This is a genomic window from Aureimonas sp. AU22 (assembly GCF_001463745.1).
In the GTDB taxonomy this organism is placed as follows: domain Bacteria; phylum Pseudomonadota; class Alphaproteobacteria; order Rhizobiales; family Rhizobiaceae; genus Aureimonas.
In genome coordinates this window covers 111,921-169,591 of the sequence record NZ_BBWJ01000004.1, presented here as the reverse complement: position 1 = coordinate 169,591, position 57,671 = coordinate 111,921, and the positions used below count along the sequence as shown (strand labels likewise).

Sequence of the window (57,671 nt, the reverse complement as noted above, 5' to 3'; positions counted from 1 at the left end):
TCTCTTCCCGAACATGACGATCGCCGACAACATCTTCATCGGCCGCGAGAAGACGCGTTTGGGGATCGACATCGACGGCGGCGCGCAGAACGAGATGGCGCGCGCGCTCCTCGCCCGCCTCGAACACTCCAATCCGCCGGATATGCCGGTCGGCGACCTGCGCATCGGCGAGCAGCAGATCGTCGAGATCGCCAAGGCGATCAGCCAGGACGCGCGCATCCTGATCCTCGACGAGCCCACCTCGGCTCTCTCGGCGACCGAAGTCGAGATCCTGTTCGGCGTGATCCGCGAGCTGAAGGCCCAAGGGGTCGCCATCGTCTACATCTCCCACCGGCTCGAGGAGCTGGTGCGCATCGGCGACTACATCACGGTCCTGCGCGACGGGCGCATTACCGGCGCGCAGCCGATGACCGACGTGGACGTACCCTGGATCGTCCGGGCGATGATCGGCTCCTCGTCGAAGGACTTCGCCAAGACGGTCCAGCACGACTACGGGCCGGAGATCCTGCGCGTCGACGACATGACGCTGCCGAGAAAGGGCGGCGGCTTCGCGGTCGACCACGTTTCCCTGTCGCTGCGGGCCGGCGAGATCGTCGGCATCTACGGGTTGATGGGGGCAGGGAGGACCGAGCTCTTCGACTGCATCATGGGCCGCGAGCCGCTGGCATCCGGCCGCGTGACGCTCGCCGGACAGGAACTCTCCGACCGCTCGATCCACGGCCGCATCAAGCGCGGCATCGCGTTGATCCCCGAGGATCGCAAGGCGGAAGGCCTCGTGCAGATTCTGTCGGTGTCCGAGAACATGTCGATGTCGAGCCTGTCGTCCTTCACGCGGCTTTTCCACCTCGACGTGAAGCGCGAGCGGTCGAGCGTACGTGATTTCGTCAAGCGCCTCGCGGTGAAGGTATCGAGCATCGACAACCCGGTGTCGTCGCTCTCTGGCGGGAACCAGCAGAAGATCGTGATCGGCAAGGCGCTGATGACGGGCCCGAAGGTCCTCCTCATGGACGAGCCGAGCCGCGGCATCGACATCGGCGCCAAGGCCGAGGTCTTCCGCGTGATGCGCGACCTCGCCGCCCAGGGGCTCGGCATCCTCTTCGTCACCTCCGACCTCGAGGAGGTGATGGAATTGTCGGACCGCATCATCGTCATGTCGAACGGACGCGTGACCGGCGAGCGCGAGCGCTCCCGGACCGACGAGCCCGAGATCGTCGCCCTGTCCGCTGCCGGCCACGGACGTGCGCCCGGCCCCATCCCGTCCCAGTCGGAGCTCCGCCGATGACCGCCACCCATCCCGCGGCCGCCGCCTCCGGCAGCGACATGTCCGTCGCGCTCCTCCTCCTCAAGGCGCGCACCTTCATCGCGCTGATCGCGGTGGTGCTGTTCTTCTCCTTCGCCGCCCCGAACTTCCTGTCGACGGCGAACCTCATCATCATGTCGGAACACGTGGCGCTGAACGCGTTCCTGGCGATCGGCATGACGTTCGTCATCATCACCGGCGGTATCGACCTGTCGGTCGGATCGATCGTCGGCCTGTGTGGGATGGTGGCCGGCTATCTCGTCCTCAACGGGGTCGCGATCGATCTCATCGGCTACACCGTCTTCTTCAACACGTTCGAGATCGTGCTGATCACGCTCGGCGTGGGGGTGCTGGTCGGCGTAGTCAACGGGCTCCTCATCACCCGGCTCAACGTCGCGCCCTTCATCGCGACGCTCGGCACGCTCTACGTCGCGCGCGGTCTCGCGCTTCTGTCCTCCGGGGGAGCCACCTTTCCGAACCTGCGCGGCTCGGCCGAATGGGGCACGTCGAGTTTCCCGCTGATCGGGTCGGGTTCCTTCCTCGGCGTGCCCGTCTCGATCTGGACGCTGGTCGCGGTCGGCTGCGGGGCTGCCTATCTCGCAGCCCGCACCCCGCTCGGCCGCTCCATCTACGCGGTCGGCGGCAACGAGCGCGCGGCCGCCTTGTCCGGGCTCCGGGTCAACCGGACGAAGATGTTCGTCTACATGTTCTCCGGCTTCTGCGCGGCGATCGTCGGGCTCATCGTGTCCTCGCAGCTCGTCGCCTCGCACCCGGCCACCGGCGAGACCTTCGAGCTGAACGCCATCGCCGCGGCGGTGCTCGGCGGCACCTCCATGTCGGGCGGGCGCGGGCGGATCGGCGGTACGATCGTGGGTGCCTTCGTGATCGGCATCCTGTCCGACGGCCTTGTGATGATGGGCGTGTCCTCCTTCTGGCAGACCGTCATCAAGGGGCTCGTGATCATCGCGGCCGTGGTTGTGGACCAGTTCCAGCAGCGCCTGCAGCAGCGCATTGCCCTCCAGCGTCAGGCGGCCCTCGGCCGCTGACGGCCGATCCGCTGGGCAGCGACCGCGACGGACCTCGATCAGGAGACCTTAAGCGATCGCGATGTAGAAGGCACGAAAGGGCGGCGACGATTCGCGAGCCGCCGTCGCCAGTTCGGGGGGCCTCGCATGCGAGACAGTCAACGCGAAGCGATCCGCCAGAAGGCCTTGGCCGAGATCGCCCTCCTCGACACCCCACCCGAGCGCGAGTTCGATGCGCTCGCCAGGCTCGCGAGGCGCATGCTGGGCACCAGCATGTCGTCGATCACGTTGATCGACCCCGAGCGCCAGTGGTTCAAGGCACGCTGCGGGCCCCTGGCGCCTTCGACCGCTCGCGGGCCGGCGCTGTGTACCGCCGTGTTCGAGAGCGAAGCCTCCATGACGGTCGCCGATGCCCGGCTCGATCCACGCTTCGCCGATAGTCCCTTCGTCACGGGCGCGCCCCATGTCCGCTTCTACGCGGGCGTTCCGGTGCGGGTGCGCCAACTGGATGGCGAGCAGGTGACGATCGGGACGCTGTGCGTCCTCGACGACGAGCCGCGCGAGGCGACGGCGGTCGACATGGAGACCCTGACCGAACTCGCCTGCCTTGCCGAGGCATTGGTGGATGCGCGGGCCGTGGCCTTGCGGGCGGCCGAGGCGGCCGAGCAGCGTCGCCTCGCGATGGAGCGGCTGGAGCGCGAACGCCGGCAGTTCAAGCAGGCCGAACGCATGGCCGACATGGGATCCTGGCGCTACGACATCGGCACGAATGCGACGTCTTGGACGGACGGAGTCTTTGCCATCCACGAACTGCCCATAGGCGGCGGCGTGCCGAACGGCGAGATCATGAGCTTCTTCCCAGAGCCCGACCGCACGGCCTTTCTGGATGCCGTCATGCGCACGCTGGATACGGGCGAACCCTTCGAGATAGACGCCGACCTCGTGACGGCGAAGGGCAACGCGCGACGCGTGCGCTGCTCGTGCGAGATCGAATTGTCCAAGGGCAGTCCCGTCGCTCTCATCGGGCTGATCCAGGACATCACCGAGCGCCACGATCTCGAGGAGCGCCTGCGCCGTCAGGCCCGGACCGACGACCTGACGCAACTGCCCAACCGCGCGGAGTTCAACCGCGTCCTCGCCAAGAACCTGCGCGACGCGAAAGCCATCGGGCGCGAGTTGGCCGTGCTCCTGATCGATCTCGATGGCTTCAAGAGCGTCAACGACGTGCTGGGCCATGCGGCGGGCGACGATGTCCTGCGCCGCGTCGCCGAACGCCTTCGCCAACCGTGTCACGACGCCTGCTTCGCAGCGCGGCTGGGCGGCGACGAGTTCGCCATCGTGATGCCCGCCGAGGTTGGTCGATCGGACCTCGCGCCGCTGGTCGACCGCCTCCTGCGCGACTTCGACATCGTGGCGAGCGGGTCGGGCCACATCGTCCACGTGACCGGGACTGTGGGTATCGCTTGGTCGAGCGACGCGGACGGTGACGGGGAGGCTCTGCTGCGCCAAGCCGACGCCGCCCTGTATGCGGCCAAGCGGACGCGGAAAGGCACCGCACAGACCTACCGGGGCGACGCTTCCACCTTCGAGCTTGCCGGATGAGGCGACGGCGGGCGGAGCGCCTCAAGGCCTCGGCGCGACGTTCGCAGTCGGGATCGCGCCGTCACCGTCCGACGTAGTTCGCCAGTTCGTCCGGCGTGCCGTTCGGAAAGGCTTCCTTCAGGAAGTCGAGGAAGGCCGAAACCCGCGCGCTCAGCAGTCTCCGGGTCGGATAGAGCGTCCAGAGGGCGATCTCCGACCCGTCGACGTCGCCCCAGTGCACCAAGGTGCCGTCCGCCAGATCATGGCCGACGAGCGAGATGGGAAGCCGCGCGACCCCGACCCCCGTCCGCGCGGCGTCGCGGACCATGATCATCGACGACAGGCTGAGGACCGGACGCACCACGATGTCGGATCGCCCGTTCGCGGTGACGATGTTCCACGTCTCGTCCGCGGCGGTCGGTCCCCGAACCACCGCGTCGATGGGCGAGGCGCCCGTCGGCCGTTTCACTTGCGCTCCCGCGACGACCACCAGTCGATCGCGGAGGAACACGCGCCCGACGAGGCTCTCGTCTGCCTTCGGGTTCACCCGGATCACGAGATCGTAGGCTTCCTCGATCATGTCGACGGCACGGTCCTCCGTGGTCACCTCGAGACGAACGTCCGGATGCCGGAGCGCGAAGCCCGCCGCGAGCCTGCCCATGGCGGTCTGCGAAAACAGGAGCGGCACGCTGATCCGCAGGCGTCCACACGGCCGCCGTCCGCCGGATGCGATGGCGGTCGTGGTTTCCTCGAGGTCGGTCAGCAGCGCAGCGGTCCGTTCGAAGAGGGCGCGTCCTTCCTCCGTGAGTTTGAGGATGCGGCCGCCACGCTCGAACAGGCGGAGGTCGAGACTGGCCTCCAGGTCGCCGACGCGGCGAGACAGCGTCGCCTTCGGACGTCCCGAAGCACGGGCGGCCCGGCCGAACCCCTCGTGGCGGGCGACGAGGTTGAAGTCGGCGAGCGCGAGAAGGTCCATCTGTTCCACCTGTGAGACGGCGCGTCCAAAATCGGCGTCTATTGGAATGAACGGGGATCACCGATCTTGCAATCGTAGCCCACACCGAACGGAGCGATCCCCATGACCATCCTTGTGACCGGTGCCACAGGCACGATCGGCCGCCACGTCGTCGAGCAACTCGTCTCCCGCGGGGCCGACGTGCGCGCGCTCGTGCGAGACCCCGCCAAGGCCGACATTCCAGCCGAGGTTTCAACCGTGCGGGGCGACTTCCTCGACGTCGATTCCCTGCGCCAGGCGCTTTCCGGCGTCTCGACGCTGTTTCTCCTGAACGCCGTGGTGGCCGACGAATTCACGCAGGCCCTGATCGCGCTCAACCTTGCCCGCGAGGCCGGCATCGAGCGTGTCGTCTATCTCTCGGTGATCCATAGCGACGTCTACGTGAACGTGCCTCACTTCGCCGGCAAGTTCGGCGTCGAACGCATGATCGAAGCGATGGGGTTCAGCGCCACCATCCTGCGCCCGGCCTACTTCATGAACAACGACGTCGCGATCAAGGACGTGGTCACGGGCCACGGCGTCTACCCGATGCCGATCGGCGGCAAGGGTCTGGCCATGGTCGACGCCCGCGACATTGGCGAGATCGCGGTCATCGATCTGCTTCGCCGCGAAAGCTCGCCGGCGGTGCTCCCGCTGGAGCGTATCAACGTCGTCGGGCCGGACACGCTCACCGGGGCGGATATCGCCGCGATCTGGACCGAAGCGTCGGGACGCCCGGTCGCCTATGGCGGCGAGGACACCGCTGCGTTCGAGCGGAACTCCCGCCAGTTCATGCCGGGCTGGATGGCCTACGACATGCGCCTGATGGCCGAGCGGTTCCTCACCGACGGCATGCTCCCCGAAACCGGGGACCGCGACCGACTCACCGCTCTCCTCGGACGCCCGTTGAGATCCTATCGCCGCTTCGCCCTCGAAACCCTCGCCGCCGCCTGACCCCGGCCGGCACCGATCGCGCAGAAGGAACATTCCGATGATCTACTCCACCGCAACCGTTCCGGTGAACCCGGAGGGTGAAGCCGAGTTGACCCGCGCGCAGGTCTGGGCGGGCCTCGAGCTGAAGGCGCGCGACGCCCGCGAGTTCCTGCCGCCCGGCCTTTGCACCCGCTGCGAGGTCGTCGAGGAGAGCGCGACCCACTTCGTTCGCGAGGCTACCATCGCCGGCATCGACCTCAGCGAGATCATCACGCTCGAGCGCTAGGCCAAGGTCACGTTCTTCCAGGCATCGGGGCCGCGCGAGGGCGCCATCGTCAACGAACTTTTCGAAGACGACGCCGGCGCGCTCCAGCTCCGCTTCTACTGCTATCTCGGACTGCGCGGAAAGGAGCCGAACGGCCCGGAGGAACAGGCCGAGCAGGCCCAGTTCGACGGCGACACGGGCTACCGCAGCGCTCTCCTGTCGACGCTGAAGCGCACCCGCGAGCTTGCCGCCGCCGGCCAACTCTGACCGGAGAGACGTTCGACTTCGGGAGAAGGTCCGTCCACAGATTGGACCTCCGCCCGGAGGCGACATCGGCTTATCTAGGCCTTGGCGCGCGGCCTTCGGCCGCGTACGCACCGCCTCGCGGCACCCCGCTTCGACGTTCGTTCGAGCGGGCGGATCCACCGGAGTTATCCCATGACGATGTCAGCTGACAGGGCGCGGCCATCCGCCGTCGCGGCGATGGGGCGAGGGCTGACCTTCGCCATGGCGGCGGCGACGGGCCTCGCGATCGCGAACATCTATTACAACCAGCCGATGCTCGGCATCATCGAGCGCGATCTCCCGGGGACCACGACCACCCTCGTGCCGACCGCAACGCAGCTCGGCTACGCGCTCGGCCTCTTCCTGCTGGTGCCACTCGGCGACCTCGTCGAACGCAAGCGACTGATCGTCGTGCAGTTCCTTGCCCTGTCGGCCGCGCTGGCCTTGGCTGCCATGGCGCCGAGCGCGACGATGGTCGTTCTTGCCTCCGTCCTCGTCGGCGCGGCGGCGACCGTCGCGCAGCAGATCGTTCCCCTTGCGGCCCATCTGTCGGCCCCGGAGCGGCGCGGGGCGACCGTTGGGACAGTGATGTCCGGTCTCCTCTGCGGCATCCTTCTCAGCCGCACCCTGGCAGGCTTCGTCGCCACTGCCGCCGGCTGGCGCGCGATGTTCTGGCTGGGCGTTCCCCTGGCACTTGCGGCCGCCGCCATGATGGCCGTCATGCTTCCGCGAAGCGAACCGACGACGGCCCTTCGCTACCCCGCCCTGATCCGCTCGCTCGGCGGGCTGTGGGGCGAATTCGGCGCCCTGCGGCTCGCGGCGACGACGCAGGCGCTGCTCTTCGCCGGCTTCAGCACCTTCTGGACGATCCTCGCGCTTCGCCTGCAGGAGCCCGCTTTCGGCCTCGGCGCCGATGTCGCCGGCCTGTTTGGCGTCATCGGGGCCGTCGGCGTGCTGGCGGCGCCGATCGCCGGGCGGATCGCCGATCGCCGGGGGCCGCACAAGGTCATCGCGCTGGGTGCGACGCTGGTGCTCGCCTCGTGGATCGTCTTCGGTGTCTGGAACTCGATCCCCGGTCTCGTCGTCGGCGTCGTCCTGCTCGACTTCGGGATGCAGATCGCGCTGGTCTCCAACCAGCATGTCGTCTACGCGCTGCGGCCGGAGGCCCGCGGTCGCCTGAACACCATCTTCATGTGCACGATGTTCCTTGGCGGAGCGCTCGGGTCTGCGGGCGCGACCCAGGCCTGGAACCTCGGTGGCTGGGGAGCGGTGGCGCTTCTCGGCGGTGCGTTCGCGGCATTGGCGACGGCGATGCAGATGATCAGCCTCGCGCGCAAGGCCTGACGCCGGCGCGCTTCGCTGGAGCGAGGCAGCCCGGAACAGCCGTTTGCGGCTTTCGGTAACCCCCCTTCGGTCAGCCGCCGGTGGGGAAGCGACCCTGCGCCTGATCGAGCGCGGCGAGACCGCGAACGCCCTCGCGGTTGCCTGTCCGCGCCACGGCCGAGAAGACCCGGCGCGCGTCCGCCCAGCGGCGCAGTTCGAGATAGGCGTAGCCCCGCAGCACCATGAGATCGAGCCGTTCGGGCGCGATGCGCGCCCGCTCGTCCAGGGCCTGCAGCGTCTCCACCGGCCGCTTGCGCTCGAACGCGCCGGTCGCGCGCGCCGAAAGGATCGCCGTATCGAGTTCGATACGGCGGGTGGTCGGTTGCGGCGAACGGGCAGCGGCGATCGCCGCGCGGTCGCCGACCCCGAGGCGAAGATAGGCGAGGCTTTCGCCATAGGACGCGTCCTGACGCGTCCGCCCCTGGCCGCGCCGCGCCGCACTCTCGAAGGCGGCGGCCGCCTCCAGCGACCGGTCGAGCCCGAGAAGGCACCAGCCGCGCGCCATCGCCCCCTCCGGAGAGAGCGTCGAGGGGTCGATCTCGGCTCCCCGGCACCCGCGCGTGTCGGTTTGGCGGCGGGGAGAGGTTGACGGAACAGGCCGTGGCGGCGCCTCGGCAACCCGGCGGCGGGAGGCTGCGGGCATCGGTGGTTCGGCATAGGCCGTCGCGGCGGAGTGGGCCCCGGACAGCAGCGGGTTGGCGGCAAGCGGGGCGGGTGCGAGGGCGCCCGATGCCACCGGCGGCGCCACCGCATCGGGGAGAGGGCGAGCCGCAAGGGCGGCGGGCGCTCCACCGGCCTCGCGGGCGGCCTGCGCTGCCGCGACCTGCGCCTGGTCGGGTCGTCCGATCGCGGCGATGCGCGGCGAGCGCCCGCCGAACGTGCGCTGAAGCGTTGCAAGGCTCGCGCGGTCGCCGAGGCGTTGCTCGACGAGCGCGAGGCCGTAGGCCGCGGGCTCGTTGTCGCTCTGCCACCGGAGCGCCGCCGCGAACCACTGGGCGGCCGTTGGAAACTGGTTCAAGTGGAAGGCGTACCAGCCGAGTTGCTGGGCGCTTGCCGCATCCTGGCCTTCGCCGACTGCCTGCGCGATGCGTGCCAGCGTTTCGGGCGCGATGGCTTGGCCCGCGCTTGCGGCCAGAAGGTTGGCGGCAGCGGCGAGATAGACCGCTCGTGCCCCGTCGGAGGCCGAGCGCCATGGCGTCATCGCCCCCTCGGCATCGGCGAAACGGCCGAGCGGGATGAGGGACAGGGCATATCCCTGCGAGATCGTCGCGCTGTCCTCCCTGGTGCGGGCGTGCTCGAAGTCCGGCAGGGCCCCGGCGGGATCGCCGCGGCGCAGGGCGTACCAGCCGAGGAGTTCGGAATCGGACGCCTTGCCGTCCGGTGCTTCGGTGAGCCGGCGCAGGAGCGACAGATCGGCGTCGGAAACCTGCAACGCGGCATCGTCCGCCGCTTCGGCGACGTCTGCACGTGCGAGATCGGTGCGCACGGACGCGAATTCGCCCACCCCGTCCGGCCCCGTGCGTTCCGTCGCGAGCAGCGGCTCGAGGTCGGCGCGGGACAGGCGCTGGACCGCCATCTGAACCGTGGCGAGACGCTCCCCCGCGTTGTCGCAGTTGCGGAGCACGTAGAGATAGGCGTCCTTCGCCCGATCGGGGCGCTTCGTCTCGGCGAAGGCGCGCGCGACGCGCCACAGGACGTCGACCTCCGAGCATGTGAGAAGGCTCGGGGTAGCGGCCGCGATGCGGATCACGCTTTCGCTCTGCTGCAGGTTCGAGGCGTTGACGAGCTGCAGGCGCGCCTCGGCGACGCCGACGCGCTCCAGAAGATCGGCCGGGGGCTGCCAGCCGGGCTGGCTCGCCTGCCGCGCGCCGATGGCCTCGCGCACTTCGGCGAACTTGCCCTGGGCGTAGAGCTCCCAGATGCGGTCGAGTTCCGGATCGCCTTGCGGGGCGTTGGTGAGAAGATCCAGCGGATTTTCCGGAGGTTGCCAGCTCGGATAGAGGGCCTTGAGCCGCGCGATCTCGATCTCGAGCCGCCGCGTGTCGCCTTGCTGGGCGAAGTAGCGCAGGGCCGTGATGTCGATCTGCAATGGTGTGCCGGACGCCGGCGTCGCGGCATTGGAACCGGCCGCCGGCGGGCGAGGGAACGCGCTCGATGGCACCGACGCCGCGGCCGATGATGGCGTCGGCTCCGCGGCCGCGGATACGCTATCCGGCTCGGCCGCAGCGGCGACGTTGCCGCCGAGGGAGTGCCGGAGAACGCTCGGCGCCGAAGGCCGCGAGGCGGGGTCGCCGTCCCGCCATCCGTACATCAGGACGGCAAAGCCGGCGATCGCGGAAAGCGCGGTGACGGACTTCATCGCAGACATTCGGGATGCGTCTCCGAAAGGGTGCCGAGGGTGAGGAGATGCAGGGTGGAGGGATAGTAGAGGGTCGGTGCGAAGCGGCGCAGGTCTTCCGGCACCGGCGCCCCGTCCAGCACGCAGGCGATGGCGGCCGGGATGATGCGATAGCCCGAATCGCTCAAGGTGTGCGTGGTGGCGCCGCTCGCGAGGTCGACGATCCGCAGATTGCCGTCTTCGTCGGTCATCGCGCTTGCGAGCTTGCGCATGAGATCCGCGTCGCCCTCCTGCGCCCGCATCAGGTAGAGCGGCAGGCGGAGCGCGTTGTAGCCGAACTCCGCGGGGAAGCCCTCGGCCGGCCGCGGACGGTCGGCGACGGAGAGCCATTCGGGCGGCAGTGGTGCGTCGGACAGCACCTGCGTCAACAGCTGCCGCCCGCTCTTTGCCACGCCGATCCAGTCGTGATCGGGCGCGAGCGCGGCGAGTTCCCCAAACGCCTCGAAGACCCAATAGGAAAGGTTCACCACCGGACCGTCCGCTCGATCGCTCCGGTCGAAACCGGCGACGCCCGGCCGCAGCAGAACCTGCCCGTCATGCTCGAACAGGAGATGCGAGCCGATGGCTTCCGCGAGCGCCGTCGCGGCTTGTCGGAGGTCGGGTCGCTGCCATCGGTCGGCGCCCCGCGCCAGCGCGAGGGCGATCAGAATGTCGCCGTCGCTGGCATCGTTGAGGTCGGTGACGGGCGGCTGCGCGCCGGGCGTCCAGCGCCAAGCGGCTAAGCCGTCGTCGCGCACGAGGAGTTGCGTGCGCGTGAAGCTCCAGATTCGGTCGAAGTTCGCGGGGTCGTCGGCCATCACCGCGAGGAGCAGGCCGTATCCCTGGCCCTCGCTGTGGCTGATGCCGTCGTTGCCCGTATCGACGATCCGCCCGGTGTCGTCGAGGAAGCTCGCGCGGTAGCGGGCCCAGCTGTCGGCCGAGAGCGTCGATGCGGCCAGGGCCGGCGAGCAGGCGAGGAGCAGGGCGGTGAGGACAATCTTCCACACTCTCATCGCCGTTGCCCCAGGGTCTTCACGAAGGCGGTGGTGGCGACGCCGAGCAGCAGCGCCACGGCCACGATCAGCGAGGCATAGGCGAGGACGTTTTCCGACAACCAGTTGGCGACGATCAGGCGAAGGTTCGCCAGCGAGAAGGGCTGCGTCGGCAGGAGGCTTGCCGCGCCGAGCGATTGGCTGGTGACGGTTCCCGTCGCGGGGTCGAATGCTGACACACGGCCGTCGAGCTGCACCCAGTTGCTTTCGCGCACGATCAGTCCGACGCTGTCCTTCAGCGTGGCGGTGCTGGGCGATGTCACCACAGTCCAGACCGCTCCGTCGGCAGCCGCGCCCTGGGCGATCACCAGCCCGTCGTCGTCGCCCGGCGTGAACGGCTGCTCCTGTGCCGGCAGAAGCCGCAGCCCACCGGCCTCGATGTCGAGGGTCGAGCGCAACCAGTCTCCCAGATCCGCCAGCCTGCCGCGCCAGCCGGAGGCGGCGCCGAACTGCTCTTGCCACCTGTCCGGCGTCAGCTCGGGACGTGCGGCGGGGCCGGGCGTCTGGCCTCCCCATTCCGCGGCCCGCTTAGGGTCGATGTTGACCTGCGACAGCACGGTGGGTGGAAGCTGGCGAGGCGACCCAATGAAGAGCGCGTGCGACGCCGGGGCAGCCGGCGTCCGTGCCACACGTAGCGGAATCACATGGCCGGCGGAAAAGGCGACCCGCCCGAACAGGTCGGCAGCGGCGTCGAGCCCATCGGGGCGGTCGTCCGGCAGAACCACGTCCACCGGCTTCTGCGCCACGTTGTAGGGGAAACCGACGCCCTGGAACGCCGAAAGGTCGGGTACGCGAGCGATCCGCGCGAAGTCCGGGACCTCGAACCGGGACGTGTCGAACAGGGCGAAGCGTGGCGTGCCGCCGGTGGAGGTGCCGGGCGCGCAGCTATCGTCGGCAGCGGTCAGGAGGTTGGCCTCGAGGGCGATCGTGTTGGCCCCCGGCCGCACGTGGCGCATGGTGACCCGAAGCGGGAACTCGTTCAGCGCACCGCTGCCACCGCCGCCGATCGGCAGGGTCGTGGCGATGTTGCCGTTGACATAGACGTTGACGAGGCTGCCCGGCAGCACTTCGCCGCTGTAGGCGGCGTCGAGCCGCATCACCGCCTCGCCATAGGCGCGGGCGAAGAAGTCGCCGGGGAATGCCACAGCGAACTCGGTGCGGAAGCGCCGGCCGGAGAACTCCTGCGAGGCCACGCCGAGATCGCGAAAGCGCAGCGCTCCGCCCTGGCGCATCAATGGGGCATCCGGCGTTCGCAGCGCGGGGCTGAGGAAGGCCGGGCGCGGCGCGCGGTCCTCGGGGTCCACGAACGAGACGATGCGCTCCGCGCCGGCTCGAACCTCGTCCCACCCGGTGCCGGTGACGACGAGCACGCTGGAGCCGTCCGTGCGTTGCAGGAAGCTCGTCCCGCCCGCCGGTGCGCTCGTTCCGGTTCCCATCAGGGCGCCGACGGCGTCGGCCGGCGCGACCACGACGTCGAGTGTCCCGGAGCGGACCGGCGGAACGCTTCCCTGTACGATTTCGACCGACTGGTTCGGCATGGCCGCGAGAAGCGCGAGACCCTGCGAGAGCCGCAGCACGGTCTCTGCGGCTTCACCGAGCTGACCGTCCGGCAGCGTGATGCGGATATGCGTCAGGCCTTCCGCGTCGGTCCCCGTGGCGCGAATGTCCTCCAGCCGGCGCGCCGCGAAATCGGCCGGCGTGCCCGTGAATTCGAGAAAGGTGCCGGCGGAATTCAGACGGGTCCAGAGATCGTAGGTGGAGGAGACCGTGCAGTCCGTACGGTGTCGCAGGGTGCTCTCGACGCTGATCGTATTGAAGCCGGGGTGCAGCAGGCCCGGCGGCACCGGGGCGGACAGGTCGCCGATGTCGTCGGACGAGGCGACCGGCTCGTCGACGAGCGGCATGTCGTTGACGAGGACGCGCAGGCGCGAGGCTTCCGGCGCCACCAGGATGGCGTTCTGGTAGGCGATGGCGAGCCGGGCGGACGCCTCGGCTTCTTCGCGCGTCAGGTAGACCGACCAGCGTCGGCGATCGGTCTCGCCCGAAAGCGCCAGTTCCGGTCCGGCGACGAGATGACGACGCCAGCCGCCCGGCGCGGGAATGGCCGCCCGGTTCGCTTGGGGCGCAGGGGATGCGGGCGGCACTGAGGCCGGCGGCGCGTCGGATGCAGGCTCACCCGACGACACGTCAGCCGCAGGAGAACTTGGCGGGGCCTCCCGTACGGGGCGAGACTCGGTCGCCGGCGGGCGCTCGCCGCTCATGTCGAAGGGCGCGGGCTGGGCGCCGGCGGGGCCGCAGAAAGCTGCGGCAAGGAAGGCGAGGGCTGGGGCGATGCGCCGGCTCATCCGTGCGCCTCCACTGCGGTCGCCGCCTCGGCGGTCGGCTTTCGGCCCACCGAGCGCAGGAGGTATCCGAGCCCGCGGAAGGTCTGGTAGACGCACACGCCAAAGAACCAGGCCGAGCCACCGAGAAGGCCGGGATTGCGGCGGCGCGCGCGCTGGAAGGCTTCCCACTGCGCGGAATCGGCGAAGATCAGGTCGGCGATCAGGCGGTTGTGGTGCGGCCCCTCGGTGATGAACGCGCACCCCAGCACCATGCTGCCTTCGCCCCGCGTCATGCGCTTGAACGCCACCGGGATCGTGTCGTTGTCCGTCGCCCGGTCGGTCCGCACCGTCAGCGTCGCCACCGTGCCGCGCTCGGCCTCGTGCGGCAGCGCTCCCGTCACGCGAACGGCGACGCCGGACACGGAAACGTCCTCGATCGTTCCGGCCAGCGCCGCCTCCCCGATCCGCAGTTCGCATCGCCGCTTCACGGGGATGCGCGGATTGACGGTCCGGGTTCCGAGCTCCGATACGACGCCGAGCGCGCAGCCCGCAATCACCAGATTGAGGACGTTCCAGGCGCCCACCACCATGGTCAGGTCGGCACGATAGGGCTCGTCGATCACACGCCAGACGGTGGCCACCAGTCCGAGAAGCAGGATCGCGAAGATCACGTAGAACGGCATGCCAAGCTCGGACACGCGGCTGACTTCGATCGATTCGTCCTTGGCCGTGACGTTGAAGGTCGGCTTCTTCGGGTGGCGGATGGTGGAGACGACGGCCGGCAGCAGGTGAACGCTCTGCACGTACTCGTAGAGCTCGGAGATCCATGGCCAGCGGAACGAGCCGTACATGTAGTTCTGCATCATCAGGTTCACGGCCATGTAGGTGAGCGTGTAGGCCACGAACTCGCCCGAGGACGCGTTGAAGATCTGCAGGCCGAAGAACAGGTAGAAGAGCGGCGCGACGAGAAACATCAGCCGCGGAAAGGGAAACAGCCAGAACAGCGTGGAGGACGTGTAGCAAAGGCGCTGGGGGAAGGAGAGGCCGCGCTTGAACAGCGGCGCGCGCAGGAGAAGGATCTGCATCATCCCCTGCGCCCAGCGCGAGCGCTGGCCGATGAACGAAGCGAAGGTCGCCGGCTGTAGGCCCGCGATCAGCGGCTTGTCGAGGTAGAGGCTGTTCCAGCCCCGCGAATGAAGCTCCACCGCCGTCTCGCAGTCCTCCGTGATGGAGACGCCGGAGAAGCCGCCCGTCTCCAGAAGGGCCTCCCGCCGCAGAAGCGCCGCGGAGCCGCAGAAGAAGGCGGCGTTCCACTTGTCGAGGCCGCGCTGGATGATGCCGTAGAACATCTCGTTCTCGGACGGCATCTTGGCGAACGTGCGCAGGTTGCGCTCCAGCGGATCGGGATTGAGGAAGAAGTGCGGCGTCTGCACCAGGAACAGGCGCGGGTCGTCCTCGAAATAGCCCACGGTTTCGGCCAGGAAGTCGCGGGCGGGCGCATGGTCGGCGTCGAAGACGGCGATCAGCTCGCCGCTGGACTGCGTCATGCCGTTGTTGAGGTTGCCGGCCTTGGCGGCAAGGTTGCGCGCCCGGGTGAGATACCGTGCCCCGAGCGCCGCGCAGAGCGCCTGCAGCTCGACGTGGCGCCGCTGCGCCGCCTCGGCGGCCACCATGTCGTCGGACTGGCGCTTCTGCTCCGAGCCGCCGTCGTCGAGAAGCCAGACCGTGAACCGATCGGCCGGGTAGTTCATCGCGAGCGCGGACGCCAGGGTGTTGGCGAGGAGCTTGATCGGTTCGTTGTAGGTGGGAACGAAGACGTCGACCGTCGGTGGTCGCCGGTCCGCCGCCAGCGAGCGGGATAGCCGGGGCGGCACCGGCGCCGCCACCACGAAGAGGCTGAGCGCCAGCATGAAGACGCTGTACATCTCGGCGAGATACAGAAGGAAGCCCGGGATGAAGTTCTCGAGCTGGTTCACCGGCGGCAGTGTCGAGGTCGTGCGCCAGTAGACGTATCGCAGCACGATCGAGGTTCCGAGCGCCAGCGCCACGAGCCGCCAGACGCCGCCGAGATCGAGCGTCTTCAGGATCATCATGACGCCGAGCACGAAGAGCACGGCGAAGAACTGCGCCTGCAGGCTGACGGGCAGCGTGATCATGGCGATCGCCAGAGCCGAGGCCAGGATCCACAGGAGGGTCATTGCGATGCGCAGCATGTCTAGTCCCGGTGGACAGGGGCAGGATACGGAGGCTCTTCGCTCGCCGAGTGCCGGATGCCGCATCGGGATCGAACGCCTCTCAGTGCTACGAAAGGGTAAGGGAACTTGCAATCTATGATTGCGGTCCTGGCCTCGTTCGAAACCGTCGTGATCGGCCCGGCACTGGGTTCAGCAGCCTTCGGTCCCCATCAGCCGGCCATCGGAACAGATCATCGGTGGTGCAACCACCGGTCGCGCTGCGGATTGCGTTCCGTCCCCCTCGGATCGCGCGCCCGTCGGTCCCGGCGGCGACGCCGCGGGTGCGGGGGCGGGGTATGCGGGCGCCTCTCCGGGAGGTGGAGGAACGGCGGGGCCGGTGGGTTGGGGGAGCGGTTCGGGCCGCAGGGCGTCCGGCGGTGTAGCCGCAACCGCACGGGCCGCGCGACGGGGCGGGGGCGGCCGTGGCGCTGGGTCTTCGGCCGGCGCTGCCGGGGCGATGGTGTCCGCCGCCGCTACCAGCGGCTCGGGATAGAGGGGCGCGCCGGTTTCGCCCAGCGTTGCCGAGGGCGCGGGCGGGTCGCCGTAGGGCATCCACGAGAAGTGGTTCAGGAAGGCGTTGACGCCGAGACCGTACATCGTCGCGAGAAGCTGCGCGTCGGTGGCGCCGGCCTCGCACTGGCGCAGGCGCAGGTTGATGATGCCCCGCGGCCGCAGAAGCAGCGTCGCATGGTCCGTTCCGCTGAGCCGTTGCCACGCGTAGAGGCAGTTCGTCGAGCCGAGCCGTCCGGTGGCGAAGCCGAAAGGGCCATAGCGGTTCTGTACGTAGAGGGGCGAGCGACGCATCGCGACGCCGGGAAACTCCCGTCGGAGTTCACCGGCGATGTCGGCGCGTGCCAGCGAGCGTTCCGAGAGTTCCGTGCGACCGGAGGTCGAGCGGTCGACCGGACCGATGAAGTGGGCACGGATCGTGTTCTGGGCCCCGACACCGCCGCCGCCCGCCAGGACGATCTCCTGTTCGACGCCGTTGCGGTAGCGCTGTTCCAGAACGCCCACCACGGCCGGTCCGCCCGACTGCGGCAGGACGAAGGCCTCGCGCGGAGATACGTCCCGGATGGTGGAGAAGCGGTCGATCTCGCCACGCGACGCACAGCCGGCAGCCAATGCGAGGCAGAGCGCCAGCAGCAGCCGGCACGCCATTCTCGGCATGGGTGCCGAAGCACGACCGGACAACACGCGCTCGAGTGCCGTTACTCGGTGACGATCGACGTCGGTAAGGGGCGGGTGGGACATGGCGGCAATCGTCTGCTGGTTTCACACGAAGCGGGGCACCGAATGTTGACCGTAGCAACCCTAGATTGCGTCAACCTGCAACAACTCTCAATGATTGCATCGGCGCATGGAGGAGGGAGCCGGTCCGGCGTTGCGCGTCGATGGTGAAGGGAACCGCTGACGCCGATGTTATCCCGGCATGGCCACCCTCCCATTCTCCCGCATGCTACGGTGGCCGTCATCTAGGGCTATCGTGTCGCGAAACGGGGAACGCCGGATGGATACCGAAGACCTTTCGATCTTCGTGGAAATCGCCGACGCGGGAGGCGTTTCGGCCGCTGCTCGCAGGCTCGGCGTCTCGAAATCGATCGTCAGCCGGCGCCTGATGCGGCTCGAGGAAGAACTCGGCGTGCAGCTCGTCGCGCGAAACACGCGCGGCGCTGCCCTGACCGAAGCCGGCAACGCCTTCCGCGACCATGCCGCGCGGGTCGGCGCCGAGATCGAGGCGGCCCGGGAAGCCGTGGTACCGAACGGCGAGCTTCGCGGCCGGTTGCGCGTGGCCGTTCCGCTTTCCTTCGGCCCGACGCACTTTGCCCCGATGCTCGCGGAAATGGCACGGCGCCACCCGCAACTGCACGTCCACTCGGTCTACGGCGATCGGTTCGTCGATCTCATCACGGAAGGCTTCGATTGCGCCATCCGGGTCGGCTACCTCCAGGACTCGAACCTGATCGCCCGGCGCATCGGTCCGATTTCCGGCAAACTGGTCGCAAGCCCGAGCTACATCGAGGCGCACGGCGCGCCGGACACCCCCTCGGACCTCGCCGCCCATCAGGCGCTGATGCAGGGCACGGAGGCCTGGCAGTTCATGGATGGAGACAAGGTGATGACCGTGAAGCCGCAGGGGCGGTTCAAGGCCGACAACGCCAACGCGCTTGCCGCCGCCGCCGCCGCGGGCCTCGGCGTCGCCTGGATCCCCGACTGCGTCACGCACGAATACATCACATCGGGAGCCCTGGTTCCGATCATGACGCGCTATCCGCCGCCGACCGCAGGCGCCTACGTCGTGCGACCGCCCGGCCAGCATCCCGCGCGGAAGGTCCGCATCTTCACCGAGCTCCTGATCGAGCTGCTCGGCGACGATCCGCGCTTCGCTAGCGCCGAGCCGTGACCTCCGCGAGAGGGGGGGGCCGCCACGCCAGTTCCGCTTTCCGCAACACAGTGTGCCGGGATGCGCGGCTAGCGGCGGGTAGGGGCGTCCGATAGCTCTGGCCGGATCGAGGCGACGACGCGTTCGTTGCGCGCGACGATGGTTTTGCAGGAGGAGGACCGCATGAGCTGGAACCCCGCGATCGAGCCGGGCTGCCCCGACGACGTCGGCATCGACGCCATCGAGACGCTCATCATCCCGCGATCGCGCGACCTCAGCGGCTTCGAGGTGCGGCGCGCGCTTCCCGCGCCCAAGCGCCAGATGGTCGGGCCGTTCATCTTCTTCGATCAGGCGGGACCGGCGGAGTTCCTGACGGGCACCGGCGTCGACGTCCGACCTCATCCGCATATCGGCCTCGGGACCGTGACGTACCTTTATCGCGGCGACTTCCACCACCGCGACAGCATCGGCTCGGACCAGATCATCCGGCCGGGCGCGCTGAACTGGATGGTGGCCGGGCGCGGCGTCTCGCACTCGGAGCGCACGAGCGCCGAAGGCCGCAGCGGTCCGAGCAGCCTCTTGGGGATCCAGACCTGGCTGGCTCTACCCGACAGCCACGAAGACATGATCCCGATGTTCGAGCATCACGGCAAGGATGTGCTGCCGACCATCGAGGACGATGGCGCGTCGGTTCGGCTGATTCTCGGAACCGCCTATGGCGAAGCCGCGCCGGCCACGATGTTCTCCGAAACCTTCTATGCGGACGTGCGGCTCGATCCGGGAAGCCGGCTGCCGATGCCGGACGATCACGAGGATCGGGGCATCTACATCGTCGAGGGCTCGATCTCCGTCGCGGGCCAGGTGTTCGAGGCGGGGCAGATGATGGTCTTCCGTCCCGGCGACCGGATCACCGTCTCCGGAGGACCGGCAGGCGCCCGGCTGATGATTCTGGGCGGCGCGACCATGAAGGGCCCGCGCTACATCTGGTGGAACTTCGTCGCATCCTCCCGGGAGCGTATCGAAGAAGCCAAGGCCGAATGGCGCGCGGAGGCATGGGGAACGGGACGTTTCGATCTGCCGGTCGACGACCGCGACGAGCACATTCCCTTGCCTGACTGACGGGTACGCGTGCAACTGTGGTCCGCGCGCGACGGGTTCGAAACGACGGAAACGACGCGGCTCGCCGCCGCGAGCATGGGGGAAGGCAAGCGATGAGAAACGACTGGCCCGAAATCGACTATCTCGGCTGGCGCGAGACCTGTTCCGCCCTGCACCTCTACCTGCAGATCGTCGGCAAGTACCGGCTGGCGCATAGCCCGTGGCTCAATCATTCCTGGAACGCCACATTCTACGTCACGCCCCGCGGCCTTGCGACCTCGCCGATCCCCGACGGCAGTGGCATCGAGATCCTGTTCGATCTTCGCGATCACGAGGTCCGCGGAACCAACGGGGACGGGCGCTCTGCGTCCATCGCCCTCAAGGCCACCACGGTCGCGGTGTTCCACGCCGATTTTGTGCGCATGATCACCGATCTCGGCGGCACGCCCACCTTCAACGGCAGTCCGAACGAGGTGCCGTTTCCGGTCCCCTTCACCGAGGATCATCGCGACCGGCCCTATGATCGCGACGCGGTGCAGCGCTTCCATCGAGCGCTGGTCGCCGTCGACCGCGTGTTCCGATCGTTCCGGACCTCGTTCCTTGGCAAGGCGAGCCCGGTCCATCTCTTCTGGGGCGCTCTCGATCTGGCGGTGACGCGCTTCTCGGGGCGGCGCGCGCCGCTTCATCCCGCCGGGATTCCGACCCTGCCGGACGACGTCGCGCGCGAAGCCTATGACCGCGAGGTCTCCTCGGCCGGCTTCTGGCCGGGCGGCGGTGGCATCGACTATCCCGCCTTCTACGCCTACGCCTATCCCGCCCCGAACGGCTTTCGGGCTGCGTCGATCGCGCCGGAGGCGGCCTTCTGGCACGAGGGCCTGTCGGAGTTCGTCCTTCCCTACGACGCCGTTCGCTCCGCGCCCGATCCCGATGCAGCGCTCATGGCCTTCCTCGTTTCGACCTACGAGGCGGCGGCCGACCTCGGCGGATGGGATCGCGAACTACTGGAATGCACGCCCGGACAGCCGGGACGGGTGCGCACCGCCGACGCGGACCGACCGGGCAGCGCGGTGGTGAGCGAGGAGGCCGGCGTCGAGCGCGAGGATGGCGCCGCCAAGGGCCGCTACCGCCTCGTCCTCGATGGTGCGGAAGCCGAGATGACGTACAGCCGGGCGGGGCAGGGGTTGATCATCATCGACCATACCGAGGTTCCCGCGGCCCTGCGCGGGCGCAAGGTCGGCGAGCGGCTGGTGCGCCGGGCCGTCGAGGATGCCCGGAAGGAGGGCATCTTCATCATCCCGCTTTGCCCGTTCGCGAAGGCGCAGATCGACCGCCATCCGGAGTGGCAGGACGTCTTGCGCCGGTGATGCGCCAGGGGCGGACAGGCGAGGGAGCGCTGCGCTCGCTCGATCTGCGTTGCGGGCGCGCCGCCTTTGTGCGATGGCGACGCCAGCCGCCCATAGGCCTTCCGGGGACAGTCAGTGCAGCCGCTCGGCATCCTCCACCATCTGCCCGTGTCGTCGCGCAACTGGGGCGGCATCCAAGTCCAGTTCGCGGCCTTTTTGCAGGCCACCCGCAGCGATCCGCGCTTCCGCCACTACCTCACGACAGACAAGCGAAGCCTCTCGCCAGAGATCGAAGCCCTTGCCGGGGCCTTCGCCGCGCCTCCCTTCGATCCGAGGGAATGGTGGGGGATCGTCCTGCCGAAGTGGCTTCGGCAGCGACGCGAGACGCGCGCGGCCCGCCGTTGGCGCATCGACGCGGCGGTGAACATCAACCTGCCCGGCGATCTGCGGGCGGTTCGTACGGCACGGAGCGCGGGAGCCGCCGCTCTCTATTGGGAGCGCGGCGCCGTCTGGTTCGGGCGCGAAAAACCCCTGTCCAGCGAGTTCCGTGGGGGTCATCACCTCTTCCTCGCCAATTCGACCGCCAGCCGGCGAATGCTGCAGGAGGTCTGGCGGATCGAGGCGCCGATCGAGATCCTGTCTCCTTGCGTCTGGAACGCGCCGCCCGCCGTCGGCGAACGCGTGCTTCCCTCCGATAGGCCCCTGCGGCTCGGTTTCGCGGGTCGCCTCCGGGCGTTCAAGGGCGGCGTTCTCGCGGTCCACACCGTGGCGGAACTGCGTGCGGCCGGCCGGCCGGCGGAACTGGTCGTCGCCGGCGAGGGGCCCGATCGCGGACGGATGGAGGCTGCGGCGAAGCGGCGTGGGGTTACGGATCACGTGCGGTTCCTGGGTCAGGTGCACGACATGGCCGGCTTCTACGAGGGCATCGACATCCTCCTCCATCCCGCGCTCCGCGAACCCTTCGGCACCGTGTGCCCGGAAGCCGCCAGCTTCGGGGTGCCGTGCGTCGTCACGTCGGTGGACGGCCTGCCGGAAGCCATGATGCACGGGGTGTCGGGCCTGCGCGTCGAGCCTCATCTCCCGCTCGCCGCCTTTGGCGACCTCGGGGGCGATCCGAGTGACGTCTATCCTCTCGTGTACCGTCCCCTGACGGATGATGTCGGGCCGCCGGCCCTGCCGGATCCCGCGCGTCTGGCCGATGCCGTGCTGCGCATTGCGGGCTCCGACGAGAGTTACGCGTCTTTCCAGAAGGGCGCGCGCGCGGTGGCCGCCGGGCAGGCCCAGCCTGCCTCCCACATCGATCGCTTTCACCATCTCGTCAGCTTGGCGATGAGCCGGCGTTAGCCGGTCGCCGGCTTCTCGTCCGCTCGGCCCGCGAGCCCTAGATGGTCGGCCCATGGTGCTTGCGATCCATCCGCCGCGCCGCCGCCCTCAGCCCGGCAAGGCGATGATCTTCTTCACCAGCGACACCCATTTCCATGATCCCCGCGTCCTGCGTCTCGATCGAAGGCCGTTCGCCGATCTCGCCGCACACGACGAAGCGCTGGTGGCGGCCTGGAACGCCGTTGTCGGTCCGGGCGACGAGGTCTGGCACCTCGGCGATTTCGCGCGCGGATCGCCCGATCTGAAGGACGCACTGTTGTCGCGCCTCGACGGCACCAAGCATCTCATTTCCGGCAACAACGACGATCGGGCGACGCTGGAAAACCCGAGATGGCGAAGCGTCCAGTCCTATGCCGAGATCGCCGTGGACGGTACGCCGCTCGTCCTCTGCCACTACGCCTTTCGAACCTGGAACGGGATGGGACGGGGCGCGGTCAACCTGCACGGCCATTCCCATGCGAGACTCAAGCCCATTGCGCGCCAGTTCGACGTCGGGGTCGACGCCTTTCCATTTCGTCCCGTCACGCTCGCCGAGATCCTGGCATCGCGCCGGCGCGGGACGAAGCGACCCGATGTCTAAGGACGCCCGACAAGGGCGGACTTGATGCGCCTACCCGCTGTTCCGATCCCGTCACGAGAGATTTCACGCCTTGCACGGCACGAGCTCGCCGAAAACGCGGCTGACGAGGCGGTCGCGGACCGATCGCCGAAGGCGTGCGCGGCATCGTGTCGGGCAGTTCGGCGCGGCCGGTGCCCGGCGCTGGCATCCACTCGAAGGAGAGGCCGGCGCCTAGGCGGATCGGGATCCGCAACGATCCGGTCAATCGGTCGCGCCCCCCGGTACGGCTTTGATGATGCGCTTTGTTGCGCATCGTGGCAGCCTTCGGTCTTCGACGCACTGAACGTTGGGAGAGGTTCTATGCGCTTCTACTTCAACTATCGGAAGCACGACTGTCTCGTACGCGACCCCGAAGGCAGCGAGCTTCCCGACGAGGCGGCTGCGACCGACGAGGCCATCTACTCGGCGCGCGAGTTGATGGCGAGCGCGGTGCGCGACGGCCGGGACATCTCGGACGAGGCCTTCGAGGTCGTGGACGAACGTCAGGTGGTGCTCCTGCGGGTGCCCTTCAGGATGGCGTTGCGCCGACCGAAGGACTGACCGCATCGCGCTCCGCTCAGCGCGCCACGATCCTGAGCGGCCTGTCCTGCATCAGCCACTCGCCTTCGATTTCGGAAGAAGCGCGTGCCCAGAATTCGTGCTCGCGGCCCCAAGGCCGACCTTCCAGTTCCCAGAGCTGGTAGGCGCGGTCGCGAACGCGCTTCGTCATGTCTTCCAGGCATCCGGTCGAGATCGAACAGGCAGCGCCTGTCAGCGGGTGATGGGTCATCATCGTCATGGTTCTGGTCTCTGTCATGCCATCGGCAACGCGGTCGAACGACGGGCGGCGCCTGCATGGTCAGGAAAGCTGGACCATACATTGAGCCGATCCGCCGCCCGTCGAGGGCAGGTCCGACACGAAATCGATAGATAACTCCTCAACTCGCTGGGAATGATCCACCGGACGGCGATTGGGAGAGCACAGACGCGGGGGACCCGCCGCGTGATGGGTTTGGGAAACCGCGAAGCGCCCTTGCTCGATCTGCCCTCGGTGGAAAGCTGCTACCATCAAACATGAAGCGCCAGTTCATGTATACAAAAGTAACGAACATGATTGGGCGGTGAGTTTTTGAACCTTGCAGGCGCGCTTCGGCGAACGCGGACGAAGAACGAGCCGAAGACGGCGCAGTCATATCCGGTCCGGTCTTCTGCGGGATTCACAGCGTGAGCCCGAAGTTTTCTGCGGAGGTGCCAAGAACTTGGGCGCGCGACCAGACATTTTACACAGTATCTTTGCGCCTATGGCTCGATTGCAGCGAATTTGAAGGACGCGATTAGGCGGCCGTAACCGATCGCGCGTCATGCTTCGGAGATTGAACCCGAGGCAGAATCCCGATGCGCGCTCGTCTACCATTTCTTGCTTTCTTGCTCTTGGCCTTGTTCCAGGCGGACGTCGGGTGGACGCGTGAATGGCGCGTCGACCGCGTGAGCGGAACGGCTTGGACGATCGAGAGCGCCGACAAGCGCAATGTTCTGGCCGTCGGCATGAGCGTGCCCGAAGGCCTGACGATCGCGACCGCGAAGTCCGGACGTGTCCGCCTGTCGAGCGAGAACAACGTGATGACGCTCGGTCCCGGAAGCGTCGCGTTGGTGCAGCCCAAGGGCTTGTTCAGTTCCAAGACGGAAGTGCTGCAGCAGGTGGGCAGTATCGAGTTCGACATCGAGAAGAGGGCGTCGCCGCACTTCACCGTCCAGACCCCGTTCATGGCGGCAGTGGTGAAGGGAACGGCCTTCACCATCGACGTCTCCAAGACCGATACGAAGATCGGCGTCAATCGCGGCCTCGTTCAGGTGCGCGACCTGAAGACCGGCGAGACGGCCGGCGTCGGCGCCGGTCAGCGTGCGAGCGTGTCGACGACGACGTCCGGCCTTCGCACCGCAGGCGTCAATGCGCCGGACGTGGCACCGGGCAAGCCGTCCGCTCCGAGCGTCGCCCCGGTCGGGCAGGCGCTCAGCAGCTTCCGCGAGGCCGCCGCGACCGACGCCGCACGCTCCTCCGCGGCATCGGCAGGTCCGGAAGCGGCCGCTTCGACCCACGAGAGCACCAGCACCGCATCCTCGCGCTCGTCGACCGCAACAAGCGCGGGCGGTTTCGGTGGCGCGGACTCCAACGGGCGCGATCGTCCGTCTCTCGGCAGCAGTGTCGCCGAAACCAAGGCAACGGCCTCCGATGCGCGCGATCGGGGAATGGGGCGTAATTCGCAGGCTGGCAGCGGAGCATCGGCGTCCGAGGGGGGTGTCGGACCTCGCGGCAACGGCGGCAACCGTCCCGGTCGCTCCGAAAGCGACGGGAAGGGGAACACCAACGGTCGCCCGGGCGGACATGGTGGTCCCGGCAAGGACGGCGCTGGCGGACCCGGCAAGAATGGCTCCGGCGGCCCCGGAAAAGGCGGTCCGGGTGAAGCGGGCAATGGTGGTCCCGGCGGACCCGGTAAGGATGGACCTGGTGGACCTGGCAAGGGTGGAAACGGCGGTCCTGGCAAGGGCGGTCCCGGAAACGGCGGACACGGTGCTGGCGGGCCTGGAAATGGTGGACCCGGCAGTGGAGGGCCGAGCGCGGGTGGGCCCGGTGGGCCCGGCAACGGAAACGGCAACAACGGCGGCGGCAACGGCGCGGGCAACAACGGTAACGGCAATGGCAATGGAGGCGGCGACGGCTCCAACGGCGGTGGCAACGGCAATGGCAATAACGGTAACGGCAATGGAGGCGGCGACGGCTCCAATGGCGGTGGCAACGGCCAGGGCAACAACGGTAACGGCAACGGCAATGGAGGCGGCGACGGCTCCAGCGGAGGTGGCAACGGCAAGGGCAACAACGGTAACGGCAACGGCAATGGAGGCGGCAACGGCTCCAACGGCGGCGGCAACGGCAAGGGGAACAACGGCAACGGCAACGGAAACGGCGGCAGCAACAAGTAGTCGATGACCTCGGCGGGGACCGGCCAGTGATGGGGAACACGACGGGGATGGTGAACCCGAACGCAGAGGGCCGGTCCACGCGCATGGCGGCGGCGTGGATCCGGCCGCTCGCCACCCTCCTGATCGTGGCGGCCTGTCTCGGCGGGGCTCACCTGTCCGGCTTCACGCGCCTTCTCGATACGACGCTGTCCGATGCGCGCTTCTCCCTCGGCCAACGTCCGGCGTCCGGCGAGATCGTGCTGGTCGACATCGACGCGAGAAGCCTGGCCGAGGTCGGCGTGTGGCCTTGGCCGCGTCGTCTCCATGCCGACCTCCTGAAGGCGGCCGCGGACGCGGGCGCGAGCCGCATCGCCTTCGACGTCGACTTTTCCACCCGCTCCGGCGGCGAGGACGATGCCGCCTTCGCCGAGGCCCTTGGCGCGACCGGGCTGGAAGCGTTCCTCGCCGCCTTCGTGCAGCAGGATCCCGCGTCGGGCAAACCGCTGCCGTCTATGCCGATCGAGCCGTTGCTCGACGCCTCCTGGCCCGTCTCCATCAATGTGCCGCTCGACGAGGACGGACGGGTCCGGCGTTTTCCCTGGTCGATGAATGTGGCCGGCGAACAGGTGGCCTCGATGCCCGCGGTTCTGGCGGACCGCCAGGAGACCGCGGCGGATTTCGGTATCGACCACGCGATCGCGGCCAGCTCGATACCGCGCGTGTCCTACGTCGATGCGCTTCACGGCCGGGTCGCGAGGGACGCGTTGAAGGGCAAGACCCTGATCGTCGGTGCAACGGCGATCGAACTCCACGACCTCTTTTCGGTGCCCGATGCGGGCATCGTGTCGGGGTCCACCGTGATCGCGCTCGCAACCGAAACCCTGATCCAGGACCGGGCCCTGTCGTCGTGGCAGCCTCCGCTAGGTGTCGCCGCGCTAATGCTGGCATCGGGCTGCTGGTTCGTGCTGCGCAACTCGCTTCGGCGCAGCCTCGCTACCGCGCTGGGGGTTGCCCTCGCCATCGAGGCGGCGGCGGCTTGGTTCTATCTCGAAAGGGCCGTGATGCTGCAGACCGCCGAACTTCAGCTGTCGGTCGCCGCGATCGCACTCTGGAGCCTCCTTCGGGAATTCGACCTTCGCCAGTTCCGCCTCTGGGTGGCCCGGATCGAAACGCGCAACACGGCTCGGCTTCTGGAGCGCGTCGTGGACGATGGCTTCGACGCCATCGTGATCATCGACGGAGCCGGGCGGGTCATGCGGATCAACGAGGCTGCGCGCCTCCTGCTCGCCCTGGCCGTGACGGAGCGCCCGGCCCGGCTTTCCGATCTGCCGCCGGCCCTCGTCGAGGCGGTCGACGCGGCGATGGCCGACGAGGGCGATGCGGCCGGAGCCGGCGCCCGGCCTCGGCGCACCGTGACGGTGGCGAAGGGCGAGGCGGCGGGGATCCTCGAGTACACGGTCGCCCCGTTCTGGCTGGAAGGCAAGCGCAACCGCCGCGGCAAGGTCCAGCGGTTGCGCTATGTCAGCCTCATCCTTCACGACGTGACGGATCGCGAACGGTCGCAGGAGCGGCTCCGCTTCGCCGCGCTTCACGACAGCCTGACCGCACTTCCCAATCGCCGCGCCCTCGAAACCGACCTCGATGGCCTGTTTGCGGAAAACTCCCCGGTCACCCTGCTTGCCTTCGATCTCGATCGGTTCAAGGGCGTCAACGACGCGCTCGGGCACGCGACGGGCGACGCCGTCCTCGTGGAAACGGCCCGTCGTGCGGCCCGCGTCCTGCCGGACGGAGCGTCGGTGTACCGGATCGGAGGGGACGAGTTTCTGGTCCTCGTTCGATCCGCGGATACCGACCTCGGTCGGGCGGTCGCCGAAGGCATCGTGCGGGAGATCGCGCATCCCTACGTCGTGAACGGCCATCGCGTGTCCATCGGCGCCTGCGTCGGTGTCGCCGCCGATGTCGATGGTTGCGGCGACCCGTCCGTTCTGCGCCGTCGTGCGGACGTCGCGCTTTATCAGGCGAAGCGTACGGCAGACGGACCCGTCGTCCTGTTCGACCTCTCCATGGACACGCTCCGCCTCGAACGGTTGGCGCTGGAGCGGGATCTGGCACAGGCCATCGAGGCTGGAGCCTTCGAACTGGCGTATCAGCCGCAGGCGCGGTTTCGCGACGACGCCTGGACCGGCGCGGAAGCGCTCGTTCGCTGGCGCCATCCCGAGCGCGGCTACGTCTCGCCGGCGGAGTTCATTCCGATCGCCGAAGAAACCGGGCTGATCCACAAGCTCGGCGCGTTGGTTCTGCAGGTGGCCTGCCGCGACGCGCTGCTCTGGCCGGAGACGATCAAGGTCGCCGTCAACGTCTCGCCGCTCCAGTTCCTGGCCGGCGACATCGTCGGGGCCGTGAGCGCCGCGCTGGCCTCGTCGGGGCTCGACCCGAAGCGGCTGGAGCTGGAAATCACCGAGTCCGCCTTTGTCGGCGAGAACCATCGCCTGGCCGGTATCTTCGACGAGCTGCTGGCGCTCGGCGTCACCTTCGCGCTCGACGACTTCGGCACCGGCTATTCTTCGCTCGGCTACCTCCATCGCTTTCCCATCGCGAAGATCAAGATCGACCGCAGCTTCGTGACGGACATTCCCGAAAGCCGGCATTCGATGGCCGTGCTCCGCTCGGTCGTGGTCCTCGCCGACGGGCTCGGGATCCGAACGATCGCCGAAGGCGTGGAGACGCCATCGCAGGCGTGCACGCTCCGCGAACTCGGCTGCGGTGAGGTCCAGGGCTACCTTTACTCCAGGCCGCTCGACATCGACCGGGCGACGGACCTCTTCCGCACCGGTTCCCGCGGCAGCCAAGCGGATCGCCGCATGTTGCGCGCCGTGGGATGACGGCCGGGCGGGTCCACGATGGTGGCGAGGCATGCTGACGAAAAAAAAGGGGCTGCGGACCGAATGGTCCGCAGCCCCTTGCGGTGTGGAAACCGATCAGTTGGCGGGCGCAGCCGAACCGGACGAGGCGCCGCCGGCCGGAGCCGCCGCGGACCCGACATTGATATCGGGCGTATCGATGGTGACGTTGGTGCTGCCGCCACCGCCGGCCGAGCCGAACAGGTTGCCGCCGAAGACGAAGAAGCCGCCGATCACAAGCGCGACCACGAGGAGGCCGGCGATGAACCAGCCCGATCCGCCGCTGCGGCCGCCGTCGTTGACGACCACGGTGCGGTCGACGGTGCGCTCGACCGGACGCTCATCACGGCTGTAGGAACTCGACATACTACAATCCTCCATTGGATCGGGACCGACGCTGGTGGGTGACCCGAAAACCCGTGTCCTTCGGCACCAGAATGCGCAAGGGCTCGCAGGGTTTCAGTCGGGCAGGAAGAATCTTGCGAAGGTTTGGAGGACTCAAGACGGCCGAAATATATGACGTCGGACGTCATGTATTTTCGGGGGTGGACGCGCGGAAAGCAAACCGAATGCGGAGGGGCCGTCGCGAACATGAACGCCGGGTTCACTTGGCGTTCATGTGGCGTTCGATACTGGTGCGCTCGTGAGTTTTCGGGAAGCGCCTGCCTGTTCCCGTCCCTTCACAGGCAGGTGCCTATGGCTGGGCGCCCTTCACGGGCGTCCAGCTATACTGCGATCGACCTTCGGGCGGGGTCGCCCTGGGATCATGACGCGAACCACGTACCCGACGAACGGGTGGACGGGCGCCGCGATGGGCGCCATGCCGCGCCCGGCACCCATCGGGACCGCTTCGCGGCAAGCGCCACGGCGCTCAGTTCGATGCCGGAGCGTCCGGCTGGGGCAGGAAGTCGGCCCGGTAGGGCGTGAACGTATCGACCAGCCGCCCCTTTTCGAGCGCCTTCACGCCATGCCGGAGCCCGGACGGTACGATGAAGCTGTCGCCCGCCCGCAGCGTCTCGGTGCGTCCGTCGACCGTCACCTCGAAGGCGCCTTCCGCGACATAGCTCGACTGGACATGCGGATGCTCGTGCAGCCAGCCGACGCCGCCGGCCTCGAAGCGGAACTCCACCATCATCAGCTCCGGCGTCCAGCAGATGATGCGGCGCCGATTGCCATCCGGCGTCGCCTCCCAGGCGCCCTCGTTCGCGCGCGCGAAGATGTCAGGTCCCATGGTCATGCCCGTCACCTCGCAAGCCAGCCGCCGTCCACCGGCAGGATGACGCCGTGGATGTAGCGGGAGGCGTCGGCGAGCAGAAAGGCCGCCGCGGCTCCGATATCCTCTGCGGCGCCCCAGCGGCCAGCCGGTATGCGCTCGAGGATCGCCCGCGTCCGGTCCGGGTCGGCCCGCAGCGCCGCCGTGTTGTTGGTCTCGATATAGCCGGGTGCGATGGCGTTGACGTTGACGCCGCGCGCGGCCCATTCGTTGGCGAGGATCTTCGTGATCCCGGCGACTCCGTGCTTCGAGGCCGTATAGGAGGGGACGCGGATGCCCCCCTGAAACGACAGGAGCGAGGCGATGTTGACGATCCGCCCCGGCCGTCCCGCCTGGAGGCAGCGCCGGCCGAAGCTCTGCGACAGGAAGAACGTCGCCTTGAGGTTGAGGTCGACCACGGCGTCCCAGTCGTCTTCGGTAAGGTCGACCGAGTCCGCACGCCGGATGATGCCGGCATTGTTCACGAGCCCGTCGAGCGGAGCCTCGTCCATCGCGGCCTCCAGCGCCTCGACGCCGGACCGAAGGTCCGAGAGATCGACGAGCGTGGGCGAGAACGTGCCGCCAGCCGCGCTTACGAGCGCCGATGTCTCGCTCATGTCGGAGCGGCCGAAGCCGATCACCGACCCGCCGCTGCGCGCGATCGCGACGGCGATCCCCTGGCCGATGCCGGTGTTTGCGCCCGTCACCGCGAAGCGTCGGCCCGCAAGGCTGAAGGAGTTGAGGTCCATCAGCGCAGGTCCTTCAGGGGAGCGGGGTCCATGTCGGTGTAGTCGACGTTGTCGCCGGCCATCGCCCAGACGAACGAGTACGAGGAGGTTCCGCAGCCCGAATGGATCGACCAGGGCGGCGAGACGACGGCCTCCTCGTTCGCCATCACGATGTGTCGCGTCTCGGTGGGCTCGCCCATCAGGTGGAACACACGCGCCTCGTCGGCGAGGTCGAAATACAGGTAGGCTTCCATGCGGCGGTCGTGGACGTGGGCCGGCATCGTGTTCCAGACCGACCCCTCGGCGAGCTTGGTCATGCCCACGACGATCTGGCAGGTCTCGATCGTCGTCGTGTACTGGAAGATCGAGCGCTCGTTCGAGGTCGCGCGGGCACCGAGATCGATGCGCTTGGCGGACTCGTGCGGGAGGTGGCGCGTCGGAAGGGTTTTGTGGGCCGGGGCCGACAGGAGATAGAAGCGCGCGGGGTTCGCACCATCGGCCGAGCGAAGCGCGACCTCCTGCCCGAGGCCGACATAGAGCATGTCGCGGACTTTCAGCACGTGGCTCTCTTCGCCGACGCGAACATGTCCCTCGCCACCGCCGACATGGACGAGAACGAGTTCCCGACGCTCCAGGAACCGTGCCGTACCGTTCGGGCGGATCGTCTCGAGCGCGATCTCCTCGGTCGTCGGGACGGCGCCACCGACGATCATCCGGTCGTAGTGCGTATAGGACAGGCGAATGCGACCCGTCTCGAACAGGCCCTGGATCAGGAAGTGGCGCCGAAGCTCCTCCGTGCCCATCGCGGCCGCGGCTTCCGGGTGGACGGCGAAGCGTGTCTCGTGATCGATCGTCATGATGGTCCTGATTTCGGTTCGGAAACGGTCTGTGGAACGGCCGCCGCGGCGTAGGACTCCTGCTGGTAGGTCAGCCGGCGGCGGTAGCGCTGCTGGGCGGCGAAGAGGTGCCGGCGCATCGCGTCGCGCGCCGCGTCCGGATCGCGCGCCGAGATCGCCTGGAGAACGGCCAGGTGCTCGCGTTGCAGGCCCATCAGGTACTGGGGCGAGAGCGCCTCGACCGAGTACCAGGGGGACGTGCGGTCGCAGGGGATGGTGCGGTCGCCGAGCGCGTCGAGGATGTCGACGTAGAACGGGTTGTTGGTCGCGGCCGCGATCTCGCGATGAAAGGCGAAGTCGGCCTTGCCCGTCTGCTCGCCGCGATGGAGGAGCCGGTCGAACTCGAAGAAGGCCTCCTGGATCCGGGCCTCCTGCGACGGGTTGCGCCGCTCGGCGGCCAGACCCGCGCTCTCGATCTCGAGACCCATCCGCACTTCGAGGACGTTGATCGCCTGACTGATGCGGTCGCCGACATCCGCGGCGATCGCGGCGATCCGGCGCTGCGGGTTGATCCGCACGAAGACGCCCGCTCCGTGCCGCGGCTCGACGAGCCCGTCGGCCGAGAGGATCGCCACCGCCTCGCGCACCACGGTGCGGCTGACGCCGAAGATCTCCGACATGCGCGTCTCGGTCGGCAGCTTCTCGCCGACGGAGAAGTCGCCGGCGATGATCTGCGCCCGCAGCGCCTGCACGACGGTCTCCGACAGCTTGGCCTTGCGCTCGACCCGCAACTCCCCGGATGTTTCGGACATCGACAAACCCCTTATCGGAACGCGGCCGGCAGCCACAGCGACAAAGCGGGAATGTATGTCACGAGAAGCAGGACCACGACGCCCGCTCCGTAGAACGGCCAGACGGAGCGCATCGCCTCCCATACCGTGATCTTGCCGACGGCGCAGGCCACGAACTGCACACCGCCGACAGGCGGCGTGTTGAGGCCGATCCCGTAGTTCAGGATCATGATGACCCCGAAATGCACGGGATCGACGCCGTAGGCGGTGGCGATCGGCAGGAAGATCGGCGTCGTGATGATGATCGTCGGTCCCATGTCCATGAAGGTGCCGAGGAGCAGCATCAGGACGTTGAGAAGGAGGAGGATCATGATCGGGTTGTCGGACAGGCCCTGCATCCAGTCCACGAGCGTGGCCGGCACGCGCAGGAACGCCATCAGCCACGAGAAGGCAGCAGCGGTTCCGATGATCAGGAGCACCATGGCCGTGGTGCGCACCGCGCCCATCGTGGCATGCACGAAGTCGGCCCAGGTAAGCTGGCGGTAGATGAAGATCGTCACGAGAAGCGCGTAGAGCACCGCGATGCAGGAACTCTCGGTCGCCGTGAAGATGCCCGAGCGCACGCCGCCGAAGATGATGGCGATGAGGAGAAGGCCGGGGATCGCCGTCGCCAGCAGATGGCCGATGACGAGGAAGCCCTGGAACGGCTCGGTCGGATAGCCGCGCTTTCGCGCCACAATGTAGGCCGTCACCATCAGCGACAGGGCCAGAAGAAGGCCGGGAATGATGCCGGCGGTGAAGAGGTCGGCGATCGAGATGCGCCCGCCCGCCGAGATCGAATAGATGATCATGTTATGGGACGGCGGCAGCAGGAGCGCGATCAGCGCGGCCATCGACGTGACGTTCACCGCGTAATCGGCGCCGTAGCCGCGCGCCTTCATCTGCGGGATCATGATGCCGCCGACCGCCGCCGCCTCGGCCACAGCGGAGCCGGAAATGCCGCCGAAGAGCGTCGAGGTGAGGATGTTCACCTGGCCAAGGCCGCCGCGCACGTGGCCGATGACCGAGGCCGCGAAGGCGACGATGCGGCCCGCGATGCCGCCGCGCACCATCAGATCGCCGGCATAGATGAAGAAGGGGATCGCGAGCATCGAGAAGACGCTCATCCCCGAGTTCAGCCGCTGGAACACGACGAGCGGCGGTAGGCCCATGTAGGCGACGGTCGCAAGGCTCGAAATGCCGAGGCAGAAGGCGATCGGCGTGCCGATCAGCATCAGGGCCGTGAAGCTGCCGAAGAGAATCCAGAGCTCCATGGCGATCAGCCTTTCCGCGCGAGGTCGGCCGCGTCCTTGCGGACGTCGGAGATGTTTTCGAGTTCGACCGCGATTTCGGCCGGGGCCACTTCGTCGAGGGCGGCGTCGATCGGCGCGCCGCTCGCACGCAGGATGATCCGCTCCAGCGCGAAGAGGGACACGAGCACCCCGCCTCCGACGATCGGGTAGTAGTCCCAGGCACCGGAGATGCCGAGGGCGGGCAACGTAGTGTTCGCGGTCAGCGACACGAGGCCGATGCCGTACCAGACCATGCCGATCCCGAAGACGAGAATGGCGATGTCGGAGATCATCCGGAGCCATTTCTTGCCGCCCGGCGGCACGACGTAGAGAAGGACGTCGAAGCCGAGATGGTTGTTCTCGCGCACGCCCACCGCCGCGCCGAGGAAGATGAACCAGCTCATCAACATCACGGCGCCGGGTTCGGTCCAGCTCGGCGAATCGTTGAGGACGTAGCGGCAGAAGACCTGCCACCCGACCATCACCGTCATCAGGATGAGCCCGATCCCCGCGAGGTACAGCGCGGCGAGATTGAAGCGGGACAGGATCGGGACGCCAAGCGTCGGCTGTGCGGACATCGGACCATCCGTTGCGGGGCAGGGGCCATGCGCCGCGCTCCGGCGCGTCGCCCGGACCGTCGAGAGGCATGGCGGGGGAGCGGTCCCGGCGCCGCGCGCCGGGACCCTCGACGCGCTTACTGCGTCGCGCGCACGTCCTCTACGAGCTTGCGCAGGACGTCGTCCTTCACGTGCTTGTCGTAGACCGGCTTCATCGCATCGATGAAGCCCTGCTTCTCGACCTCGTTGATCTCGGCGCCGGCCTCCTCGACCTTCTTCCGCGAGTTCTCGGTCATCGCCGTCCAGAGTTCGCGCTGGCGGCCGACGCTGTCCTTGGCGGCCGTACGGAACAGTTCCTGGTCCTCCGGCGTCAGCGCGTCGAAGGCCATCTTGTTCATCACGAAGACTTCGGGAAGGATCGTGTGCTGATCGAGCGAATAGTATTTCGCCACTTCGACGTGGCGGGCGGTGTCGTAGCTCGGGAAGTTGTTCTCCGCCCCGTCGATGACGCCGGTCTCGATCGAGGAGTACACCTCGCCGTAGGGCATGGGCGTCGCGTTCGCGCCGAGCGCCGAGGTCATGTCGACGAAGATGTCGGACTGGATGACGCGGAACTTCATGCCGGCGAGGTCCGCAACCGTTTTGATCGGCTTCTTCGAATTGTAGAACGAGCGCGAGCCGGCGTCGTAGAAGGCGAGGGCCACGAGGCCCGCGGGCTCGAAGGCCGCCTTGATCTGCTCGCCGATCGGCCCGTCCATGACCTTGTGCATGTGCTCCTCGTCTCGGAACACGTAGGGAAGGGCGGGGACGATGGTTTCCTTCACGGTGCCGTTGAAGGGCGCCATCGAGACGCGGTTCAGCTGGATCACGCCGGAGCGGACCTGCTCGATCGTGTCCTTTTCCTCGCCGAGCTGGGCGGAGTGGTAGACCTCCACCTCGTAGCGACCGCCGGTGCGCTCCTTCACGAGCTCGCCGAAATACTTGACGCCCTCGACGGTGGGATACCCATCGGGATGGGTGTCGGACGAGCGAAGCACGGTCTGCGCGCCGGCCGCGCCGACGCCCAGGAGCGATGCGAGCGCAACGCCCGCCAGAAGCCTCATCATGCGCATGCGGGTGTTCCTCCAAGGTTCCGGGCTTGTCGCCCTGTTCTGCGGATTCAAAGACGGTAGGCCTTCTTTGCGAGGCCGTAGGCCAGCTCGCTCGCGAGCTCGTACGCCTCGTCCTCGCGCAGGCGATGTTCGGTCACGAGGCGCGCGAGGAAGGTGCAGTCCACCCGCCGGGCGACGTCGTGGCGCGCCGGGATCGACGGAAAGGCGCGCGTGTCGTCGTTGAAGCCGACCGTGTTGTAGAAGCCCGCCGTCTCGGTCGTGCTCTCGCGGAAGCGGCGCATGCCCTCAGGGCTGTCGTGGAACCACCAGGCGGGGCCGAGCTTCAGCGCGGGGTAGACGCCCGCCAGCGGCGCGAGTTCGCGCGCGTAAACGGTCTCGTCGAGCGTGAAGAGGATGACCGAGGCGCGCGGGTCGGTTCCGACCGCGTCGAGGAGCGGCCGAAGGGCGCTGACGTAGTCGGTGCGGGTCGGGATATCGAAGCCCTTGTCGCGACCGAAGCGTGCGAACATCGCGGCCGAATGGTTGCGCATGGAGCCCGGATGGATCTGCATCACGAGGCCGTCCTCGGCGCTCATGCGTGCCATTTCGGTCAGCATCTGGGCGCGAAACAGGGCGCGATCTCCGGCCTCCGCCGCGCCCGTCCTCACCCTGTCGAACAGGCGTGCCGCCTCCGCCGGATCGAGGTTGGCGGTCTCGGCCGTCGGGTGACCGTGATCGGTGGCGGTTGCGCCGAGCGCCTTGAAGGCCTCGCGCCGCTGCCGATGCGCGTCGAGATAGCCGCTCCAGACGCCCGTATCGGCGCCGGTCATCTCGCCGAGACGGTCGAGATTGCGGGAGAACCCTTCGAAGTCCGGATCCACCACGGCGTCCGGCCGATAGGTCGGCAGGACCCGGCCGCTCCAGCCGCTCGCGGTGATCGCCTTGTGCGAGGACAGATCGTCCAGCGCGCCGTCGGTAGTGGCGATGACCTCGATGCCGAAGCGCTCGAACAGGGCGCGCGGACGGAAGGCATCGGTTGCGAGGCACTCGGCGATGGTGTCGTACTGCCGGTCCGCGGTCTCCGGCGAGAGCGGCTCGCTGAGCCCGAACAGCGTCTGGAACGTGTAGTCGAGCCAGGCACGCGTCGGCGTGCCGCGAAAGAGATAATACGACTTTGCAAAACGTCGCCAGATCTCGCGGCCGTCGGTCTCGACGGGCCCGCCATCCAGTGTCGGCACGCCGAAGTCTTCGAGCCGGTGCCCCTGACTGAAGAGCATTCGGAAAATGTAGTGATCGGGAACGATCAGAAGTTGCGCCGGATCGGGAAACGGCTGATCTTCCGCATACCAGCGCGGATCGGTGTGCCCATGCGGGCTGACGATCGGAAGATCGCGCACGCTGTCGTAGAGGTTGCGGGCGACGGAGCGAACGCCGGGTTCGGCCGGAAACAGATAGTTCGGGTCGACGAATGCCATGCGCTCCCAAGCCCCTCCCAAGGCAAGCGAACGGTAGCGCTGCTTACGAAATCATGTCAACATACAACTTGAAAATTCATAAGACGACTTTCGGGAGGGGCAGCGGCTGGCGATCGCAACGCTGAAGCCGCACAGGTCGTCGGTCGGCGGAGGCACGGGTTTGCGTATCGGGATCATCGGCCTCGGCATGGCCTCGGCGCCGCATGTCGCGGCGCTCCGCGTCCTGGGAAACCGGGTGGAGGTGGCGGCGGCGTTCAGTCCCTCGCCGGAGCGGCGGGCGGCATTCGAGCGGGCGCATGGCCTCCCCATGGCGACCAGCCTCGAGGCGATCCTCGATGATCCGTCGATCCCCGCGGTCCTGATCCTCACGCCGCCTTCCACGCATCTGGATCTCGTCCGTCGCGCCAGCGCCGCGGGCAAGCACATTCTCCTCGAAAAGCCGCTGGAGATCGACGGCGGACGATCGCGCGACCTCGTGGAGGCGGCGGAGCGGGCCGACGTGCGGCTTGGCGTCGTCCTCCAGAACCGCTTTCGCCCGTCGATCGAGGAGGCGGCCCGCCTGTTGATGGACGGGGCGCTCGGCGAGGTGGTGAGCGTCTCGGTGCGCCTCAGCAACTGGCGCCCGCAGGGCTACTACGACGAGGCCGGGCGCGGGACGCGTGCACGAGACGGCGGCGGCGTTCTCCTCACGCAAGGTATCCATACGCTCGACGCGATGATCGCGCTTGTCGGGCTGCCGGAGGAGGTGGCGGGCTTTGCCGCGACAAGTCGCGCCCACCGGATGGAAACCGAGGATGTCGCCCATGCCGCCATGCGGTTCGCGAGCGGCGCACTCGGCGCCGTCAGCGTGACCACCGCGGCCTTTCCGGGCTTTCCCGATGCGATCGACCTGTTCGGTACGTCCGGCTCCCTGCGCGTCGATTCGTCGGGCGTCGACGTCTTTCTCGCGGACGGTCGTCAATGGCGGACCGAGGACGGGACGACGGGCACCGGCACGGGTTCCGACCCGATGGCCTTCTCGAGCCAGAACCACGAGCGCCTGCTCGCAGACTTCCTGGACAGCATCGCCGAGGCGCGATCCCCACGCGTTTCCGGACGCGAGGCGTTGAAGGTCCATGCCCTCATCGACGCGATCCTGACATCGTCCGAAGCATCGGGTGCGCCGACGCGCGTGCGCGGCTGAGGTCGTCTCCCTCGGTGCTTGGTTCGCTAAGGAATGGAGGGGCTGTTCCCGGTCGGGCTGCCTCGACACTGGCCCGGCTTGTCCAATGTGATGTCGGCGACAGACGGTCGCGGAGGCATTCGGTTGGGGTTGGTCGAGCGCGCGGAACTGACGGAACGGCCCTCCATCGTGGTGGTGGGAGACCTCGTCGAAGGATGGCCGCCCCACGACGGCGACACGCGGATGCTGGATGAGGGCGCCGACGACTGGCCGGAGCGGCTCCGCGATGAGCCGTACGTGCCGCCTGGCCTCCACGGCGGCCATCGGGATGGCCTGCGCGTCGCCGGTGGCTATCTCGAGCGACTGCCGCTCGCCTGCGTCGCCGCCGGCCTAGCCGATCATGCCGAGATCTGGCACCACGCCCGCTCCCGCGACGTGCCTGCGCTTCGGCGCGACAGCCGCCATCTGGCGCGCCGGGTGTTCCGGCTGGATGCGGACGAGGCTCCCTTCCGGTCCCGGCACATGCTGCGCTTCATCGAAGCCGTCGGCGCGCCTCACATCCTCGTGGTCTTGGGGCTCGGAGTGAGCGAGGAGATCCTTGCCGCCTGCGGCGACAGCTTCAAGGTCTACAACTCGATCGACGCGCCGGCGCTGCGTGTGCCGCCTGCCGTCAGCCGGCATTTCAATCTCGTTCTCACCGGAGCGCAGTGGCAGTCCAGCGAGGTCGAGGCGCGTCATCCCGGCATGGCCACCGCGATCATGCCGATCGGTCCGGAATTCGCCGACGCGGAGACCTTTCGGCCGCTCGGCGGCGAGAAGCCCTACGACGTCGTCTATGTCGCGGCGGCGCAGCCCTACAAGCGGCACGACATCCTCTTCGATGCGTTAGCCCAGGCGCCGCGCCGCCTCAAGGCGCTCTGCGTCTTCGGCTATGGCGAGATGGGCGAGGTCCTGCGCTCGGATGCTGCCGAGCGGGGCCTCGACGTCGATTTCGTCGGTCCGCCGGGCGTCCCGTTCGCCGAGGTCAATCGCCTGATGAACCTTGCGAAGATCGGGGTCGTCTGCGGGGTGGACGACGGCGCGCCGGCGATCCTCACCGAATACATGCTGGCGGGGCTGCCGGTCCTCGCCAACGAGCGCCTCGCCTGCGGACTGCAGTTCATCACCGCCGAGACCGGACGAACCGCGCCCGCCGAGAATTTCGGGCAGGCGATCGCCGAGATGCTGGACACGCTGCCGGACTTTCGGCCGCGCCAAGTGGCGGCGGACCGCTGGACGTGGCCGCATACGATCAAGCGGTTCCAGTCGTTGCTACAACAATCCAGCCGCTTCCATCCGCCACATGCGGAACGAACGCGTGATCGGTTAGTTCGGACGCCACGATAGAGGGGTGACCATGACGCCGGAATTCTCGGAGACTTCCGGTGCGCCGGGGGCAAGGTTCGGCGACGCATTCAAGCCTGCGCATGGCGACGTTCCCATCATCTGCTTCTCCCACCTGCGCTGGGATTTCGTGACGCAGCGCCCGCAGCATCTCATGCGGCGCTTCGCGCGCGACCAGAAGGTCTTCTTCTTCGAAGAGCACATCCCCTGCGATCATCCGCTGCCGTATCTCGAATTCCACCCCTTCCCGGAGGATGGGGTGATCGCGCTGCGGCCCCGCCTGCCGCACTGGTGGAGCGTCGAGGAGCGTGAGGCGGGTCTCTCGCGGCTCCTGGCCATGCTGGTCGAGACCGCGACCACCACCGCGCCGGTGCTGTGGTTCTACACGCCGATGATGTTCGCCTTCGCGCAAACTCTGGACGCCGCGGCGGTCGTCTACGACTGCATGGACGAGCTGTCCGCCTTCCGCTTCGCCGATCCGCGCCTCGTCGAGCTCGAAACGAAACTGATGGCTCGGGCCGACGCCGTGTTCACCGGCGGTTGGAGCCTCTACGAGGCGAAGCGCCACCGGCACGCCAACATCCACCCCTTTCCCTCCGCCGTCGACGCCGAGCACTTCGGCCGCGCACGGAGCGAGAGCGTCGAAGCACCGGCCGATCAGGCGGGTCTCGCGCGCCCGATCCTCGGCTTCTACGGCGTGATCGACGAACGGCTGGATCTCGATCTCGTCCGCGACGTCGCGGCGGCAAGACCGCACTGGACGCTGGTGATGCTGGGTCCCGTCGCCAAGATCGACCCCGCCGATCTGCCGCGCCTGCCCAACATTCATTGGCTCGGGCCGAAGGGCTACGGCGAGCTTCCCGCCTATCTCTCGGGTTGGGACGTGGCCCTGATGCCCTTCGCCATCAACGAGGCGACGCGCTTCATCAGCCCGACCAAGACGCCGGAATATCTGGCGGGCGGTCGCCCCGTCGTTTCGACGCCGATCGCCGACGTCGGTCGGCACTACGGCGAACTCGAGGGCGTTCGGATCGCGTCCGACGCCGCCGGTTTCATTGCGGCCTGCGAGGTGGCACTGGCGCTCGGCCGCAGCGGCCCGTGGCTGGCGGAAGCCGACGCGGCACTCGCCGATATCTCGTGGGACGCGACGCAAAGGCGGATGTCCGCGATCCTGGCCGACGCCGTGGTGGCGGCTCGGGTGGCCAACACGCGTGCGGCCAACGACGAGGTTCCCCAGAGCCCCGTGGTGCACGTCGGGCGCAAGCGCGAGCGCTTCGACGCGCTGGTCGTCGGCGCCGGGTTCGCCGGCTCCGTTCTGGCCGAACGCCTCGCCGAAGGATCGGGGCAACGCGTCCTCGTGATCGACCGGCGCGACCATATCGGCGGCAACGCGTTCGATCACCACGACGCGGCCGGCGTGCTCGTGCACCGCTACGGTCCGCATATCTTCCACACCAACAGCCAGAAGGTCGTGGACTACCTCGGCCGCTTTACCGCCTGGCGCCCCTACGAGCACCGCGTGCTGGCGCGCGTCGGCGACCATCATCTGCCGATGCCGATCAACCGCACCACCCTCAACGGGCTGTACGGCCTCGATCTGCGCACCGACGAGGACGCCGCCGCGTTCCTGGCGGCACGAGCGGAGCCGCTGGCCGAGATCCGCACGGCGGAGGATGTCGTGGTCGCGGCGGTCGGGCGCGAGCTCTACGAGACGTTCTTTCGCGGCTACACCCGCAAGCAGTGGGGCCTCGACCCGTCCGAGCTCGATCGCTCCGTCACCGCCCGCGTGCCCACCCGTACCGATACCGACGACCGCTACTTCCTCGACCGCTTCCAGGCGATGCCGGCGGACGGCTACACGGCAATGTTCCGCCGCATGCTCGACCATCCCCGCATCACCGTGCGCACCGGGACGGACTACCGTTCGCTACGCGACCGCGTCGATGTCGCGCACACTGTCTTCACCGGTCCGGTGGACGAGTTCTTCGATCATCGCTTCGGTCGCCTGCCGTATCGCAGTCTCGCCTTCCGGCACGAGACGCACGATCGCGAAACGTTCCAGCCGGTGGCGGTGGTGAACTATCCCGCCGCCGACGTCGCCCACACGCGCATCACCGAATACAAGCACCTGACGGGCCAGCGGCACGAGAGCACCAGCATTTCCTACGAGTTTCCGTCGGACGAGGGCGATCCCTACTATCCCGTGCCGCGCGAGGAGAACCAGGCGCTCTACCGGCGTTACGAGGCGCTCGCCAACGCCACGCCTGACGTCAGCTTCGTCGGGCGGCTGGCGACCTATCGCTACTACAACATGGATCAGGTGGTGGGGCAGGCGCTGGCGACCTACGCCCGCCTGACGGCGCGGCGGACCGGCGCGGGCGGCGGCACGGCGGCTGCGAGCGCGACGACGGGGCCGGCGGTTTGAGCCGACCGGGTTTCGACCGGGGCCGTTCGCGATTGCTCCTGGCGACCGACAGCCTGGTCCCCTCGGGTGTCGGCGAACACATGCTGACCCTGGCGCGTCACCTCGATAGCCGCATGGACGTGGCGGTGGCCGCCGACCCTCGGAGCGGACTCACCGAGCGCGCGCTGCGCCAAGGGCTGGCCGCGATCCGTTTCGATGCGGCGAGCCCGGCATCAATGCGCGAAGCCCTCCAACGTTGGCGCCCCGACATCCTCCATGTCCATGCCGGGATCGGATGGGAGGGGCAGGCGCTCGCCACTATGGGGCGCGAGGCGGGCGTCCCGGTCGTGCTGCGCACGGAACACCTGCCCTTCGTGCTGACCGACGCAGCGCAGATCGAGACCTATCTGGCTTCGACACGCACCCTCGACGCCCTGATCTGCGTGTCGGAAGCCGCCGCCGAAAGCGTCGTCGCGGCGGGCGTCGATCGAGCGCTGGTTCATGCGATCCGCAACGGCATCGACCCCCGTGCGCCTGAACGCTCGCGACAGGAGACGCGCCGTGCGCTCGATCTTCCCGCGGATGCGTTCGCGCTGCTCGTCGTCGCGCGCCTGACCGAACAGAAGGGGCATACCGTTCTCCTCGATTCGCTGGTGCAGCTGCGTGGCGGGGTCCCGAACCTCGTCTGCCTCGTCGTCGGCGACGGCCCGCTTCGACACGCACTGGAAACGCGAAGCGTGGCGGCCGGTCTCGGAGACACGGTGCGCTTCCTCGGCAACCGCGACGACGTCGCCGACCTGATGGCGGCCTGCGACCTCCTGGTGCTTCCCTCGCTCTTCGAGGGCCTGCCGCTGGCGGTGCTGGAGGCCATGGCCGCTGGGCTTCCGGTGGTGGCGACCCGCATCGGCGGCACGACGGAAGCGGTGGAAGCGGGGCGCACCGGATGGCTTGCAGAGCCCGGCGATGCAGCCTCGCTGGCCGAGACCCTGTGCGATGCGATCGGCGACGGCGAAGGTCGCCATCACAGGGCGCAGGCCGGCCGTCAGCGCTTCGTGTCGCAATTCCAAGCCGCTGCCATGGCGAACGCCACCACCGAACTCTACTGTCGGCTCGCGGCCTCCTCGAACGAAGCAAGTGAGGACCAACGCATGAAGACCATCCGGATCGGCTTCGTGGGCGCCGGCGGCATCGCCCAGCGGCATCTCGGGATCCTCGAGCATTTCGCCGATGTGGAGATCGTCGGCTTCGCCGATACCGATCTCGGACGGGCCGAGGAGTGCGCCCAGCGTTTCGGGGCGCGCGCCTTCCCCGACGCGGTCGCCATGATGGACGCCTGCAAGCCCGACGCCGTCTACATCTGCGTGCCGCCCTTCGCTCACGGCGCGCCGGAGCGTGCGGCGATCGAACGTGGGCTGCCCTTCTTCGTCGAGAAGCCGGTCTCGCTCGACCTCGCCACCGCGGAGGCGATCGCCGCCGAGGTCGCCGCGAAGGGCCTCGTCACCGCGGTCGGCTACCACTGGCGCTATCTCGACACCGTCGACGAGGCCCGCGCACTCCTCGCCGAGAACCCGCCGCAGCTCCTGTCCGGCTACTGGCTGGATTCGACGCCGCCGCCGCAATGGTGGTGGCACGAGGATCGTTCGGGTGGCCAGATGGTCGAGCAGTCGACGCATCTTCTCGATCTCGCGCGCTTCCTCGTCGGCGAAGTGACCGAGGTCTATGGCCGGGCGGCGCACAAGGACCGGGCGGACTTCCCCGGTCTCGACGTGCCGACCACCTCGACCGCCAGCCTGACGTTCGCGAGCGGCGTCGTCGCCAACATCGCCTCAACCTGTCTCCTCGGCTGGAATCACCGGGTCGCGCTGCACGTCTTCGCCGACAAGCTGGCGATCGAGCTTACCGATCGGGACATCATGGTGGATGTCGGGCGGGGACGCCCCGTGCGGGGCGCCGACGGCGATCCCGTCTGGCGCGAGGATCGCGACTTCATCGACGCCGTGGCCGGCGAGGAAAACCGCATCCGCTGCCCCTACGCCGACGCCGTGGCGACCCACCGTCTGGCGCTCGCCGTGGTGGAATCGGCTCGCACCGGCGAGGTCGTGCACCTGCGGCCCGACACCACCCCGCGCGTTGCTCCCGCGCCGCTCCGGTTTCCGCCCCGTCCGGAGCCCGGCGCGCTGCCGCCGGGCCATCGTCATGTCCGCTCGCTCGGGATCGAGCGACCGGGCGAAGCCTACCATTTCCAGTACGAGGAAGGACCGCCGGGCGAGGGCCAGGTCCGCCTCGACACGCTCTTCACCGGCTTCTCCGCTGGCACGGAACTCACCTTCTTCAAGAACACCAACCCCTACCTCCATTCGCGCTGGGACGGCGAGCGCGGCGTCTTCGTGCCGGGCGAGGCGGGCCAGCACTATCCCGTGCCCTTCCTCGGCTACATGGAGGTGGCGCGCGTCGCCGAGTCGCGCGCGCCGGGGTTCCGGGCCGGCGAGGTCGTCGCGTCGACCTATGCGCACAAGAGCGGCCACACGGCCGATCCGTTCCACGACCTTCTCGTCAAGTTGCCCGCCGGCATCGATCCGATGCTCGGCATCTACGTCGCGCAGATGGGGCCAATCGCCGCCAACGGCCTCCTTCATGCCGATGCCGAACTCGCCGGGACGCATGTCGAGAGCCTCGGGCAGGGCGTTGCCGGACGCCCGGTGCTGGTGATCGGCGGCGGCGTGGTCGGCCTCCTGGTCGCGCTCTTCGCCGCCCGTGCAGGCGCTTCCGAGATCGTCGTCGCCGATCCCGCGCCCTTCCGGCGCCAGCGGATAGAAGCCCTTGGCTTTACCGCGATGGAAGAGGACGAGGCCTGGGCCTACGCCAAGGCGAACTGGCACCACGGCGGCGGGGACCGGGGCGCGGACTTCGTGTTCCAGACTCGCGCGGATGCCCGCAGCCTCCACGCGGCCCTGCGGGCGCTGCGCCCGCAGGGCACGGTGATAGACCTCGCCTTCTACCAGGGCGGCGCCGATGCCGTGCGGCTCGGCGAGGAGTTCCACCACAACGGCCTGGCGATCCGCTGCGCGCAGATCAATCGCGTGCCGCGTGGTCTCGGCTTCGCATGGAGCCGTCGCCGACTGGCAGCCGAGACGGTCGGGCTGCTCGCCGCGCGCGGGGCCGACATCGCCGAGCACATGATCACCCACGTCGTCGACTTCGAGGACGCGCCCCGCTTCCTCTGCCATCTCGTGGACGAGCGGCCGGACTTCCTGCAGGTCGTGTTCAAGGTCGGCGGGTGATGGCGGAGCGGCTCGGAGGCGGGGACGATCCCGTCCGCATCCTCTTCGTCTTCGCCTGGCTGGTGGTCGGCGGAGAGGAGACCGAGGTGCGGCTTCTCGCGCGCCATCTCGATCCCCGCCGCTACCGGATCGACGTCGTTGCCTGCTTCCGCAAGGAGGGGATGCCAGAGCAGACGCACGAGCAGCTCGAGGCGGCTGGCATCCCTGTCGACCGTACGCCCTACGCGCTCTCCTTCGAGGATACGATCAGCTACCTCGCCGGCAAGCTCGCCGGCTACGACGTCGTCGTGTCCTGCCAGAACGTCGCCGACATCTATCCGGCGCTCGAGCGGTTGCATCTGCGCCCGCCCCTGATCGAGCATGGCGGGCTGGTCTCCGAAGCGCTCGGCGGCCCGAAGCACCTCACCCACCGCTATGTCGGGGTGTGCCGCTCGATCCGGGATGCCGCTGCCTCGCGCATGCCGGGCCGCGAGCACCATGCGGTCGAGATCCCGTCCACCGTGGATCTCGACGCCTTCGACCCGGCTGCGCGAGGGCCGACGCGCCTCGCCCTTGGCCTGCCGCCGGAGGCACCCGTGATCGGCTGGGTCGGGCGGCTCGACCCGAAGAAGCGCGTCGAGGACTTCCTCGACGCCGCCGCCATCGTGTCGCGCATGCGTCCCGACGCGCGCTTCCTCGTGATCGGCGGGCCCGACGCCTTTCTGCCGGACTATGCGCGGGCGCTGCACGACCGCGCCCGGACGCTCGGACTCGGAAAGGTCCTGCGCTTTCTCGGCGACCGAGCCGATATCCCGGAGCTTCTCGCCGCGCTCGACGTCTTCGTCTGGCTGTCGCGCGGGGAGGGGATGCCGCACGTCGTCGCCGAGGCCGGCGCCGCGCGCCTGCCGGTGATCGCGACCCCCGACAACGGCACGCTGGAGCAGATCGAAGACGGCGTCAGCGGCCTCTTCGTGCCGCACGCAAACCCCGTGGCGGTCGCAGAGGCGATGCTTGCGCTGATCGGCGATCCCGCACGCCGCGCAAGCCTCGGTGCCGCGCTCCGGGCCAAGGTCGAGCGCGACTACGCGGTGCCCGTCGCGGTCGGGCAGTGGCAGGCGCTGATCGAGGAGGTGCTGGCGGAGAGCCGGCCGCCCGTACCCGTGCCCGGCCTCTTCCGGTCGTTCTTCCAGGGCGGCTTCGAATCCTCCAGCCATCGGCGCGCTCATGACCGGCGGCGCATCGACATGATCGCGGCGAGCTACCACGACCGCTTCGCGCGCGAGGACTACGCCGCGCTTGCCGGCCACGGCATCCTCACCGTACGCGACGGACTGCGCTGGCATCTGATCGAGCCCGAACCTCATCGCTACGACTGGTCGAGCTTTCGCGCGCAACTCGATGCGGCAAAGGCGACGGGGACACAGGTCGTCTGGGACATTCTCCACTATGGCTGGCCGGACGATCTCGACATCTGGCGCCCGGAGTTCGTCGAGCGCTTCACCCGGTTCGCCGCCGAAGCCGCACGGGTCATCGGGGGGGAGACGGAGGGGGCACCCTTCTATGCGCCCGTCAACGAGATCTCCTTCTTCGCCTGGGGCGGCGGGGATGCCGGCTATCTCAACCCCTTTGCCCACGGCCGTGCGCACGAGCTGAAGGTGCAGCTGTCGCGCGCCGCGATCTCGGCGATGGAGGCGATCCTGCGGGTCGATCCGCACGCCCGCTTCGTCCACGCCGATCCCGTGATCAACGTCATCACCGATCCGTCCCGACCACACGAGGCAGCCCATGCCGAGGGGCATCGTCAGGCGCAGTTCCAGGCCTGGGACATGCTGGCCGGCCGGGCATGGCCGCAGATCGGCGGGCGCGAGGCGCTGCTCGATATCGTCGGGGTGAACTACTACTTCAACAATCAGTGGATCCACGGCGGCCCGCCGATCGACCTCGGCCACCCGCTCTACAAGCCCTTCCGCGATATCCTGACCGAGACCTATGCTAGGTACGGCCGCCCGATCTTCATTGCGGAAACAGGCATCGAGGGCGATCGGCGGGCGCAATGGCTGCGTTATGTCGGCGCGGAGACGCGTGCCGCCATGCGGCGCGGCGTTCCCGTCGAAGGCCTGTGCCTCTATCCGGTGCTCGACCATCCCGGCTGGGACGACGAGCGTTATTGCCCGAACGGGCTCCTGCGCTTCAGCTCCTCGGCGAGCGAGCGGATCGCCGATCCCGCGCTCGCCGAGGAGCTGAAGCGTCAGCGCGGCATGAGGCCGTGAGGTCGGTCCGGCGCACGCGGATGACATCCGCATGCACGGAGGCTCCAGTGCCAGCCTACCTTGCGACCGGCTCGTTGTTGTCCACGACCTCGCGGTAGGCGGCCATGTCGAGGAAGGCCTCGCCCTCGACGATCCGCCCTTTGTCGAACCGGAGGATCCAGACATACTGGTTGCTGTAGGGCGCTCCGGAGGTCGTGGTCGAGGACGCGTCGAAGCGCACGATCACCCGATCGTCGGCGGTCCAGACGTGGTGCACGAGTGGCTTCAGCGGGGCAGCCAGCCTGTCGACCAGGGGAGCGGCGGCGCGGGTCTGGAAGGCGTCCTTGCCGATGAACGTGCCCGTGAACGAGCCCGAGCCGGCGATGGTCCAGCGGATGTCGGGTGCGAACAGGTCGAAGACGTGTCCGGTGCCCGCGGACCAGGCGTCGAACGCCTGGCGCACGGTGTGCTCGTTGTGCGCCTCGCCTCGAGCCTCGTCGGTGGAGGCTTGGGCGACCGGTGCGGTGCAGAGCAGCGCCAGCGTCACAAGGAGGCGGCGAAGGAATGTCGAGCGGTGGGGCATCGAAGGCTCCTTTTCTCTAAGGACGTTTCGGTGGTGGTTGGGGAGCGCCGGTTCGGGCCTCGAGAACCGCTTCCCGGCAGGCTTGACGACCGGAACCCCCGAGCGGGGCCTTCAGGCCCCGCCGGCGGTGCGGGCCGATGTCAGGGTCGACGGCGCAGTACCATGCCGCCGTGATGCAGCGTGTTCGCGTCGACGAAGTCGCCATCGGCGGTGAAGCCGGTGTCGTCCCAGTATTCGATGTGGGTCCCCGACACCTCGTAGCGGCCGCGATAGGCGCTCTCGCGCGTACCGCGCGCCTCATCGTAACGGCCGTTGGCAAGGAGTTCGTGACGCACCTGGCCGTCATCGGTGACCCAAAGGCCGGCGTAGGGGTGCCCGGGTTGAGGCATGGCGGGATCCTCGGCTTTGGAGGGCGTGATGGAAGCTGCGGCCAGAACGGCCGCTCCGAAGAGGGCCCGGCGCATCAGTGCGCCGAACGCAGCGGTCGCACGACGATCTCGCTGACGTCGACGTCCTCCGGCTGCTCGAGCGCGAAGCGCACGGCCCGGCCGATCGCGTCGGGCTTCAGGGCGATGGAGCGATAGGTCTCCATCAGCTCGGCCGCCGCCTTGTCGGTGATCGTCGAGGCGAGCTCGCTTTCCACGACGCCGGGGTGGATGCACGTGACGCGGATGTCCTGGTGCTCCTGGCGCAACCCGTCCGAGATGGCGCGCACGGCGAACTTCGTCGCGCAATAGACGGCGGCCGTCGGCGACACGGCCAGCGCGCCGATCGAGGCGATGTTGACGACGTGGCCGGAGCCCCGCGCCGTCATCTCCGGCAGAACCGCGGCGATGCCGTAGAGGACGCCCTTCACGTTGACATCGATCATCCGGTCCCACTCGTCCACCTTCAGGGAGGCGAGGGGGGACAGAGGCATGATGCCGGCATTGTTGACGATCGCATCGACCCGGCCGAAGGCGGCGCGCCCGGCGTCCGCGAAGGCCGCGACGTCGGCCCGGTCGGTGACGTCGAGGCGGCGGGTGGCGACGTTCGTGCCGCCCTGGCGCAGTTCGTCCGCCAGCGCATCGAGGCGATCGGTGCGACGCGCGCCGAGCATGAGGGTGGCGCCGGCGGCGGCGAGTTCGCGGGCGATGCCCTCGCCGATGCCGGAGGAAGCGCCCGTGATGAGCACGATCTTGTCGAGAGCCATGATGGTCTCCTGGGTTCGTTTCAGCGTGGACCGCCGCGGTGTCGTTCCCGTCCATGCGCAGCGGTTGCCGTAGACCTAAACCTCCTACATTGTTGTCAGGAGCCGCCCGATGCTGCACAAGCTGGAAAGTTGGACTAACCAATGCGCGCCGATCTCAACCTGCTAGCCGTGTTCGCGGCCGTTGCTGAAGAGCCGAGCTTTCGCGCAGCCGCCGACCGCCTGGGTGTCACGCGCTCGGCGGTGAGCCAGTCGTTGCGACGTCTCGAGGAGGATATCGGCGTCTCGCTCGTGCGGCGCACGACGCGCAGCATGAGCCTGACGGAGGAGGGCGAGCGGCTGCGCGACGAGATCGCTCCGGCGATCGCGGAGATGCGGGCGGCGCTGGAGGGCGTTCGCGCGCACCGGTCCGACGTGCGGGGGCAGCTCAGGCTGGCCGTCTCCTCGATCGCCGAGAGCGTCCTGTCCGGCACGCTGCTCGCCGATTTCGGGCGGGCCTACCCCGACGTGCAGATCGACGTGCTGGTGACCGACGAGGAGTTCGATATCGTCGCGGAGGGTTTCGACGCGGGGGTGCGGCTTGGCGAGGTGATCGAGCAGGACATGATCGCGGTGCCGGTTTCGGACGACCAGCGTCAGGTCGCCGTCTGCACGCCGAGCTATCTCGCCCAAGCGGGCGCGCCGTCCCACCCGCGCGAACTGGCGGCGCATCGCTGCATCGGTTGGCGATCGGCGCCGCGTGCCGCGCCCTACCGATGGGAGTTCACGGAGGATGGTCGCGACTTCACGGTGGACGTGGCGCCGGAAGTGACGACCAACGACATGCACCTCATGATCAAGCTCGCGCGCTCCGGGGCCGGCATCACGTTCGGGATGGAGGACACGTTCCGTGCCGACCTTCAAAACGGTGTTCTCGTCTCCCTGCTCGAACCCTTCTGTCCGCCCTTTCCGGGCTTCTTCCTCTACTATCCCACCCGTCGCAACATGCCGTCGAAGCTGCGCGCCTTCGTGGATCATGTCGCGCGCCACCGGCGGTCCCGAGGCTGAGGCAGGATGCGTTGCCTCATTTCGCGCGGATTCCCCGACCTCCGACACCCGCCAATGCCGCGTCCTTTGGGTCGTCGCAAACGTCTGGACATAAACCCGGTCTTCGCAGGAGGCGGAACGGCGCCGCGCGGTTACGAGGTAGGGCGAAGGGTGATGCGCGTGAGTTCGGGCGGCTTGCCCAACCGGAAGGCGAAGCCTGGCCGGAGGCCGGTGCCGTTGCTGACGTAGAGCACCAATGTCTCCGATCTCGTAAGGCTCGCCGCCGGTCGCGGTTTGAAGTGCCGCGACCCGGCTTGCGGCGAAGAGGATTGAACCGAGCGTCAGGGGACGAGCAGCACCGTTCCGATCCAGCCGAACTCGCGCGCCTCCTCGAGCAGTTCGAAGGCCGGCCAGGCCAGCAGGAACAGGAGGCCGTCGGCCAGTGTCCTCGCGACGCGGTCGGGGCGAACCGCTATCACGGGCATGTCTCGCCAAGCCGAAAACCGGGGGCCGAAACGCGGAACCCGTTGGCGATAGGCCTCGTAGGCAGGACCGAACTGCGCCGCCAGAAACGCCTCCTCGCGGCTGATCACGACCCGGAAGATCGCGGCCACCGACACGGCGAAAACCAGACCGATGGTCAGGCTGCCGGACTGGGCACCGACGCCGAACATGGCGATGTAGGTGAAGACGTACAGGGGGTTGCGGCTGACCGAGTAGGGGCCGAATTCAACGATCTCGCGTGTCTTTCGCCCGCCGATATAGAGCGAGCACCACGCTCGCCCGAGAACCCCGGCAGCGATCGCCGCAAGGCCCAGCGTTTCGACCGCCTCTTCCAGAACGGAGTGCTCTGCCCAAAGCGGCCCGATCGCCACGCAGAAGGCGAGAAGGCCGAGGGCGGACAGTCGCAGGACCTGCTTTCGGCGCTGCTGGACGAGGTCGATGTCGACGGGATTCATGAAGGCGGACCTCTAGCCGGTGATTCTGTCCGACGTTGTCGGGTGCAAACGGGGCGGTTCGGAGACATCGAGCATTCCACCCCGCCAACCGTGCGTTCAGCTCCAGACCGCAGCCCTGTGGAGAAAGGGCCGTCATGCCGGACGATGCCGTCGACCCCAGTGATTTCGACATGCCCCGAGACCAGAACCGCGAACGCCCAGGCCAGCGGCCCGTCGAAGAAACGGGCGGGCGGTAAGGGCGGATCGACGGCGAAGCCTGTCGTCCGAACCGGGGCGCCGGACGGTGCCGACGCTCAACTGTCCGTTCCCGTCCTCTCGACCTCCGCCACGATCGCCTCGTAGAGCGGCTTGGGGCCGAACTGCGCTGGCTCCTTCCCGTTGACGAAGAAGGTCGGGGTCTTCTGGATCCCGACCGCCTCGAGGTCCGCGACGTCCCGTTCGAGGACGGCCGTCACCTCCGGCGACACGGCGTCGAGCCGGGCTCGGGCGAGGTCGATGCCAGCTGTCCCCGCGATCTCCCAGGCCTTCGCAATGTCGGGCGCTCCGTGGACGGCCCATTCGGGCTGACGTTCGAACACGCGGTCGAGGACTTCCTCGAACCTGTCCTGCCGCCGTGCCGCCTCCAGGATGCGCACGACCTCGTCCGAGCCTTCGTGGAGCGGCGTGTAGCGCAGCACCAGGCGAAGCTCTTTCGGATACCTGGAGAGGATCTGCCCGAGGATCGGATGGAAGGCCCGGCAGGCTTCGCAGGACGGATCGAAGAACTCGACCAACGTCACCGGCGCGTCGACGGGGCCGATGACCGGCGAATGGGGCCGTACGAGGCGGTCGCCGTCCGCGGAGAGCGGCGCGATCGGGGGACGGCTGGCGCGATACCAGACCGCTCCTCCGCCGAAGGCGAGGATGGCCGCGGCGGCGGTGGAGGCGACGAAAGTCCGGCGGTTCATGCGCGTTTCCTGTCAAAGCGGCAAACGAGGAGGAGGGTGATCGCGGCGAAGGCCCCGAAGGACAGGTAGGGGAGCGGCAGGCCACCGAAGATCGTCATCTCGGCGCTTGCGCAGGACGGGCCCGCGCCACATGGCTCGATGGCTTCCGGCACGATCCCGGCGTAGAGCAGCGCATGGAAGGCCGCGACCGCGAGTCCGGCGATCGCGAGAGGCAGCGCATAGACCCGCACGCCCCTATCCGCTCGGAAAGCGGCGATCCCGAGCACGACGGCCAGGGGAAACATCGCGATCCGCTGGTACCAGCACAGGACGCAGGGCACCTGTCCCATGACCTCGCCCACGAAGAGCGCGCCAAGCGTCGCCGCAAGCGCAACGACCCAGGCGGCGTAGAGGGGCGCCAAGTGTCGGGCCGACCCGTCAGGGGCAACATCGCCGCGCTCCGCAACGTCAACCGTTCGCGCCGACATTGGCGGCCTCCGTCGTGTTCCCGTCCATCCCGGCGGCCGACCTGACGATCCCGTCCGCGGCCAAGCTCGCGTCGGCCCCATCGGAGCCTTCGATGAGGCGCATGACCTTGGCCCGTCTGACCGCCATGTCCTCATGCATATCGAGCGAGCCGGCGAAGCCACCGTCGCGGTCGTAGAGGTAGACCCCGGCGGAGTGGTCGACCGTGTAGTCGCCGCCCTCCGTCGGCACCTTCCGGCGGTAGGCCTTGAACGTGGAGAAGGCCCGCTCGACCTCGGCGTCGGTTCCGGTCAGGCCGACGATCCTCGGATCGAAAGACTGGAGGTAGGCGTTGAGAACCTGCGGCGTGTCCCGCTGGGGATCGCCGCTGACGAGCACGACCTGGAGGCTGTCGGAGTGCGGGCCGAGGTCCGCGAGGAGGACCGAGAGCTCGCCGAGTGTCGTCGGGCAGATGTCGGGGCAGTTCGTGAAGCCGAAGAACACGGCGACGGGTTTGCCGCGAAAGCTGACCCAAGTCCGCGGCTTCCCGTCCTCGTCGACCAGCGCGAACTCGCCGCCGATGGGCATGGCCGCCAAGATTCCGGCGGCAGGCGCCGGCAAGCCGCCCGGAAGCGTCCATGCTGCGCCGACGAGGGCGCCCGCGGCGACGACGACCGCGCCCCAGAGCGCGATCCGAACGGTGCGCAGGTCCACGGCTGGTGTCCCTTGTGGGAAGGGGCAGCCGCAGCGGCGCCGAAGCCCTCGACCGAGAAACGGACCGGGACGGTTCCGGCGCGCTCGAACACGAGGGTGCCGTCGAACGACTGCCCCTTCACGATCGGCTCCTTGAGGTCGAGCAGCATGACGTGGGCTCCGCCCGAGGCGAGCTTCACGGTTGCGCCCGCCTCCACTGCGATCCCGTCGTCGACGCGGCGCATGCGCGCGACCCCGTCCTCCACGGTCGAGGCGTGGATCTCGAAGCGCCCGGCGACCGTCGCCGAACCGCCGATCAGTCGGTCGGCCTCCGTCCCGTCGTTGCGGATCGAGACGTATCCGACGCCGACCTTTGCCATCGGCGGTGTCGGACGCGACAAGGGATGTTCGATCGTGAGGTCGCCGGCCTTGAATTCGTGCGCGGAAGCCGGACCAAGGAGGGCGACACCAACGGTGATGGCGGCAAGTTGCACCGACCATGCGGGTCTCATGGGTTCATCCTTTTTCGAAGTCGTCAGATCCAGCGCCGGACGGCGCTTCGGTATGCGGTGTAGGCCGGGCCGAACGAGCGTTCGAGAAAGCGCTCCTCGTCTCGCACCTGCACCTCGCAGGCGATCCAGAAGGCGAGCGCGCAGGCGATGACAGCCAGGGACGGAACGGCGACCGCAAGGCCCGCTGCCATCGCGAGCATCCCGAGGAACACAGGGTTGCGGCTGAGGCCAAATAAACCCGTCGTGACCAGGGCGTCGGGCGCCTCGTCGGGGATACCGACCCGCCAGCGACAGCCCATCTCGCTCCGGGCCACGACCGTCAGAACCTGCCCCGCGACGGCCAGCGCCAGCCCGGCCAGACGGATGGCGGAGGCCTCTCCCGCGAGCGGTGCGAACGCGGCCGACGCGCTTCCCGCAGCATGGAGCCCGAGGGCGACGAGGCCGCCGACGACGGCAGCGGCGAACAGGACGCGGGCCAGCGTCTGCCGGATGCTCATGCCGAAGCCGTAGGCCCTCCCGCCGATCTCCCGGGACGTCCGGTAGGTGGCGAGCACGAGCCAGGCCACGATGACGGCAAGGACGATCGCCGGGCCGAAGCGGAGGGGGTCCCCGACCGCGGCGGTCACCGCGGCTTCCAGGCGAGGAGCCGCATGGCGTTGGCGGTGACGAGGACGGTCGCGCCCGTGTCGGCGAGGATCGCCGGCCAGAGGCCCGTGATGCCGAGGATGGTGGTCACGAGGAACACTGCCTTCAGGCCGAGGGCGATCGCGATGTTCGCCCGGATGTTGCCCATGGTCGCCTTGGATAGCGCGATCATGTCCGGAACGTCGCGGACCCGTCCGTGCAGCGCCGCCGCGTCCGCCGTCTCCAGCGCCACGTCCGTGCCGCCGCCCATGGCGATGCCGATGTCGGCCGCCGCCAGCGCGGGCGCGTCGTTGATGCCGTCGCCGACCTTGGCGACGACGAGCCCCTCGGCCTGAAGTTCGCGTACGATGCGCTGCTTGTCTTGCGGCAGGAGTTCCGCGCGCGCCTCGATGCCGAGGCCGTTTGCCACCGCCTCGGCGGTCGTGCGGTTGTCGCCCGTCAGCATGAGGGTGCGGATGCCGTCCGCCTTCAGGGAGGTTACCGCCTCCCGCGCGTCCGGGCGCGCCTCGTCGCGCATGGCGATGTAGCCCGCGACCCCGTCGCGCGCGAGCACGACGGACACGGTCTTTCCTTCCGCGTTCAGCGCGGCGATCGCAGCCGTCTGCTCGTCGCCAAGGGGAGCGCGGCGCCCTGCGGCCTGCGGCGACCCGAGGAACACGGCATCGCCGCCGACCTTGCCCTCGACGCCCTCACCGGGGACGGCGTTGGCGTCGAAGGCTGGCGGCACCGGAGCCTTGTCTGTCTTCGCCTTCTCGAGGATCGCGAGCGCCAGCGGATGGCTCGACCCCTTCTCCAGCGCGGCCGCGAGCGACAGGACGTCCCGTGCCGGGCGACCGACCGCGACCACGTCGGTCACCACGGGCTTGCCCGCCGTCAGCGTTCCCGTCTTATCGAAGGCGATGGCGGTGACCCGTCCAAGGGTCTCCAGCACGACGCCGCCCTTCATCAGGAGGCCGCGCCGCGCGCCCGCCGACAGGCCGGCCGCGATGGCGGCGGGCGTCGAGATGACGAGCGCGCAGGGGCAGCCGATCAGGAGGATCGCGAGGCCCTTGTAGATCCACTCGCTCCAGTCCGCCCCGAGTGCCAGCGGCGGCACCACGGCGACGAGGAAGCCGACCACGAGGACGGCGGGCGTGTAGATTTTGGAGAAGCGGTCGATGAAGCGCTCGGTCGGCGACTTCGATTCCTGTGCCTCCTCCACGAGGCGGACGACCCGGGCGATCGTGTTGTCGGCGGCCGCCGCGGTGACGCGCACCCTGAGCACCGAGCCCGCGTTGACCGTGCCGGCGAACACCGGGTCGCCGACCGCCTTGCGCTTCGGCACGCTCTCGCCCGTCACCGGCGCCTCGTCGACCTCGCCCGATCCCTCGACGACCGTGCCGTCGGCCGGGATGCGGTCGCCGGGGCGCACGAGGATGGTGGCGCCGACCGCAAGGCTCTCCGCAGGCACCTCGGTCGTCTGTCCGTCCAACTCGACGAGCGCCGTCTTCGGCACGAGGGAGGACAGGCCCTGGATGCTCGCCCGGGCACGGCTCGCCGCCAGTCCCTCCAGCATCTCGCCGACGAGGAACAGGAGCACGACGGCCGCAGCCTCCTCCTCGGCCCCGATGAAGACGGCGCCGACGGCGGCGATCGTCATCAGCGTCTCGATCGAGAACGGGGTGCCGAACCGCGCAGTCGTGACCGCGCGCCAGGCGACGGGAACGAGACCGACGGCGAGTGCGGCGAGGAAGGCCGGACGCTCCAGCGAGGGTGCGAGGTGCCCGAGGACGTAGGCCGCGAGCAATGCCGCGCCGCAGGTCGCCGTCAGCTTCGCCTTCTTCGTGCGCCACCAGGGTAGACCCGCTTCCGCCGGTTCGTCGTGCGTATGGCCTGCATGCTCGTGCTGTCCGGTCGGGGTGGCGACGGTCGCTATCGCCGTCCCGTTCGCCGCCTCGGCGCCGTAGCCGAGGTTCCGGACCTGCCGCGTCACGACTGCCGCGTCGAAGCCGTCCGCGTGGCGGATCTTCACCACCCCCGTCGTCACCGAGACCGTGACGTCCTCCACGCCCGGCAGCCGTCGGATCGCGGTATCCACCTTGTTGCCGCAGGCCGCACAGTCCATGCCCGTGACCCGGAAGCGGCTCTCGCCCGTCGTGGCGATCATGGCGCTCTCCTTGCATCGTTGCCGGGAGAGGGCTACCTCCTCTAGTGGCTAGAGGAGCAAGCGGAAAAATGACGGCAGGCGTTCCGATCGGTGAGGCGTCGCGCGCGAGCGGGATCAAGGTGCCGACGATCCGCTACTACGAGCAGATCGGCCTCCTGGCCGCCCCGCCGAGGACGGAGGGCAACCGCCGCCTCTACGACGCGCGCGACCTGCGGCGTCTGCGCTTCATCCGGCATGCCCGCGAGCTCGGCTTCGAGATCGAGCCGATCCGCGAACTCCTGGCGCTGGCCGGGGAGCCGGACCGCCCCTGCGAGAGCGCCGACCGGATCGCGGCCGCTCACCTTGCCGACATCGATCACAAGATCGCCCGGCTGACGGCGCTGCGGGCCGAGGTCGCGCGGATGACGGATTGTTCGAACCACTCCGTCGCCGAGTGCCGGGTGATCGAGGTTCTCGGCGATCACGGCGAGTGCCTGCACGAGACGCATTGAGAACCGGCGGCTGCGGTCGCCTCACTTCCGCCGGATCGAGGCGTCTCTTGGCGGCCGCGACGGTTGCGCCCTCCGGGTCATCCCCGCGACAGCCCGACCGTCGATGATGGACTGAAACCTGCCACGTCCAACCCTCGGAACGAGATGCACCTTCCCGCACGACACCGCGCCCGCACCGCCACGCGCCGAGCCGCGCTGGCGGTCGCCCTTCTCGGTCTCGCGTCTGCGGGCGGCTGCATGTCGATGTCGGACGAGACGTACAAGGACCTCGTGCCGACGGCCTATGCCGAGGCGAAGGCCCGTCCGCAGGGGTCGATCCTGGTCCGCATCTTCAAGGAGGAGAGCGAGCTCGAGGTCTGGAAGCTCGGCGCGGACGGGCGCTACGCCCTCCACAAGACCCACCCCCTCTGCCGCTGGTCCGGCAAGCTCGGCCCGAAGAAGACGAACGGCGACCGCCAGGCGCCCGAGGGCTTCTACCGGGTCACCCGGGCGCTGATGAACCCGAACTCGAAGTACCATCGCTCCTTCAACCTCGGCTACCCGAACCCCCTGGAGAAGTCGCTCGGCTACACGGGCGACTCGCTGATGGTGCACGGCGCCTGCTCGTCGTCGGGATGCTTCGCCATGACCGACGAGGGCGTCGGCGAGGTGTACGCCGAGGCGGAGAGGGCGTTCTCGATCGGCCAGGGCGACTTCCAGGTCCAGTCCTTCCCGTTCCGGATGACGGCCGCGCAGATGGCGCGCCACCGGAGCGACCCGAACATCGCGTTCTGGCGAAACCTCAAGCTCGGCTACGACATCTTCGAGGTGACGCGGAAGGAGCCCGACGTCGCCGCCTGCGGCGGGCGGTACGTGTTCGACTCCCGCCGCAAGGACGGCCAGCCGCTGGATCCGGCGGCGTCCTGTCCGCCGCTGGAGGCGCGTGTCGCGCCCGAGGTTGCCGCCAAGCGCGAACGTGACGACAAGCTGCTCCAGTCGTTGTTGTCGGAAGGCCGCGCGGGCATGCCGATGGCCTACGTCGACGGTGGCATGCACCCGCAGTTCCGCGACATGCTGAAGCGGCTGGGCACCAAGGAACTCGCGGTGAAGACGTCGATGACCGCG

General features: G+C 68.6%; 46 protein-coding genes and 2 pseudogenes (2 of these 48 cut by a window edge). 22 read left to right on the top strand and 26 right to left on the bottom strand.

Annotation, left to right across the window (positions count from 1 at the left end):
* From AUL34_RS01275 to AUL34_RS01265, 3 genes are all read left to right on the top strand, one after another.
* Positions 1 to 1,282, top strand: partial view of a sugar ABC transporter ATP-binding protein gene (locus AUL34_RS01275; protein ID WP_061929965.1) — the 3' portion only. It extends 272 nt beyond the left edge of the window; the window shows 1,282 of its 1,554 coding nt (coding positions 273-1,554); the start codon falls outside the window, past its left edge; its stop codon occupies positions 1,280 to 1,282.
* On the top strand, positions 1,279 to 2,346 hold the full coding sequence (locus AUL34_RS01270; RefSeq protein ID WP_061929962.1) for an ABC transporter permease: 1,068 nt from the start codon (positions 1,279 to 1,281) through the stop codon (positions 2,344 to 2,346). Before AUL34_RS01275 ends, AUL34_RS01270 begins: the two co-directional genes overlap by 4 nt.
* Before the next feature lie 126 nt (positions 2,347 to 2,472).
* Positions 2,473 to 3,927: a diguanylate cyclase domain-containing protein gene (locus AUL34_RS01265; protein WP_061929959.1), complete on the top strand. Its 1,455-nt coding sequence runs from the start codon at positions 2,473 to 2,475 to the stop codon at positions 3,925 to 3,927.
* A 61-nt stretch (positions 3,928 to 3,988) separates the two neighbouring features.
* On the opposite strand, the gene AUL34_RS01260 is transcribed toward AUL34_RS01265, so the two are convergent.
* Positions 3,989 to 4,882: a LysR family transcriptional regulator gene (locus tag AUL34_RS01260; protein WP_061929956.1), complete on the bottom strand. Its 894-nt coding sequence runs from the start codon at positions 4,880 to 4,882 to the stop codon at positions 3,989 to 3,991.
* A 102-nt stretch (positions 4,883 to 4,984) separates the two neighbouring features.
* Here AUL34_RS01260 and AUL34_RS01255 point away from each other — a divergent pair, with 102 nt between their 5' ends.
* The 3 genes and pseudogenes from AUL34_RS01255 (at position 4,985) to AUL34_RS01245 (ending at position 7,727) form a co-directional block, all read left to right on the top strand.
* Entirely contained in the window at positions 4,985 to 5,854 is an 870-nt protein-coding gene (locus AUL34_RS01255) for an NmrA/HSCARG family protein (protein WP_061929954.1), read from the top strand.
* Positions 5,855 to 5,891: 37 nt separating this feature from the next.
* Positions 5,892 to 6,365: pseudogene (locus AUL34_RS01250) on the top strand (AtaL-like protein).
* Positions 6,366 to 6,542: 177 nt separating this feature from the next.
* The gene (locus AUL34_RS01245) at positions 6,543 to 7,727 is read left to right on the top strand and encodes an MFS transporter (protein ID WP_244492415.1); all 1,185 of its coding nucleotides are present in this window, start codon (positions 6,543 to 6,545) and stop codon (positions 7,725 to 7,727) included.
* 70 nt (positions 7,728 to 7,797) lie between these two features.
* Here AUL34_RS01245 and AUL34_RS01240 read toward each other — a convergent pair whose 3' ends face one another.
* The 5 genes from AUL34_RS01240 to bcsN form a co-directional block, all read right to left on the bottom strand.
* Positions 7,798 to 10,125, bottom strand: a complete 2,328-nt coding sequence (locus AUL34_RS01240) for a hypothetical protein (RefSeq protein ID WP_061929947.1) — start codon at positions 10,123 to 10,125, stop codon at positions 7,798 to 7,800.
* The gene (locus AUL34_RS01235; protein ID WP_061929944.1) at positions 10,122 to 11,156 is read right to left on the bottom strand and encodes a glycosyl hydrolase family 8; all 1,035 of its coding nucleotides are present in this window, start codon (positions 11,154 to 11,156) and stop codon (positions 10,122 to 10,124) included. Before AUL34_RS01235 ends, AUL34_RS01240 begins: the two co-directional genes overlap by 4 nt.
* Positions 11,153 to 13,540, bottom strand: coding sequence for a cellulose biosynthesis cyclic di-GMP-binding regulatory protein BcsB (locus AUL34_RS01230; RefSeq protein WP_082653064.1), 2,388 nt, complete (start codon positions 13,538 to 13,540; stop codon positions 11,153 to 11,155). The genes AUL34_RS01235 and AUL34_RS01230 overlap by 4 nt, the downstream gene beginning before the upstream one ends.
* Complete coding sequence (gene bcsA / locus AUL34_RS01225) at positions 13,537 to 15,732, bottom strand: UDP-forming cellulose synthase catalytic subunit (RefSeq protein WP_061929938.1); 2,196 nt, start codon at positions 15,730 to 15,732, stop codon at positions 13,537 to 13,539. Before bcsA ends, AUL34_RS01230 begins: the two co-directional genes overlap by 4 nt.
* A gap of 171 nt (positions 15,733 to 15,903) precedes the next feature.
* Positions 15,904 to 17,004: a cellulose biosynthesis protein BcsN gene (gene bcsN, locus AUL34_RS01220; protein WP_082653063.1), complete on the bottom strand. Its 1,101-nt coding sequence runs from the start codon at positions 17,002 to 17,004 to the stop codon at positions 15,904 to 15,906.
* A 256-nt stretch (positions 17,005 to 17,260) separates the two neighbouring features.
* On the opposite strand from bcsN, the gene AUL34_RS01215 reads away from it, so the two are divergent.
* The 6 genes from AUL34_RS01215 to AUL34_RS01190 all read left to right on the top strand — a co-directional run bounded on the left by AUL34_RS01215 (position 17,261) and on the right by AUL34_RS01190 (position 23,116).
* Entirely contained in the window at positions 17,261 to 18,154 is an 894-nt protein-coding gene (locus AUL34_RS01215) for a LysR family transcriptional regulator (RefSeq protein WP_061929931.1), read from the top strand.
* Positions 18,155 to 18,316: 162 nt separating this feature from the next.
* Positions 18,317 to 19,252, top strand: coding sequence for a pirin family protein (locus AUL34_RS01210; protein ID WP_061930592.1), 936 nt, complete (start codon positions 18,317 to 18,319; stop codon positions 19,250 to 19,252).
* A 92-nt stretch (positions 19,253 to 19,344) separates the two neighbouring features.
* A complete protein-coding gene (locus tag AUL34_RS01205) occupies positions 19,345 to 20,595 on the top strand; it encodes a DUF5996 family protein (protein ID WP_061929928.1) in 1,251 nt (416 codons plus the stop codon).
* Positions 20,596 to 20,709: 114 nt separating this feature from the next.
* Complete coding sequence (locus tag AUL34_RS01200; protein ID WP_061929925.1) at positions 20,710 to 21,918, top strand: glycosyltransferase; 1,209 nt, start codon at positions 20,710 to 20,712, stop codon at positions 21,916 to 21,918.
* A gap of 103 nt (positions 21,919 to 22,021) precedes the next feature.
* Entirely contained in the window at positions 22,022 to 22,537 is a 516-nt protein-coding gene (locus AUL34_RS01195) for a metallophosphoesterase family protein (protein WP_061930588.1), read from the top strand.
* 339 nt (positions 22,538 to 22,876) lie between these two features.
* Entirely contained in the window at positions 22,877 to 23,116 is a 240-nt protein-coding gene (locus tag AUL34_RS01190; RefSeq protein ID WP_061929922.1) for a hypothetical protein, read from the top strand.
* Between the two features lie 16 nt (positions 23,117 to 23,132).
* Here AUL34_RS01190 and AUL34_RS01185 read toward each other — a convergent pair whose 3' ends face one another.
* Positions 23,133 to 23,354, bottom strand: a complete 222-nt coding sequence (locus tag AUL34_RS01185; protein ID WP_061929919.1) for a DUF2934 domain-containing protein — start codon at positions 23,352 to 23,354, stop codon at positions 23,133 to 23,135.
* A gap of 686 nt (positions 23,355 to 24,040) precedes the next feature.
* Here AUL34_RS01185 and AUL34_RS21750 point away from each other — a divergent pair.
* Together AUL34_RS21750 and AUL34_RS01175 are read left to right on the top strand one after the other, a co-directional pair.
* A complete protein-coding gene (locus tag AUL34_RS21750) occupies positions 24,041 to 25,534 on the top strand; it encodes a FecR domain-containing protein (RefSeq protein ID WP_192845666.1) in 1,494 nt (497 codons plus the stop codon).
* A gap of 29 nt (positions 25,535 to 25,563) precedes the next feature.
* Complete coding sequence (locus tag AUL34_RS01175) at positions 25,564 to 28,395, top strand: EAL domain-containing protein (protein WP_082653061.1); 2,832 nt, start codon at positions 25,564 to 25,566, stop codon at positions 28,393 to 28,395.
* Between the two features lie 96 nt (positions 28,396 to 28,491).
* Here AUL34_RS01175 and AUL34_RS01170 read toward each other — a convergent pair whose 3' ends face one another.
* From AUL34_RS01170 to uxaC, 9 genes are all read right to left on the bottom strand, one after another.
* Entirely contained in the window at positions 28,492 to 28,779 is a 288-nt protein-coding gene (locus AUL34_RS01170) for a hypothetical protein (protein WP_061929912.1), read from the bottom strand.
* A 505-nt stretch (positions 28,780 to 29,284) separates the two neighbouring features.
* Positions 29,285 to 29,644 carry a cupin domain-containing protein gene (locus tag AUL34_RS01165; RefSeq protein WP_156420743.1) on the bottom strand — a complete coding sequence of 120 codons (360 nt, stop codon included), beginning with the start codon at positions 29,642 to 29,644 and terminating at the stop codon, positions 29,285 to 29,287.
* Positions 29,645 to 29,655: 11 nt separating this feature from the next.
* Positions 29,656 to 30,414, bottom strand: coding sequence for a 2-dehydro-3-deoxy-D-gluconate 5-dehydrogenase KduD (gene kduD / locus AUL34_RS01160; RefSeq protein WP_061929906.1), 759 nt, complete (start codon positions 30,412 to 30,414; stop codon positions 29,656 to 29,658).
* Positions 30,414 to 31,250, bottom strand: coding sequence for a 5-dehydro-4-deoxy-D-glucuronate isomerase (gene kduI / locus AUL34_RS01155; protein ID WP_061929903.1), 837 nt, complete (start codon positions 31,248 to 31,250; stop codon positions 30,414 to 30,416). The genes kduD and kduI overlap by 1 nt, the downstream gene beginning before the upstream one ends.
* The gene (locus tag AUL34_RS01150) at positions 31,247 to 32,041 is read right to left on the bottom strand and encodes a FadR/GntR family transcriptional regulator (RefSeq protein ID WP_061930582.1); all 795 of its coding nucleotides are present in this window, start codon (positions 32,039 to 32,041) and stop codon (positions 31,247 to 31,249) included. The genes kduI and AUL34_RS01150 overlap by 4 nt, the downstream gene beginning before the upstream one ends.
* Positions 32,042 to 32,052: 11 nt before the next feature.
* Positions 32,053 to 33,333 carry a TRAP transporter large permease gene (locus AUL34_RS01145; RefSeq protein WP_061929900.1) on the bottom strand — a complete coding sequence of 427 codons (1,281 nt, stop codon included), beginning with the start codon at positions 33,331 to 33,333 and terminating at the stop codon, positions 32,053 to 32,055.
* Positions 33,334 to 33,338: 5 nt separating this feature from the next.
* Positions 33,339 to 33,929 (bottom strand): TRAP transporter small permease, encoded by a 591-nt coding sequence (locus AUL34_RS01140; protein WP_061929897.1) that lies wholly within the window; start codon positions 33,927 to 33,929, stop codon positions 33,339 to 33,341.
* A gap of 116 nt (positions 33,930 to 34,045) precedes the next feature.
* Positions 34,046 to 35,020: a TRAP transporter substrate-binding protein gene (locus tag AUL34_RS01135; protein ID WP_061929894.1), complete on the bottom strand. Its 975-nt coding sequence runs from the start codon at positions 35,018 to 35,020 to the stop codon at positions 34,046 to 34,048.
* A 47-nt stretch (positions 35,021 to 35,067) separates the two neighbouring features.
* A complete protein-coding gene (uxaC, locus tag AUL34_RS01130) occupies positions 35,068 to 36,474 on the bottom strand; it encodes a glucuronate isomerase (protein ID WP_061929891.1) in 1,407 nt (468 codons plus the stop codon).
* 160 nt (positions 36,475 to 36,634) lie between these two features.
* On the opposite strand from uxaC, the gene AUL34_RS01125 reads away from it, so the two are divergent.
* The 5 genes from AUL34_RS01125 to AUL34_RS01105 all read left to right on the top strand — a co-directional run bounded on the left by AUL34_RS01125 (position 36,635) and on the right by AUL34_RS01105 (position 46,953).
* On the top strand, positions 36,635 to 37,657 hold the full coding sequence (locus tag AUL34_RS01125) for a Gfo/Idh/MocA family protein (RefSeq protein WP_244492404.1): 1,023 nt from the start codon (positions 36,635 to 36,637) through the stop codon (positions 37,655 to 37,657).
* 123 nt (positions 37,658 to 37,780) lie between these two features.
* Entirely contained in the window at positions 37,781 to 39,022 is a 1,242-nt protein-coding gene (locus AUL34_RS01120; RefSeq protein WP_244492403.1) for a glycosyltransferase, read from the top strand.
* Between the two features lie 151 nt (positions 39,023 to 39,173).
* The gene (gene glf / locus AUL34_RS01115) at positions 39,174 to 41,444 is read left to right on the top strand and encodes a UDP-galactopyranose mutase (RefSeq protein WP_082653100.1); all 2,271 of its coding nucleotides are present in this window, start codon (positions 39,174 to 39,176) and stop codon (positions 41,442 to 41,444) included.
* Between the two features lie 32 nt (positions 41,445 to 41,476).
* Complete coding sequence (locus tag AUL34_RS01110; RefSeq protein ID WP_274532642.1) at positions 41,477 to 44,704, top strand: glycosyltransferase; 3,228 nt, start codon at positions 41,477 to 41,479, stop codon at positions 44,702 to 44,704.
* Complete coding sequence (locus AUL34_RS01105) at positions 44,704 to 46,953, top strand: glycosyltransferase (protein ID WP_061929886.1); 2,250 nt, start codon at positions 44,704 to 44,706, stop codon at positions 46,951 to 46,953. The genes AUL34_RS01110 and AUL34_RS01105 overlap by 1 nt, the downstream gene beginning before the upstream one ends.
* A gap of 55 nt (positions 46,954 to 47,008) precedes the next feature.
* On the opposite strand, the gene AUL34_RS01100 is transcribed toward AUL34_RS01105, so the two are convergent.
* The 3 genes from AUL34_RS01100 to AUL34_RS01090 all read right to left on the bottom strand — a co-directional run bounded on the left by AUL34_RS01100 (position 47,009) and on the right by AUL34_RS01090 (position 48,707).
* A complete protein-coding gene (locus AUL34_RS01100; protein ID WP_061929883.1) occupies positions 47,009 to 47,515 on the bottom strand; it encodes a nuclear transport factor 2 family protein in 507 nt (168 codons plus the stop codon).
* A gap of 140 nt (positions 47,516 to 47,655) precedes the next feature.
* Positions 47,656 to 47,979, bottom strand: coding sequence for an Atu4866 domain-containing protein (locus tag AUL34_RS01095; RefSeq protein WP_082653060.1), 324 nt, complete (start codon positions 47,977 to 47,979; stop codon positions 47,656 to 47,658).
* Complete coding sequence (locus AUL34_RS01090; RefSeq protein WP_061929880.1) at positions 47,979 to 48,707, bottom strand: SDR family oxidoreductase; 729 nt, start codon at positions 48,705 to 48,707, stop codon at positions 47,979 to 47,981. Before AUL34_RS01090 ends, AUL34_RS01095 begins: the two co-directional genes overlap by 1 nt.
* Before the next feature lie 141 nt (positions 48,708 to 48,848).
* Here AUL34_RS01090 and AUL34_RS01085 point away from each other — a divergent pair, with 141 nt between their 5' ends.
* Positions 48,849 to 49,751, top strand: coding sequence for a LysR family transcriptional regulator (locus AUL34_RS01085; RefSeq protein ID WP_061929877.1), 903 nt, complete (start codon positions 48,849 to 48,851; stop codon positions 49,749 to 49,751).
* A 320-nt stretch (positions 49,752 to 50,071) separates the two neighbouring features.
* On the opposite strand, the gene AUL34_RS01080 is transcribed toward AUL34_RS01085, so the two are convergent.
* The 7 genes and pseudogenes from AUL34_RS01080 to AUL34_RS01055 form a co-directional block, all read right to left on the bottom strand.
* Positions 50,072 to 50,689 carry an isoprenylcysteine carboxylmethyltransferase family protein gene (locus AUL34_RS01080; protein ID WP_061929874.1) on the bottom strand — a complete coding sequence of 206 codons (618 nt, stop codon included), beginning with the start codon at positions 50,687 to 50,689 and terminating at the stop codon, positions 50,072 to 50,074.
* 293 nt (positions 50,690 to 50,982) lie between these two features.
* Entirely contained in the window at positions 50,983 to 51,636 is a 654-nt protein-coding gene (locus AUL34_RS01075; protein WP_061929870.1) for a thioredoxin domain-containing protein, read from the bottom strand.
* Complete coding sequence (locus AUL34_RS01070; protein ID WP_244492402.1) at positions 51,633 to 52,037, bottom strand: disulfide bond formation protein B; 405 nt, start codon at positions 52,035 to 52,037, stop codon at positions 51,633 to 51,635. Before AUL34_RS01070 ends, AUL34_RS01075 begins: the two co-directional genes overlap by 4 nt.
* Positions 52,038 to 52,083: 46 nt before the next feature.
* The gene (locus AUL34_RS01065; protein ID WP_082653059.1) at positions 52,084 to 52,794 is read right to left on the bottom strand and encodes an SCO family protein; all 711 of its coding nucleotides are present in this window, start codon (positions 52,792 to 52,794) and stop codon (positions 52,084 to 52,086) included.
* Between the two features lie 74 nt (positions 52,795 to 52,868).
* Positions 52,869 to 53,285, bottom strand: a pseudogene (locus AUL34_RS22975) (copper chaperone PCu(A)C); the annotation flags it as partial.
* A gap of 23 nt (positions 53,286 to 53,308) precedes the next feature.
* Positions 53,309 to 53,911: an isoprenylcysteine carboxylmethyltransferase family protein gene (locus AUL34_RS01060; protein WP_061929863.1), complete on the bottom strand. Its 603-nt coding sequence runs from the start codon at positions 53,909 to 53,911 to the stop codon at positions 53,309 to 53,311.
* The gene (locus AUL34_RS01055) at positions 53,908 to 56,076 is read right to left on the bottom strand and encodes a heavy metal translocating P-type ATPase (RefSeq protein ID WP_061929860.1); all 2,169 of its coding nucleotides are present in this window, start codon (positions 56,074 to 56,076) and stop codon (positions 53,908 to 53,910) included. Before AUL34_RS01055 ends, AUL34_RS01060 begins: the two co-directional genes overlap by 4 nt.
* 68 nt (positions 56,077 to 56,144) lie before the next feature.
* Between AUL34_RS01055 and AUL34_RS01050 the strand changes: the two genes are divergently transcribed.
* Both AUL34_RS01050 and AUL34_RS01045 read left to right on the top strand, forming a co-directional pair.
* The gene (locus AUL34_RS01050) at positions 56,145 to 56,567 is read left to right on the top strand and encodes a helix-turn-helix domain-containing protein (protein ID WP_061929857.1); all 423 of its coding nucleotides are present in this window, start codon (positions 56,145 to 56,147) and stop codon (positions 56,565 to 56,567) included.
* Between the two features lie 144 nt (positions 56,568 to 56,711).
* On the top strand, positions 56,712 to 57,671 hold the 5' portion of the coding sequence (locus AUL34_RS01045) for a murein L,D-transpeptidase family protein (protein WP_061929854.1). It continues 57 nt past the right edge of the window; 960 of the gene's 1,017 nt are visible here — the first part of the coding sequence; it begins with the start codon at positions 56,712 to 56,714; its stop codon lies beyond the right edge, outside the window.

Bases quoted from the DNA above. Each gene is read 5' to 3' on its own strand.
- AUL34_RS01090 (WP_061929880.1), bottom strand. From the start codon at position 48,707: ATGGCTCTCGACAAGATCGTGCTCATCACGGGCGCTTCCTCCGGCATC.
- bcsN (WP_082653063.1), bottom strand. From the start codon at position 17,004: ATGTCCCACCCGCCCCTTACCGACGTCGATCGTCACCGAGTAACGGCA.
- AUL34_RS01255 (WP_061929954.1), top strand. From the start codon at position 4,985: ATGACCATCCTTGTGACCGGTGCCACAGGCACGATCGGCCGCCACGTC.
- AUL34_RS01050 (WP_061929857.1), top strand. From the start codon at position 56,145: ATGACGGCAGGCGTTCCGATCGGTGAGGCGTCGCGCGCGAGCGGGATC.
- AUL34_RS01245 (WP_244492415.1), top strand. From the start codon at position 6,543: ATGTCAGCTGACAGGGCGCGGCCATCCGCCGTCGCGGCGATGGGGCGA.
- AUL34_RS01105 (WP_061929886.1), top strand. From the start codon at position 44,704: ATGGCGGAGCGGCTCGGAGGCGGGGACGATCCCGTCCGCATCCTCTTC.
- AUL34_RS01230 (WP_082653064.1), bottom strand. From the start codon at position 13,540: ATGAGCCGGCGCATCGCCCCAGCCCTCGCCTTCCTTGCCGCAGCTTTC.
- AUL34_RS01140 (WP_061929897.1), bottom strand. From the start codon at position 33,929: ATGTCCGCACAGCCGACGCTTGGCGTCCCGATCCTGTCCCGCTTCAAT.
- AUL34_RS01205 (WP_061929928.1), top strand. From the start codon at position 19,345: ATGAGAAACGACTGGCCCGAAATCGACTATCTCGGCTGGCGCGAGACC.
- glf (WP_082653100.1), top strand. From the start codon at position 39,174: ATGCGGCGCTTCGCGCGCGACCAGAAGGTCTTCTTCTTCGAAGAGCAC.
- kduD (WP_061929906.1), bottom strand. From the start codon at position 30,414: ATGGACCTCAACTCCTTCAGCCTTGCGGGCCGACGCTTCGCGGTGACG.
- uxaC (WP_061929891.1), bottom strand. From the start codon at position 36,474: ATGGCATTCGTCGACCCGAACTATCTGTTTCCGGCCGAACCCGGCGTT.
- AUL34_RS01075 (WP_061929870.1), bottom strand. From the start codon at position 51,636: ATGAACCGCCGGACTTTCGTCGCCTCCACCGCCGCCGCGGCCATCCTC.
- AUL34_RS01170 (WP_061929912.1), bottom strand. From the start codon at position 28,779: ATGTCGAGTTCCTACAGCCGTGATGAGCGTCCGGTCGAGCGCACCGTC.
- AUL34_RS01145 (WP_061929900.1), bottom strand. From the start codon at position 33,333: ATGGAGCTCTGGATTCTCTTCGGCAGCTTCACGGCCCTGATGCTGATC.
- AUL34_RS01150 (WP_061930582.1), bottom strand. From the start codon at position 32,041: ATGTCCGAAACATCCGGGGAGTTGCGGGTCGAGCGCAAGGCCAAGCTG.
- AUL34_RS01265 (WP_061929959.1), top strand. From the start codon at position 2,473: ATGCGAGACAGTCAACGCGAAGCGATCCGCCAGAAGGCCTTGGCCGAG.
- AUL34_RS01055 (WP_061929860.1), bottom strand. From the start codon at position 56,076: ATGATCGCCACGACGGGCGAGAGCCGCTTCCGGGTCACGGGCATGGAC.
- AUL34_RS01260 (WP_061929956.1), bottom strand. From the start codon at position 4,882: ATGGACCTTCTCGCGCTCGCCGACTTCAACCTCGTCGCCCGCCACGAG.
- AUL34_RS01235 (WP_061929944.1), bottom strand. From the start codon at position 11,156: ATGAGAGTGTGGAAGATTGTCCTCACCGCCCTGCTCCTCGCCTGCTCG.
- AUL34_RS01240 (WP_061929947.1), bottom strand. From the start codon at position 10,125: ATGAAGTCCGTCACCGCGCTTTCCGCGATCGCCGGCTTTGCCGTCCTG.
- AUL34_RS01210 (WP_061930592.1), top strand. From the start codon at position 18,317: ATGAGCTGGAACCCCGCGATCGAGCCGGGCTGCCCCGACGACGTCGGC.
- AUL34_RS01165 (WP_156420743.1), bottom strand. From the start codon at position 29,644: ATGGGACCTGACATCTTCGCGCGCGCGAACGAGGGCGCCTGGGAGGCG.
- AUL34_RS01215 (WP_061929931.1), top strand. From the start codon at position 17,261: ATGGATACCGAAGACCTTTCGATCTTCGTGGAAATCGCCGACGCGGGA.
- AUL34_RS01095 (WP_082653060.1), bottom strand. From the start codon at position 47,979: ATGCGCCGGGCCCTCTTCGGAGCGGCCGTTCTGGCCGCAGCTTCCATC.
- AUL34_RS01175 (WP_082653061.1), top strand. From the start codon at position 25,564: ATGGGGAACACGACGGGGATGGTGAACCCGAACGCAGAGGGCCGGTCC.
- AUL34_RS01195 (WP_061930588.1), top strand. From the start codon at position 22,022: ATGATCTTCTTCACCAGCGACACCCATTTCCATGATCCCCGCGTCCTG.
- AUL34_RS01135 (WP_061929894.1), bottom strand. From the start codon at position 35,020: ATGCGCATGATGAGGCTTCTGGCGGGCGTTGCGCTCGCATCGCTCCTG.
- AUL34_RS01080 (WP_061929874.1), bottom strand. From the start codon at position 50,689: ATGAATCCCGTCGACATCGACCTCGTCCAGCAGCGCCGAAAGCAGGTC.
- AUL34_RS01085 (WP_061929877.1), top strand. From the start codon at position 48,849: ATGCGCGCCGATCTCAACCTGCTAGCCGTGTTCGCGGCCGTTGCTGAA.
- AUL34_RS01190 (WP_061929922.1), top strand. From the start codon at position 22,877: ATGCGCTTCTACTTCAACTATCGGAAGCACGACTGTCTCGTACGCGAC.
- bcsA (WP_061929938.1), bottom strand. From the start codon at position 15,732: ATGCTGCGCATCGCAATGACCCTCCTGTGGATCCTGGCCTCGGCTCTG.
- AUL34_RS01185 (WP_061929919.1), bottom strand. From the start codon at position 23,354: ATGACGATGATGACCCATCACCCGCTGACAGGCGCTGCCTGTTCGATC.
- AUL34_RS01270 (WP_061929962.1), top strand. From the start codon at position 1,279: ATGACCGCCACCCATCCCGCGGCCGCCGCCTCCGGCAGCGACATGTCC.
- kduI (WP_061929903.1), bottom strand. From the start codon at position 31,250: ATGACGATCGATCACGAGACACGCTTCGCCGTCCACCCGGAAGCCGCG.
- AUL34_RS01100 (WP_061929883.1), bottom strand. From the start codon at position 47,515: ATGCCCCACCGCTCGACATTCCTTCGCCGCCTCCTTGTGACGCTGGCG.